At 45.5% G+C, this 57,671-nt stretch carries 55 protein-coding genes and 1 pseudogene (1 of these 56 running past the window's edge); 50 read left to right on the forward strand and 6 right to left on the reverse strand.

Translation table 11 applies throughout. From position 1 onward, the window contains the following. Positions 1-170 precede the first annotated feature (170 nt). The 4 genes from BOO20_RS10240 (at position 171) to recQ (ending at position 6,703) form a co-directional block, all read left to right on the forward strand. Positions 171-1,994, forward strand: coding sequence for a radical SAM protein (locus BOO20_RS10240; protein WP_076792494.1), 1,824 nt, complete (start codon positions 171-173; stop codon positions 1,992-1,994). A 333-nt stretch (positions 1,995-2,327) separates the two neighbouring features. Then, positions 2,328-3,365 (forward strand): GDP-L-fucose synthase, encoded by a 1,038-nt coding sequence (locus tag BOO20_RS10245; protein WP_076792496.1) that lies wholly within the window; start codon positions 2,328-2,330, stop codon positions 3,363-3,365. Positions 3,366-3,581: 216 nt separating this feature from the next. Next, complete coding sequence (gmd, locus tag BOO20_RS10250) at positions 3,582-4,859, forward strand: GDP-mannose 4,6-dehydratase (RefSeq protein ID WP_076792497.1); 1,278 nt, start codon at positions 3,582-3,584, stop codon at positions 4,857-4,859. Between the two features lie 50 nt (positions 4,860-4,909). Further along, a complete protein-coding gene (gene recQ / locus BOO20_RS10255) occupies positions 4,910-6,703 on the forward strand; it encodes a DNA helicase RecQ (protein ID WP_076792569.1) in 1,794 nt (597 codons plus the stop codon). A gap of 208 nt (positions 6,704-6,911) precedes the next feature. Here recQ and BOO20_RS10260 read toward each other — a convergent pair whose 3' ends face one another. The 4 genes from BOO20_RS10260 to BOO20_RS10275 form a co-directional block, all read right to left on the reverse strand. Further along, entirely contained in the window at positions 6,912-7,187 is a 276-nt protein-coding gene (locus BOO20_RS10260; RefSeq protein ID WP_076792499.1) for a helix-turn-helix domain-containing protein, read from the reverse strand. Next, a complete protein-coding gene (locus tag BOO20_RS10265; RefSeq protein ID WP_233120956.1) occupies positions 7,180-7,425 on the reverse strand; it encodes a type II toxin-antitoxin system RelE/ParE family toxin in 246 nt (81 codons plus the stop codon). The genes BOO20_RS10260 and BOO20_RS10265 overlap by 8 nt, the downstream gene beginning before the upstream one ends. 254 nt (positions 7,426-7,679) lie before the next feature. After that, on the reverse strand, positions 7,680-7,964 hold the full coding sequence (locus tag BOO20_RS10270) for a DUF2442 domain-containing protein (protein WP_233120957.1): 285 nt from the start codon (positions 7,962-7,964) through the stop codon (positions 7,680-7,682). Next, positions 7,933-8,112, reverse strand: coding sequence for a DUF4160 domain-containing protein (locus BOO20_RS10275; RefSeq protein ID WP_076792502.1), 180 nt, complete (start codon positions 8,110-8,112; stop codon positions 7,933-7,935). The genes BOO20_RS10270 and BOO20_RS10275 overlap by 32 nt, the downstream gene beginning before the upstream one ends. On the opposite strand from BOO20_RS10275, the gene BOO20_RS10280 reads away from it, so the two are divergent. After that, positions 8,089-8,292, forward strand: a complete 204-nt coding sequence (locus BOO20_RS10280; protein WP_076792504.1) for an HRDC domain-containing protein — start codon at positions 8,089-8,091, stop codon at positions 8,290-8,292. The genes BOO20_RS10275 and BOO20_RS10280 overlap by 24 nt on opposite strands. On the opposite strand, the gene BOO20_RS10285 is transcribed toward BOO20_RS10280, so the two are convergent. Together BOO20_RS10285 and BOO20_RS10290 are read right to left on the reverse strand one after the other, a co-directional pair. Next, positions 8,289-8,798, reverse strand: a complete 510-nt coding sequence (locus tag BOO20_RS10285; protein ID WP_233120958.1) for a DUF4351 domain-containing protein — start codon at positions 8,796-8,798, stop codon at positions 8,289-8,291. The genes BOO20_RS10280 and BOO20_RS10285 overlap by 4 nt on opposite strands. A 182-nt stretch (positions 8,799-8,980) precedes the next feature. Beyond that, positions 8,981-9,382: a hypothetical protein gene (locus BOO20_RS10290; RefSeq protein WP_233120959.1), complete on the reverse strand. Its 402-nt coding sequence runs from the start codon at positions 9,380-9,382 to the stop codon at positions 8,981-8,983. A 1,006-nt stretch (positions 9,383-10,388) separates the two neighbouring features. On the opposite strand from BOO20_RS10290, the gene BOO20_RS10295 reads away from it, so the two are divergent. The 45 genes and pseudogenes from BOO20_RS10295 to BOO20_RS10515 all read left to right on the forward strand — a co-directional run. Continuing rightward, a complete protein-coding gene (locus BOO20_RS10295; RefSeq protein ID WP_076792505.1) occupies positions 10,389-12,266 on the forward strand; it encodes an SLBB domain-containing protein in 1,878 nt (625 codons plus the stop codon). A gap of 192 nt (positions 12,267-12,458) precedes the next feature. Beyond that, the gene (locus tag BOO20_RS10300) at positions 12,459-13,526 is read left to right on the forward strand and encodes a glycosyltransferase (protein WP_233120960.1); all 1,068 of its coding nucleotides are present in this window, start codon (positions 12,459-12,461) and stop codon (positions 13,524-13,526) included. Positions 13,527-13,623: 97 nt separating this feature from the next. Beyond that, complete coding sequence (locus BOO20_RS10305) at positions 13,624-14,799, forward strand: Wzz/FepE/Etk N-terminal domain-containing protein (protein ID WP_076792508.1); 1,176 nt, start codon at positions 13,624-13,626, stop codon at positions 14,797-14,799. A 463-nt stretch (positions 14,800-15,262) separates the two neighbouring features. Further along, a complete protein-coding gene (locus BOO20_RS10310; RefSeq protein ID WP_233120961.1) occupies positions 15,263-17,128 on the forward strand; it encodes an ABC transporter ATP-binding protein in 1,866 nt (621 codons plus the stop codon). Beyond that, the gene (locus BOO20_RS10315) at positions 17,113-18,144 is read left to right on the forward strand and encodes an N-acetylneuraminate synthase family protein (RefSeq protein WP_076792510.1); all 1,032 of its coding nucleotides are present in this window, start codon (positions 17,113-17,115) and stop codon (positions 18,142-18,144) included. Before BOO20_RS10310 ends, BOO20_RS10315 begins: the two co-directional genes overlap by 16 nt. A 102-nt stretch (positions 18,145-18,246) precedes the next feature. Further along, positions 18,247-18,735: an HAD family hydrolase gene (locus BOO20_RS10320; RefSeq protein WP_198935443.1), complete on the forward strand. Its 489-nt coding sequence runs from the start codon at positions 18,247-18,249 to the stop codon at positions 18,733-18,735. A 3-nt stretch (positions 18,736-18,738) separates the two neighbouring features. Then, the gene (locus BOO20_RS10325) at positions 18,739-19,569 is read left to right on the forward strand and encodes an SDR family oxidoreductase (protein ID WP_076792511.1); all 831 of its coding nucleotides are present in this window, start codon (positions 18,739-18,741) and stop codon (positions 19,567-19,569) included. A 16-nt stretch (positions 19,570-19,585) separates the two neighbouring features. Continuing rightward, the gene (locus tag BOO20_RS10330; protein WP_076792513.1) at positions 19,586-21,040 is read left to right on the forward strand and encodes an aldehyde dehydrogenase; all 1,455 of its coding nucleotides are present in this window, start codon (positions 19,586-19,588) and stop codon (positions 21,038-21,040) included. Then, complete coding sequence (rfbF, locus tag BOO20_RS10335; protein ID WP_076792514.1) at positions 21,037-21,810, forward strand: glucose-1-phosphate cytidylyltransferase; 774 nt, start codon at positions 21,037-21,039, stop codon at positions 21,808-21,810. The genes BOO20_RS10330 and rfbF overlap by 4 nt, the downstream gene beginning before the upstream one ends. Next, positions 21,801-22,871 carry a CDP-glucose 4,6-dehydratase gene (gene rfbG / locus BOO20_RS10340; protein ID WP_076792516.1) on the forward strand — a complete coding sequence of 357 codons (1,071 nt, stop codon included), beginning with the start codon at positions 21,801-21,803 and terminating at the stop codon, positions 22,869-22,871. Before rfbF ends, rfbG begins: the two co-directional genes overlap by 10 nt. Then, positions 22,868-23,431, forward strand: coding sequence for a dTDP-4-dehydrorhamnose 3,5-epimerase family protein (locus BOO20_RS10345; protein WP_076792518.1), 564 nt, complete (start codon positions 22,868-22,870; stop codon positions 23,429-23,431). The genes rfbG and BOO20_RS10345 overlap by 4 nt, the downstream gene beginning before the upstream one ends. Then, positions 23,428-24,654, forward strand: coding sequence for a class I SAM-dependent methyltransferase (locus tag BOO20_RS10350; protein ID WP_076792520.1), 1,227 nt, complete (start codon positions 23,428-23,430; stop codon positions 24,652-24,654). Before BOO20_RS10345 ends, BOO20_RS10350 begins: the two co-directional genes overlap by 4 nt. Beyond that, entirely contained in the window at positions 24,651-25,499 is an 849-nt protein-coding gene (locus tag BOO20_RS10355) for an NAD(P)-dependent oxidoreductase (protein WP_198935444.1), read from the forward strand. The genes BOO20_RS10350 and BOO20_RS10355 overlap by 4 nt, the downstream gene beginning before the upstream one ends. 158 nt (positions 25,500-25,657) lie before the next feature. Beyond that, the gene (locus BOO20_RS10360) at positions 25,658-26,428 is read left to right on the forward strand and encodes a cephalosporin hydroxylase family protein (RefSeq protein WP_076792521.1); all 771 of its coding nucleotides are present in this window, start codon (positions 25,658-25,660) and stop codon (positions 26,426-26,428) included. A gap of 170 nt (positions 26,429-26,598) precedes the next feature. Further along, entirely contained in the window at positions 26,599-27,720 is a 1,122-nt protein-coding gene (locus BOO20_RS10365) for a TIGR00180 family glycosyltransferase (protein WP_076792523.1), read from the forward strand. 22 nt (positions 27,721-27,742) lie between these two features. Beyond that, complete coding sequence (locus BOO20_RS10370) at positions 27,743-28,492, forward strand: acylneuraminate cytidylyltransferase family protein (RefSeq protein WP_076792525.1); 750 nt, start codon at positions 27,743-27,745, stop codon at positions 28,490-28,492. 23 nt (positions 28,493-28,515) lie between these two features. Then, positions 28,516-30,456, forward strand: coding sequence for a transketolase C-terminal domain-containing protein (locus BOO20_RS10375; RefSeq protein WP_076792526.1), 1,941 nt, complete (start codon positions 28,516-28,518; stop codon positions 30,454-30,456). A 24-nt stretch (positions 30,457-30,480) separates the two neighbouring features. Further along, positions 30,481-31,911: a hypothetical protein gene (locus tag BOO20_RS10380; RefSeq protein ID WP_076792528.1), complete on the forward strand. Its 1,431-nt coding sequence runs from the start codon at positions 30,481-30,483 to the stop codon at positions 31,909-31,911. Next, positions 31,908-32,906 carry an NAD-dependent 4,6-dehydratase LegB gene (locus tag BOO20_RS10385; protein ID WP_076792529.1) on the forward strand — a complete coding sequence of 333 codons (999 nt, stop codon included), beginning with the start codon at positions 31,908-31,910 and terminating at the stop codon, positions 32,904-32,906. Before BOO20_RS10380 ends, BOO20_RS10385 begins: the two co-directional genes overlap by 4 nt. Before the next feature lie 17 nt (positions 32,907-32,923). After that, positions 32,924-34,081 (forward strand): LegC family aminotransferase, encoded by a 1,158-nt coding sequence (locus tag BOO20_RS10390; RefSeq protein ID WP_076792531.1) that lies wholly within the window; start codon positions 32,924-32,926, stop codon positions 34,079-34,081. After that, positions 34,078-34,707: an acetyltransferase gene (locus tag BOO20_RS10395; RefSeq protein WP_076792533.1), complete on the forward strand. Its 630-nt coding sequence runs from the start codon at positions 34,078-34,080 to the stop codon at positions 34,705-34,707. The genes BOO20_RS10390 and BOO20_RS10395 overlap by 4 nt, the downstream gene beginning before the upstream one ends. Continuing rightward, complete coding sequence (gene neuB / locus BOO20_RS10400) at positions 34,704-35,705, forward strand: N-acetylneuraminate synthase (protein ID WP_076792534.1); 1,002 nt, start codon at positions 34,704-34,706, stop codon at positions 35,703-35,705. The genes BOO20_RS10395 and neuB overlap by 4 nt, the downstream gene beginning before the upstream one ends. Positions 35,706-35,792: 87 nt before the next feature. Further along, positions 35,793-36,242, forward strand: coding sequence for a PIN domain-containing protein (locus BOO20_RS10405; protein WP_076792535.1), 450 nt, complete (start codon positions 35,793-35,795; stop codon positions 36,240-36,242). Next, a complete protein-coding gene (locus BOO20_RS10410; RefSeq protein WP_076792537.1) occupies positions 36,232-36,435 on the forward strand; it encodes a hypothetical protein in 204 nt (67 codons plus the stop codon). Before BOO20_RS10405 ends, BOO20_RS10410 begins: the two co-directional genes overlap by 11 nt. A gap of 18 nt (positions 36,436-36,453) precedes the next feature. Next, positions 36,454-37,614: a UDP-N-acetylglucosamine 2-epimerase gene (gene neuC, locus BOO20_RS10415; RefSeq protein ID WP_076792538.1), complete on the forward strand. Its 1,161-nt coding sequence runs from the start codon at positions 36,454-36,456 to the stop codon at positions 37,612-37,614. An 18-nt stretch (positions 37,615-37,632) separates the two neighbouring features. After that, positions 37,633-38,700 (forward strand): nucleotidyltransferase family protein, encoded by a 1,068-nt coding sequence (locus BOO20_RS10420; protein WP_076792540.1) that lies wholly within the window; start codon positions 37,633-37,635, stop codon positions 38,698-38,700. Beyond that, a complete protein-coding gene (locus BOO20_RS10425) occupies positions 38,700-40,022 on the forward strand; it encodes an N-acetyl sugar amidotransferase (protein WP_076792542.1) in 1,323 nt (440 codons plus the stop codon). The genes BOO20_RS10420 and BOO20_RS10425 overlap by 1 nt, the downstream gene beginning before the upstream one ends. A 10-nt stretch (positions 40,023-40,032) precedes the next feature. Continuing rightward, positions 40,033-40,803, forward strand: a complete 771-nt coding sequence (gene hisF, locus BOO20_RS10430; RefSeq protein ID WP_076792574.1) for an imidazole glycerol phosphate synthase cyclase subunit — start codon at positions 40,033-40,035, stop codon at positions 40,801-40,803. After that, positions 40,790-41,437, forward strand: coding sequence for an imidazole glycerol phosphate synthase subunit HisH (gene hisH / locus BOO20_RS10435; protein ID WP_076792543.1), 648 nt, complete (start codon positions 40,790-40,792; stop codon positions 41,435-41,437). The genes hisF and hisH overlap by 14 nt, the downstream gene beginning before the upstream one ends. Further along, entirely contained in the window at positions 41,434-42,135 is a 702-nt protein-coding gene (locus BOO20_RS10440) for an NTP transferase domain-containing protein (protein WP_076792545.1), read from the forward strand. Before hisH ends, BOO20_RS10440 begins: the two co-directional genes overlap by 4 nt. Positions 42,136-42,312: 177 nt before the next feature. Next, complete coding sequence (locus tag BOO20_RS10445; RefSeq protein ID WP_076792547.1) at positions 42,313-43,662, forward strand: surface carbohydrate biosynthesis protein; 1,350 nt, start codon at positions 42,313-42,315, stop codon at positions 43,660-43,662. Between the two features lie 4 nt (positions 43,663-43,666). Beyond that, entirely contained in the window at positions 43,667-45,067 is a 1,401-nt protein-coding gene (locus BOO20_RS10450) for a hypothetical protein (protein WP_076792548.1), read from the forward strand. After that, positions 45,067-45,873: a DUF268 domain-containing protein gene (locus BOO20_RS10455; protein WP_076792550.1), complete on the forward strand. Its 807-nt coding sequence runs from the start codon at positions 45,067-45,069 to the stop codon at positions 45,871-45,873. Before BOO20_RS10450 ends, BOO20_RS10455 begins: the two co-directional genes overlap by 1 nt. 3 nt (positions 45,874-45,876) lie before the next feature. Next, positions 45,877-46,695, forward strand: a complete 819-nt coding sequence (locus tag BOO20_RS10460) for an FkbM family methyltransferase (RefSeq protein WP_083694649.1) — start codon at positions 45,877-45,879, stop codon at positions 46,693-46,695. Between the two features lie 75 nt (positions 46,696-46,770). Continuing rightward, entirely contained in the window at positions 46,771-47,646 is an 876-nt protein-coding gene (locus BOO20_RS10465) for an alpha-1,2-fucosyltransferase (protein ID WP_198935445.1), read from the forward strand. Further along, the gene (locus BOO20_RS10470; protein WP_083694651.1) at positions 47,555-48,679 is read left to right on the forward strand and encodes a glycosyltransferase; all 1,125 of its coding nucleotides are present in this window, start codon (positions 47,555-47,557) and stop codon (positions 48,677-48,679) included. Before BOO20_RS10465 ends, BOO20_RS10470 begins: the two co-directional genes overlap by 92 nt. Next, entirely contained in the window at positions 48,672-49,835 is a 1,164-nt protein-coding gene (locus tag BOO20_RS10475; RefSeq protein WP_076792556.1) for a DegT/DnrJ/EryC1/StrS aminotransferase family protein, read from the forward strand. The genes BOO20_RS10470 and BOO20_RS10475 overlap by 8 nt, the downstream gene beginning before the upstream one ends. Continuing rightward, positions 49,819-51,006: a glycosyltransferase gene (locus BOO20_RS10480; protein ID WP_076792558.1), complete on the forward strand. Its 1,188-nt coding sequence runs from the start codon at positions 49,819-49,821 to the stop codon at positions 51,004-51,006. The genes BOO20_RS10475 and BOO20_RS10480 overlap by 17 nt, the downstream gene beginning before the upstream one ends. A gap of 71 nt (positions 51,007-51,077) precedes the next feature. After that, a pseudogene (locus BOO20_RS10485) lies at positions 51,078-52,479 on the forward strand (IS1380 family transposase). Between the two features lie 419 nt (positions 52,480-52,898). Further along, entirely contained in the window at positions 52,899-53,768 is an 870-nt protein-coding gene (locus tag BOO20_RS10490; protein ID WP_076792559.1) for an SDR family oxidoreductase, read from the forward strand. Between the two features lie 25 nt (positions 53,769-53,793). After that, a complete protein-coding gene (locus BOO20_RS10495; protein WP_076792561.1) occupies positions 53,794-54,804 on the forward strand; it encodes a polysaccharide biosynthesis protein in 1,011 nt (336 codons plus the stop codon). After that, positions 54,797-55,927, forward strand: a complete 1,131-nt coding sequence (gene wecB / locus BOO20_RS10500) for a non-hydrolyzing UDP-N-acetylglucosamine 2-epimerase (protein ID WP_076792563.1) — start codon at positions 54,797-54,799, stop codon at positions 55,925-55,927. Before BOO20_RS10495 ends, wecB begins: the two co-directional genes overlap by 8 nt. Beyond that, complete coding sequence (locus BOO20_RS10505) at positions 55,927-57,132, forward strand: glycosyltransferase family 4 protein (protein ID WP_198935446.1); 1,206 nt, start codon at positions 55,927-55,929, stop codon at positions 57,130-57,132. The genes wecB and BOO20_RS10505 overlap by 1 nt, the downstream gene beginning before the upstream one ends. A 9-nt stretch (positions 57,133-57,141) precedes the next feature. Then, complete coding sequence (locus BOO20_RS10510) at positions 57,142-57,330, forward strand: hypothetical protein (protein WP_076792564.1); 189 nt, start codon at positions 57,142-57,144, stop codon at positions 57,328-57,330. A 47-nt stretch (positions 57,331-57,377) separates the two neighbouring features. Beyond that, positions 57,378-57,671 carry the 5' portion of an acyltransferase family protein gene (locus BOO20_RS10515; protein WP_076792566.1) on the forward strand. The gene runs 1,680 nt beyond the window's last position, so the window shows 294 of its 1,974 coding nt (coding positions 1-294); its start codon is at positions 57,378-57,380; its stop codon lies beyond the right edge, outside the window.

Genomic DNA, 57,671 nt, shown 5'->3' on the forward strand with positions numbered 1-57,671 from the left:
CATGAGGATTTCGAGCACCGCCCAACGCAGTCATCGGGTTTCGGAACAAATAAATAGAGATGCCCATCAATTTAATGTTGTGACTCCCGATTTACAGGGCTGCGAAGCTCCGGAGGAGCGGCATATTTGTAGAGGTGCCTCAAGCAGTAACCGATAAAATTTCAGTTATTATGGCATATTTCAAACATCTCTGTCTTGTCGAAGCTCCTCAGACTATCATTACTCCCTTTCCCCGTTTCATTACTGACTGTATCGGTGTCTGTTATCTGGCAGCAGCGGTTAAAGATGATGTCGAATCCCTTGTTATGCCCGATAACTATTATAATGACGGGATTTTCGACAGCATGCGGGAGCTTATGAAAAATGGTCCGATTGATCTTGTGGCTATTTCATCGATGACCGGAGCGTTCAACCAGGCTGAACGGCTTGCCCGAATAGCAAAAGATGCTGGCGCATTTGTGGTGATGGGAGGCTTTCACCCTACAGCGCTGCCCGATGAGGTGCTCAAGCTCGATTGTGTTGATGCTGTTGTGATCGGCGAGGGTGAGGTGACCTTCAGGGAGCTGGTACTGCACGGGCCTTCGCGGGATGTGAAAGGCATTGGGTACAAGGAGGGGAGAGAGATTGTCTACACGGGTGTCAGGGAGAACATCGCCGATATCAACGCCATCCGCTTTCCTCTGCGCAGCCTCAGGCCCGAACGGTACGGTGAAAAAGGTGATGCCTACTCTATCGATACGATCTATACCTCAAGAGGATGCCCCTGGTCATGTTCGTTCTGCGCCAATGATCAGATGCATAAGGGGTGGAGAGGCAGAAGTGCCGAAAATGTGGTTGAGGAGATTGCCCTGCTGCATGATCCTGATAATAAAAAGCTGATCAAGATCTGGGATGCCAATTTCCTTACCAACATTCCGCGCGCCGAAAAAATCTGCGATCTATTGATCGAAAGGGGATTGACCAATTTTCGGATTATGACGGAGAGCCGGGCAAAGGATATTGTTCGTGCCGAACGCATTCTCGGCAAACTGCAGAAGATAGGATTGAGCAAAGTCGGGCTCGGCATTGAGAGCCCGAATGCGGCCACGCTTGAACTGATGAACAAAAAGAACACCCTTGACGACGTTGCCAAAGCTATAGCCCTTTGCAGGCAGTACAGTATTGGCGCGGAGGGGTATTTCATTATCGGTCACTACACCGAAAATGAACAGGATACCATGGTTTACCCCGAGTTTGCCAAGTCGCTCGGTCTGCGCCATGCACTCTTTATGATTATGACTCCCTACCCGGGAACCGGGATTTTTACGGAGTACAAAAATGAAGGGAAAATCCGCTCATTTGACTGGGACCTCTACAATAACTACTGCCCGGTTATTGAAACCCGCACGATGGATCGCAACAAGCTTGTATCCATGCTTGCTTACTGCAATGCGGCGTTCAATGGCTACCGGTCGGTTATGAAGCGCAATACAACAAACGAGCTGCTGCTCAACTTCATGATAGACCTCTTTCAGTTCTGCTTTCTGTTGCGTGTGAACAAAAATCTCTCCAATGCAGAGATCGGAACTGTTTTATACAATGCTCTGCTACAGTTTCTCGATCATACCGGCGGCGAGCTTGCGATGCCGGCCCCCTCTTCCACAAAAAGATTGCCGAAACCCCTTCTGCTCAGGCTCCGGCACTCAAAGGAGCGATGCATTGACTATAGCCTCGATGAGCGTGATGGCAACCGGGTACTTTCCATGACCAGGCACGAAGGTCGTCGCACACCTTCTGTTGGAGGTCCGGAGGTGCGTCTTGACAAGCTTATCGAGTGTGCCTGCGCAATTTCGATGGACAAACTCATGAGCGTACTCTACCGCAACGAGTGGATGCGAAATAACCCCGGTAAAATGACCGGCCAGCTTCTCACCATTCTTGGAGATTCGGAAGTACTGCGGGTTGCCGCCAGAATTATTGCACTCTATATGGGTACACGGTGGAAGAAGTTATGATATCAGACAGGTACTGAATGTCATTCCGAACACACCCGGATGTCATCCCGAACTGAAAGGAGTGATCTCTTTTTTACAGCAATCAGCTCTCTCTTTTTAGAACAAAGAGACTACAAGGACTTCAGGGACAGCAAGGACAAAGAAGAATATGGCTCATGCAGGGCAACAACAAGGGATCGCCCCTACACAATTTCGTGTAATTCGTGGACAAACCGCTTTTTTTCGTGCTTTTTCGTGGTTTAAAAATCGTTTCTTCTAAATTAGAACAATCAGCGAACAAAAATCCTCTCTAATTCAATCCGGAATCCAAAATCGCTTCAACTTTTCCTGAAAATGTCAGAAACAGTTCACAAACAGCAAAAAATCTTCATCGCAGGTCATCGGGGAATGGCAGGATCAGCTATTTTGCGCCATTTTCTCAACACTCATAGCGCAACACCCATTCCTCAGAACTTTATTCTCAGGACGCATCAGGAGCTTGACCTGACAAATCAGTCAGACGTTCGTTCATTTTTTGAAAAAGAGCAGCCCGATCAAATCTACCTTGCCGCCGCAAAAGTTGGTGGTATACACGCAAACAACACCTATCCAGCAGAGTTTATCTATCAGAACCTGATGATGGAATGCAACATCATTCATGAAGCCTGGCGTGCAGGTGTCCAAAAACTGCTCTTTCTCGGCTCAAGCTGTATCTACCCGAAACTGGCTCCACAGCCCATGAGCGAAAACGCTTTGCTGACGGGAGTGCTGGAATCCACCAACGAACCTTACGCTATCGCAAAAATTGCCGGAATAAAACTTTGCGAAAGCTATAATCGCCAATATGGCACCGACTATCGTAGTGTCATGCCTACAAATCTTTATGGACCGGGAGACAACTACCACGCTGAAAACAGCCACGTCATACCAGCTCTTATCCGCCGCATCCACGAAGCGAAAATTGCCATGGAGAGGGGCGAACCCCATTCAGCACTCAGCACTCAGCACCCAGCGCTTGGTGGTCACTCGGTACTTATTTGGGGCACTGGTACGCCTCGCCGTGAATTTCTCTATATTGACGACATGGCTGCGGCCTGCGTTCATGTGATGAATCTTGATAAGGCTCAATACGAAGCGCATACTTTGCCGATGCAAAGTCATATTAATGTTGGCAGTGGTGAGGATATCACTATTAAAGAGCTTGCTGAAACCATTGCAAAAGTTACAGGTTACAAAGGCACTATTGCATTTGATACAAGCAAACCTGACGGTACTCCCAGAAAGCTGATGGACAGTGGCCGTCTGAATAGTCTTGGTTGGCAGCCCGTAATTGGATTGGAAGAGGGCCTTCGTCTTGCCTATCAAGATTTTTTAACAAGAGATGAGTTCTGAGGGATGATGGCTGAAGAGATTCCGGGTTATAAATTTTTACACCAAATGTCATCTCCTGCCACCTTACCTGTTATCCTGAAACATCTTCCATGCCATCTCGAACCATTTTTCTTGTCATCACTCCTTTCAGTTCGGTATGACAAGAAAAAAAATGCGGATTCCGAGTATTTATAGATAAAAAAAGAACAGTACAATAACATAATTCTGATCTCTAACATGACTGATCTCAGCACTCAGCACTCAGCACCCAGCACTTTTAGGGCAAGAAAGGTTGCATTGATCACCGGTGTAACCGGCCAGGATGGTAGTTATCTCGCAGAATTTCTTCTCAACAAGGGCTATGAGGTGCATGGCATAAAACGGAGGGCCAGCAGTCTCAACACCCAGAGGATAGACCACCTCTATCGCGACCGTCATGATATCGAGAAAGACTCAGCCCTCAGCACTCAGAACTCAGCACTAAACAAGCCCTCAGCACTTTATCTGCATTACGGCGACCTGACCGACAGCAGTAACCTGACCCGAATCATTGCTGAAGTACAACCGGATGAAGTCTATAATCTTGGAGCACAAAGCCATGTTGCCGTCAGTTTCGAAGCTCCGGAGTATACGGCTGACGTTGATGGTATGGGTACCTTGCGACTTCTTGAAGCAATCCGCTTTCTGGGCCTTGAAAAGAAAACCCGTTTTTATCAGGCCTCCACTTCAGAGCTTTACGGACTGGTGCAGGAGACTCCACAAAAAGAGACAACACCATTTTATCCAAGAAGCCCTTATGCTGCCGCCAAACTTTACGCTTACTGGATAACCGTCAACTACCGTGAAGCATATGGAATGTATGCCTGCAACGGAATTCTCTTCAACCATGAATCACCCCGAAGAGGTGAGACCTTTGTAACCCGCAAGATTACCAGAGCCCTTGCCAATATTACAGAAGGCCTGGAACGCTGTCTTTACATGGGAAACATGGATGCCTTGCGTGACTGGGGACATGCCAAAGACTATGTACGCATGCAGTGGATGATGTTGCAGCAGGAAGAGCCCAAAGACTATGTTATAGCTACGGGAGTACAGTACACCGTCCGTCAATTCATTGAAAAAGCAGCCAGACACCTCGGTATTTACATTCGATGGGAAGGCTCGGGAGTAAACGAAATCGGCACAATCGACAGCTCTTCTCCTATTCTTACTCATCCCTCATCACTCGATTTTCCCCCCTCAGCCCTCAGCCCTCAGCCCTCAGCACTGAATAAACACTCAGCACTTGCCGCTGATCAAGTTATCGTTCGTGTTGATCCGCACTATTTCCGGCCGTCAGAAGTCGAAACCCTCCTTGGAGATCCCTCAAAAGCAAAAACGAATCTCGGCTGGATTCCTGAAATAACGCTTGATGAGATGGTTGCAGAGATGGTTGCCCATGACCTTGACCTTGCACAACGACACGCACTCCTTAAATCCAGTGGCTACAACGTTCCTGTATGCAAAGAGAGTTGAATGAGTCGCTCGTTCTTTCTGCAGTATCGGACGAAGTCATTTTCGATACGATGCGAAAGATATTCGGGTTTCGTGAGTTCAGGCCCAATCAGGAGCGGATTGTCCGGGCAATTCTGGAGAAGCGGGATGTCTTTGCCGTCATGCCGACCGGAGGAGGAAAATCCCTTTGCTATCAGCTTCCCGCAGTAATGCTTCCGGGTACCTGCATGGTTATCAGTCCGCTCATCGCGCTCATGAAAGATCAGGTGGATGGCGCCAGAGCCAACGGCATCCGTGCGGCTTTCCTCAACAGTTCCCTTTCGCCGCAAGAGCGTGAGGGAGTGATGCAAGAGCTGCTTTCCAACTCGCTTGATCTGCTCTATGTTGCGCCTGAGCGATTCAGTCTTGATCATTTCAGGGAGATACTCGTCAGAGTGCAGATCAGTATGGCAGTGATTGATGAAGCACACTGCATCTCGGAATGGGGGCACGATTTCCGGCCTGACTACCTTTCGCTCTCCGCTCTGGTCCCGCTTTTTGGTGACCTCCCGGTTGCAGCTTTTACCGCTACGGCAACCCACCGGGTTCAGCAGGATATTCTCGACCGGATAGCCCTGCGCAATCCGCTGATTGTCCGGGCATCGTTTGACCGCCCGAACCTTTTCTACGATGTTCGCTTCAAGGACAAACCAGATGCCCAGATAGTGTCGATTCTGAAAGCCAATCAGGGGAAGGCAGGTATCATATACCGAACCAGCCGAAAGAGTGTGAACGATACATCGGCCATGCTGCAGGCCAGGGGGTTTCGTGCGCTGCCCTACCATGCAGGGCTCAGTGACGGGGATCGCAAGCGTAACCAGGAGGCGTTTATCCGTGACGAGACGGATGTGATTGTTGCGACTATTGCGTTTGGCATGGGGATCGACAAGTCGAACATCCGCTTTGTAATCCATGCCGATCTGCCAAAGAGCATCGAAAACTACTACCAGGAGACCGGCAGGGCGGGCAGGGACGGTGAACCGGCTCATTGCACGCTGCTTTTTGCCCAGGGTGATATTCCCAAAGTACGTTTCTTTATTGATTCGATGCTTGACGAAACCGAGCGCTCCCGTGCGCTCGCAGCTCTGACGAGAGTGACCTCATTTGCATCCACATCGGTCTGCAGGAGGATAACCCTGCTTAACTATTTCGGGGAAACCTACCCGCACGAGAACTGCGGCTCCTGCGATATTTGCACAGGAACCCGTGAAGTGGTTGACTGTACGAGGGAGGCACAGATGCTGCTCTCCGCCATAGTCCGTACTGAAGAGCGCTTCGGTGCAACGCATATTATCGATATCGTTATGGGCAGTGCAAACCAGAAAATCCGTGACATGGGTCACGACCAGCTTAAAACCTACGGGGTTGGAAAAGGGCAGACCAAAAAATACTGGAGGCAGCTTGTTGACGAGCTGCTTGCTCAAAAGGTGGTGGCAAAAGCCGAAGGCCTCTACCCTACGCTCTGCCTGCTGCCAAAGGCTGTGAGGATACTGAGGGGGGAAGAGCAGATGGAGATCGTTCGGGTTCTTGAAAAAAAGGCAGCCAGAGCAGTGAAGGGGGAGACAGGAGCCCCCTTTGATCAGGAGCTGTTCGAACTGCTCAGAATACTACGCAAGCAAATTGCCGATGAGCAGGGGATTCCGCCCTACCTTGTTTTCTCGGATCGCTCTCTTCACGATATGGCCGCTATTTTTCCGCGAACGTCAGAAGCCATGCTCACGGTATCCGGAGTCGGCGAAGTCAAGCTCGAACGCTACGGCCATCAGTTCCTCCGCCTCATCGACCGCTTCATCACCGACCACCCCGACAAAACAGCATTACAGTAATCCGCAGATTATCCTATCATATTCTGTTATCTGCTATCTCGAACATTCTCTCATCTGTCATCCCGAAAATTCTCACATTTGTCATCCCGAACTGAAAGGAGGGATCTCTTTCTCGGCAATCAGATCTCCCTCTTCGTTCGAGATGACAAAAAAAGGAACGTTCGAGCCTTTCGTGGCCCAAACTCTTCAGCTCTTTTATGTGCAACGTTTAAAGGATTGTGATATCCAACTTTTTCCCCAGTGCCTCAGCATAATGGGAGAGAGTAGAGAGCTTGATATCCTCAGCATGGTTTTCTATGCGAGAGATGGCTGACTTGTGTGTCTTCAGTTTTTCAGCCAAAGCAACCTGGGTTAACCCCGCATTGGTTCGAGCTTGTTTTAGCATAACACCTATTCTGAAATGCTTGTAGCCTTCATCGTACCCTTCAGCAAAGCCGGGGCAAAGCTCTTTCTGTTCTTCAATAAAAACCTGTAGTTCATCCATCGGAGCCTCTTTTCTTATATTCGTTCATTCGTTGTTCTGCCAAAGCAATTTCATTCGCTGGCGTTTTTTGAGTTTTCTTGGCAAATCCATTTGTCAACACCACAAGATTTCCTTCCTCCATAAAGCCCAATAACCTGATTGCATTACCACCAAATGTGGCACGAACTTCCCAGATGCCATCGGTATTGGTAAGCTTTTTGAGGTATTCTGCGGGGATAATCTTGGTGTCACGAATCAAGGTCAATATCCATGAGATCTTTGCCGTTCCTTGTCAGAAAGCGATCTTGGAAAATCCATCACAGGACTTTGACCAGATGCCAGCTTATAAAAGGTGATTGATCTCATGCCCAAAGTTAACATCTATATCAACAATCAACAAGCGAATAAAGTTGAGCAACAATAGGCAGTCATTCTTTTCAGATCCCTCCTTTTCAGTTCGGGATGACAACCTTTTTGGCATATCCCACATTACTCATTACTCAGCCCTTTCCCTTAGCGGACAGCTTCGCCATTGAGCCAAAGTTCATGCTCACTAATATCGATATCACTCCGCCATACAACAGCATACCCGCCAACATCAACCTTGACCGCTCTAAATAACGCCTCGTTTCTTAAGGGGGAAAACATCTCCTTATCAAGTAAACGGGTGATGTCATATGATTTTCTTTGATTATTATCGAACTCAACCAGGAGCGATCGACTATCGATAGCCTTTGCACTCACTATTTTCGGATAATTCATGGTATTAATCCAATGGGGGAAGATGCCGGAACTCATGCTTGTCCCACATCTCCTTTAATTCAGTTCGGTAGAGTTTAGCCCACTCATTTACCAGCTTTAGTGCACGACCAGGTAAATCACCTTCAATCATTTCCATGGTATCAATATTGAACAAACCAATGTGTTCACCGTATACAGCCTCCATAACCTTTCCAAAACTCCGCGAACAGCAGAAACCATGCTAACCGTATCCGGAGTCGGTAAGGTCAAACTCAAGCGCTACGGGCGCCAGTTCCTCCGCCTCATTGACCGCTACACCACCGACCATCCCAATCCCAATTCGTGCCTTTTCACGTATTTCGTGGCCAAAACCTCATCCTCTTAATTCGCATCGTTATTAAACACTGCTTCCAGTGTCGGTGCAGTGAGAAGCGACTCACCCCAAGTCTCTAACTGTTGTTCGGAAGCGGTTGATAATTGGTCTAATGCCCATTGAGGTAAAACGCCAAAGCGACGTTCAATCAATTTTTTCAGTAACCGGGATCCGCCTTCAACTCTGCCTTGAGCCATACCCTTGGCAATACCGATTCGTTCAACGCTCGTAATATATTTCATTTGTTTACTCTCCTCTATTGCTTCAAGTTCCTGTCGAAGCTGATTGTTCAGCCATTCCGGCAGTTGCATTAACCAATCTACAACACTAAACAAATCAATGATCCGTTGCTTATCCCAATGTCGTTCATACAGAAGCCGAACCAATCGCAACTTCGCTTCATACCGGTACTGATTCCGCTTACGGGTTTGCTGTGTCAGTATATGCGCAACTGTTATCAATCCGAAAACATTATCCGATTCCAGCAGTTCATCAGCCTTCTCCTCATAATCGGTCAACTTGGCAACTGGAAACTCCAATGTATGACGGCAACCAAGCACAGCAAAAGCATTAGGGCGCAGCTATTAATTGTCGTGAGCGATTTGAGTGCAAGGCGGACGGAGCGCAGAAACCGGAATGTACAAGGAGTACTTGAGGATTTCGAGCACCGCTCAACGAAGCAATCGAATCGTGGAACAAATTAATAGCTGTGCCCATATGAGGTCGGTTTCCACTGCCTAAGCTCATCCACCCGCACTGCCAGGCTTGCCACAGGCCGTTTGTATCGGTCAAACAGACGGTAGTTGTACACAACCATCCGCTCAGCAAATTCAGCCTGCTTTGTGCCTTGTACCTCAACGTGAATGTATATCCAGCTTGCATCGCCACTCAAGAGACTAACCCTGACAAGCCGGTCAACAAACCGTTTACCCAAATCAGCATCCTGAACGACGGCCCGCAACTCCTGATCCAGAAATATATGCTCTTTTGACCAATCAATTTCATGATAAGCATCAGGAAAATAAAACGACATAAACTCTGGAAAATAGCGCTCAATGGCATCTTTCCACGGGCTATCGTATTGATCGCTCGAAGTATCCATACCTGTTAATTTTTTCAGGTATAATCAATTAAGCATGCAAAAAGAAAGTCATGCCATAATCCGATTCGTTGTACAAACTCAAATAGATACGAGAGAAGAATGAGAGTAAATTACGCATAAATCACGAAATCAAGAAAAAAACGAAATTCATTCGCGCAATTAGCGGACAAGCTTTACGTTCAGCACCCAGCACTTTTTTTCAACGATGACCGCACAAGTACAGTAAATCATGAACGTCCCGGCTGGAGCGGGAAAAATATAGATTGTTTGTGTGTATTGACGGGAGAACTGTTATATTCTGAACGCTTCTTTGATTCTCGATTCTCGATAGTGCGGTGTAAAATGACCTGTATTAGTGAAGTGAAATGGTTTTGATTTTACCGGATTATGCCTGGGTATGATTCGTACATTTATGTTATGTTTTTTGGTTTGTTTTTTGTGCTTGTAACGTTGAGTTTCTGACTTTTTTTTTACTGATTTTGTTAAATTAGCAGCACGTTGAAGCGTTTGGATGTACATCTTTTCTTGTGGCAGCCAGGGGTGGTCACTATGAATAAAGGGGGCCTCTATTTATTGTCGTGAAAAGCCCGAGGACAAGGCGGATGGAGTAAAGAAACCGGAGTGTACACGGAGTACATGAGGATTTAGGGCGCCACCCAACGCAGTAATCGGGTTTCGGAATAAATAAATAGAGGTGACCTAAAGTGAGGCTATATTTCTATATTATGTAACTATGATTTCTGAAGTCATTCGCTCTACGGTTAAGGGAGAAGATTATTTTTGATTGAAAGCAAGACGTCCAGTTTTTACATCTTATTTTCTGAATGGATATTTTCTGCCTGTTCAGATGCCCGTAACTTCAACTGTGACTGAAGAAAGCGAAGCTTTTAGGTCATTTTATTGTGAATTTAGTGATTGACAGCTTGCAATTGAAAAGGTCATCTGCGAGGGAGTGTCCCTGTAGCTAAATCCAAAATTCAGCATCCAAAATTCAACATCTCTCTCCATGCGCGCCACCCTCATAGTTCTTTTCGCTTTTTCGCTTTTCGCACTTCCTGTAAATTCTGTTGCGGCGGACAATACTGGCTCTGCATCGGCAACTTCAACAGCAGATTCAGGTGCGTTTCAAAGTCCGGCTGCCGGTACAGGAATTCCTGTCATTACAAGCCCTGCATCTGAGGCGCGAGAGGCATCTGTGCGTGAAGCAGCAGCTATTTCAGCAGAGCAGGATAAGACGGCAGACAAGCTGACTGGCTTTCAAACCTTTGTGGAAGGCTCTACCGGTATCCGCCTTGATGTGTTCGGTCGCGATCTTTTCCGCAATGTCCCCACTACTTTTGCCCCGTTAAAAGCTGCTCAGGTTAATGCCGATTATGTGGTCGGACCGGGTGATGCTTTGCAGATCAGGGGATGGGGTATGGTTGATATTGATGTCAATGTCACGGTCAACCGCAATGGTGAGATATATCTGCCTCGGGTCGGCACCGTAAACGTATCTGGTGTCAAATACTATGAACTTCAGGGTTACCTCAAAAAGGCGGTAGGCCGTATATTTAAAAATTTCGAACTCACGGTAAGCATAGCTCAAACCCGTAGTGTACAGATCTACGTAGTTGGTCACGCAGTTCGTCCCGGCAGCTATACGCTCAGCGCCATGAGCTCGGTGCTGAATGCCCTTTTTGCATCCGGCGGTCCTTCATCCACAGGCAGCATGCGTAACATAAAGGTCAAGCGGAGTGGTGCTCCCCTTGTGACTTTTGATCTTTATGATATTCTCCTTCATGGCGACAAATCATCCGATGTTGCCCTCAGGGATGGTGATGTGGTTTATATCCCCTCTGTGGGCCCGCTTGTAGCCCTTTTGGGAGACGTTAAAAAACCTGCCATCTTTGAACTTAAAGAGAGAACCTCCTTTGCGGATGTTGTCAGTTGGGCTGGAGGCTTTGAAGCTGTAGCCGGTCTGCAAAAAGTTATTGTTGAAAGAAGTATTGACCATCAATACCAGACTGTTGCCGAACTTCAGGCTGACTGGGGCTCCATACAAAAGAGTCTCTCCCAGTTTGACGTTCATCCCACAGATATCATTCGCGTGATTGCTCCCGGATCTGTGCCGATTAAAGTCAAAATAGAAAAATCCTTTGTTCGAGTGGATGGAGAGGTAACGCAGAGCGGTGTTTTTCAGGTTGATAAGGGTGAAACCCTCAGGGCGCTTATAACTCGTCTTGGTGGGACTACTGAAAAGGGGTATGTATTTGGAACAAAGCTGATTCGGGATAGTCTCAAGCGTGAACAGCAGTTGAAAATTGATGAATCGGTTGACCGCTATGAAAAGGATATCCAGACCAATGCAAAGCAGCGCCTTGCAGGTCAGAGTGATCCCGCTCAGGCTGCTACGATAGCCGCCGAACTCGAATCACAGCAGCGATTGCTGACCAAGTTACGCCAGGTCAAGGCCGAGGGGCGCATCATTCTGAATCTCAAGAATGCTGCCGCTCAGGTCGCGGACCTGCCGGATCTTCCGCTTGAGGATGGTGACGTGGTTTACGTTCCGCAAAAGTCAACAACGGTTGATGTGATCGGTGCAGTCTACCAGCAGAACACCATCATCTATTCGCCTGATCGCGGCGTAAACGACTATCTCAAACTCTCGGGAGGGGTAAGCGCTACCGGTGACAAGTCAGAACTTTATCGTATCTGCGCGGATGGAACAGTTCGCAGCAAGCGAAACAGCGGCTTCGGGGGTGATGTTAACCCTGGCGACGCTATCGTTGTACCCGAGAAAATCCAGAGAGGCGCAAATTTTATGCAGAGTCTGAAAGACATAACTTCAATTCTTTATCAGTTTGGCATTGGAGCTGCTGCGTTTAAAAATCTGAAAAACTGAGAGTAAGATTCAATTCACCGCAATTCGTTCACAAATCCATACTCTTAAGTTACTATAATTAAGGTGATTAGCTTATGAATGGTTCTTTTCTTTTTCCGTACCTTTTCGTGCCTTTCGTAGCCCAAAATCCGCTTTTATAGTTTTTACCAATTTGTGCCATTCGTGGACAAAGATTTCCTTTTTTCCATAAATTTGTTTGCTCCGGGAATCATCTCCTTGCTGTTCTCAATACTGATTGTGCAGACAAAGCGATGGCATGGAAAGCATACATTCGACACTCTTGACGGAGTACAAAAATTTCACTTTTCCCCTACACCTCGTATTGGGGGTGTAGCCATATTTGGCGGTTTGATTGTTGCTTGGTTAATTTCGCCGCAACAGGTATCACAACTGCTTTTGCCTATGCTGACGGCAGGTTCGCTCGCATTCGTTGTGGGAGTTACAGAAGATCTTACCAAACGTGTCAGTGTACGTAACCGTCTCTTTGCAACCATGATCAGCGGTGCACTTGCCTGTTTGCTGACCGGGTACAGCCTCAATCATTTGCAAATAATTGGATTGGATAAATTACTTGCTTACCTGCCGGTATCTATCCTTTTTACTGCGTTTGCCGTTGGAGGTGTTGCTAACGCTATCAACATCATTGATGGTTTTAACGGTTTGGCATCAGGGATACTGATGATCTGTTTTTCAGCATTGGGTATTATTTCCTGGCAGGTGGGTGATGTTGAACTGGCATATCTATGCTTCTATGTGATCGTTGTTGTAGCCGGTTTTTTCGTAACTAACTATCCGCTTGGAAAAATATTCCTTGGCGATGGTGGCGCATACCTGCTTGGATACATTCTTGCATGGATCTCCGTGCTGTTACCGATGCGCAATCCATCAGTCTCGGTTTGGGCTCCATGTCTGGTATGCAGTTATCCCATTATTGAAACCATTTTCAGTATAATGCGTCGTTTCTGGAATAATAACAGTGCCGGAGATGCTGATAGCTCGCATCTGCACAGCCTGATAAAGATCAGGATAATATCCCGGCGGTTTGCCCATTTACAGCCCCATATCCGAAACAGCATGGTTGCACCATTCTGCTGGAGTTTTGCATTGCTCTCTACCGGAATGGCTGTGATGTTTTACGAACAGACAACTGTGCTTGTTGCAGCATGGTTTGGCACCTTTGCCCTCTACGTAATACTTTATTGGCGCCTTGCAAGCATTAACAATGCACCAGAAAAAATCGCTACAAGCAAAGTGCCCTGACTCTTTCAAAGATGCGCGCTGATCTTTTTTTGTGCCAATTCGTTTAAATTCGAGCAATTAGTGGGCAACCCTCTTTATTAATTTTCCTTTGTAATTAGTGGACAACAATCTTCAATCACCGGAACCGATAGACGACGAGATAAGCCTTCTCGATCTCGCCATCATCCTCGCCAAACATAAAAAAAAGATTTTGGGTGTCTCAGTATTGGTCGGAATAATTGCAGCAGTTTACAGTTTCACGATACCAGAAATCTATACAGCCGATGTCTGTATCCTGCCTCCTCAGCAGCAGCAGTCGGGTGCAGCAGCCATGCTTGCAGGTAAACTTGGTTCACTGAGCGCAATGAGCGCAGATCTCGGTATCAAAAACCCCAACGATACCTATATAGCTATGCTCAAGAGTCGAACGATTGCTGATAAGCTTATTAAAAGGTTTCATCTTTTGAAAGTTTACAAAACAAACAGTGAAGCTGATGCCCAGGAAAAACTGGCTGGTTCAACCAAGGTTTCAAGTTCAAAAGATGGTCTGATAGTAGTCAGTGTTGAAGATCACGATCCGAAACTCGCAGTGGCAATAGCAAATGGCTATATCGAAGAATTGCAGAACCTGACCCAGGTACTTGCTGTCAGTGAGGCCTCACAGCGAAGGTTGTTTTACGAAAAACAATTGTTGCAGGCAAAAGAGGAGTTGAGCAATGCTGAAATTGCTCTTAAGCAGACACAGGAGAAAACCGGGTTGATTCAGCTTGATGAACAGGCCATTAGTCTTGTGCAAGCCACGGCTAACATCAAGGCGCAGATCGCCATGAAAGAAGTACAACTGGGCTCTCTCCGTACTTTTGCTACAGGCAACAACCCTGATTATGTTCGTGTCCAACAGGAGCTCGGTACATTACGGTCTCAACTTGCCAAGGTTGAAACTGGCGCTGTAACTGCGGGCAAGGCGCCTGAAGCCGGGCTTGAGTATATACGTAAGGTTCGCAATGTCAAGCATTACGAAATTGTTTATCAAATGCTGGCCCAGCAGTTTGAGGTTGCAAAGCTTGATGAAGCCCGGGACGGATCAGTTATTCAGGTGCTTGACAAAGCGGTTCTGCCCGAAAAGAGAACCAGGCCGAAAAGAACCAGTATGGTACTTGTTACATCATTGGTTGGTGGACTTATCTCTGTGATTTGGACTTTTCTTTACGAAGCACTGAAGAAAACCAGAGAAGACCCTGAACGGTCAGAGAGTCTGAAGAACCTTCGGCAACTTTTGATTCGTTGGAATTGAAGTGCTTGAATGTGATTTGTCAGATATTCAAAAAAACTTATAAAAAACTTCCCTGGCATAGGATTACAGCGAATTGTAAACCACACTGGTATCAGAGCACATATGTGTTGAATATTGTTTGTTCCGATTATTGTGATATGACCAATTAAGCGTATTATTTCGCGGGCGCAAGTAGAAAGCCTATTTTGCTTAGTGTGGTGTTTAATGTTGTTCAAAATCAAAAGAGTCGGTTTCGAAAAACTGCTTTTACCAGCAGTAAAAAAAATTGGGTTACAGTTCGTTGTGATCGCACAGAACCGGGATTTATACCCTCTATGCCGAACAAGGTTTAAGAATTAGGGTCTACGCATATAAAGTGTGGTTATTGTTCTGTTTTAAGTTTGATAAATTTCTTCGTTTTAATACTCTTACTCGTGTAGTTGAGTTCTCCAAATCTCTCCAAATCTCTCCAAATCTCTCATTAATGTTACTTGCTGGTAAGGACAATAAAGACGAAACTCAGTCATTACGTTATCTTCTCTTCTGTTATTGGCGTTATATTAAAAAAGAACGAAGAATTCAATCCGCTGCGTTGTTTGTTCTGATGATTTTTGCTTCGTTTGCAGAAGTGCTCACCCTGGGTGCTACCATTCCATTTCTTGGTATACTTACAATCCCTGAAAAGGTAATGAATTATCCTCTACTACACCCATTAATCCATTATTTAGGTATACGCACACCGACAGATCTTCTGTTGCCGATAACTATTATATTTATCTCAATTGCAATTACGGCTGCACTGATTCGCATTATGTTGTTGTGGGCTCAATCGGTACTGAGCTTTACCATCGCGTCTGATATCGGACGTGAAATTTATCAACGAATATTATATCAACCTTATGTCGTCCATACGGTTCAAAATAGTAGTCAGACAATAACAGCGATATTGGTAAAGTCAAAACATGTAATTGTTTATATAGTTATACCGTTGATGAATGTTTTAAATTCATCATTACTGGTTTTTAGTATTGTTATTGTTTTAATGTTAATTGAGCCTGTGAGGACATTGATTGTCATCAGTTGCTTTATAGCTGTTTATCTGCTTATCGTTTTTTTTAGTAAGTCGATTCTAAAAAGAGATTCTCGTGAACTGAGTACTTCTCAGACGTTGGCAGTCAAATCCTTGCAGGAAGGTTTAGGGGGTATTCGTGATATCATTCTTGATGGTACTCAGCGAACTTATATAAATATTTACCAAAGCGTCGACAGACGCCTATGGAAAGCACAGGTCAATACCCAGATCATCGGCGGTAGTCCTCGTTTTATCATAGAAGCTATTAGTATGTCGCTCATCGCCGGAATTGGTTACAAGCTTGCAGGTAATCAAGGGAAATTAATAGCTGCAATACCATATATTGGAGCAATGGCCATAGCAGCACAAAGATTGTTGCCCAACATGCAGCAGATATATTCAGGTTGGACATTAATTCGTTCAGGGCATAATACAATTCAAGAAGTGGTTGAGATGCTGAACCAGCCTCTTCCAGAGTATGCCGATAGTCCGCCCCCGAAACCGATCGAATTTCAAACAACGATCAAGTTTCAAAATATCGATTTTCGATATTCCGAATTCGCACCATTTGTATTAAAAGGGTTAACTCTTGAAATATTGAAGGGTAGCCGAGTGGGTATCATCGGGCCGACAGGGTGCGGGAAATCAACTTTCCTCGATCTTTTTATGGGCTTGTTGAACCCAGAGAATGGTGTATTGAAAATAGATGGTGAAGTGATCAACGATAGAAATATCCGGTCATGGCAGGCACATATCGCTCATGTTCCGCAGGATGTCTATCTTGCCGACTCATCAATTGCCGAAAATATCGCTTTTGGGATTCCAGTGGAGCACATAGATCATGCCCGTGTTCGGAAAGCGGCTGAAATGGCATGTATCGCTGATGTTATCGATAGTTGGAAAGATAACTACAATTCACGAGTAGGCGAGCGTGGTGTGCAATTATCCGGTGGGCAGCGTCAGCGAATCGGAATAGCAAGAGCATTGTACAAACAGGCTGATGTTATTGTATTCGACGAGGCGACAAGTTCGCTTGACAATCAAACTGAACTGGCTGTATCCGATTCGATTCGGCAGTTAGGAAATGACATAACCGTTCTCATTATTGCTCATCGCATAAGTACGTTGCAGGGATGTGACAAGATTATTGAGTTGGAAAATGGAAAGGTAAAAAGGCAGGTGACCTATGACCAACTGATCAGCGACATGCATATCGAAACAAAACCGTTCGTAGATGATAAATTTAACAGTCCAAAAAGTTCATGTTCAAGAAACTGACCGAAGATGGTACTCCGTTCGTCATTGCCGAAGTAGGGCAGAATCATCAGGGCGATCTGTCAATTGCCCGTGAATTTATCCGTATATTTGCTTTTGAAGGAGCTGACGCTGTCAAGTTCCAGACTCGCAACAATCGCTATCTGTTTTCTCCTGAGGCTTATAATGCGCCATACCATAGTGAAAATGCATTTGCCCCGACGTATGGCATGCATCGCGAACATCTTGAAATTAATCCGGAATGGCTGCCGATTCTCAAGGAAGATTGTGAAAAGCATGGTGTCAGATTTATGTCGACCCCTTTTGATGAACCGAGTCTTGAACTACTGCAAAGTATCGATGTCGATATACTCAAAGTTGCTTCATTTGATTTGGGGAATCTTCCCTTTATCAACAAGATTGCAAGTCTTGGAAAACCCGTGGTAATGAGTGTCGGTGGCGGGGATATCGATCAGATTCGCTCCAGTATAGAGGTACTACTTGGTCATCATGACGAAGTCGCTATATTGCATTGCGTATCGGAATATCCCTGTGAATATAGCAGGCTTGGTCTGGAATCCATTCAGATTCTTTCCAGAGAATTTCCGGATTGTACTATTGGTTCTTCAGATCATTTTAACGGGACTCTTTCCGGACCGATCGCCTACCTCCAGGGTGCACGGGTCTTTGAAAAGCATGTCACACTGAACCGTGCATGGAAAGGTACTGACCACAGCTTCGCATTGGAACCTGAGGGCTTTCGTAAATTCGTTCGGGATATCAAACGGGTGCGTCACATGTTGCCTCCGAAATCTACCGACGAGTTGGGTACAGAGAGAGTCTTTTTCAAACTTGGCAAATCACTGATCGCAAGTTGCGATATTGAAGCTGGTGAAGAACTTACCCTGAAAAATCTATCAGGTCGCATATTCAACACTCAGTACATTCCTGTTCGAGAATCCAACCGGGTGATCGGTAAAAGGGCAAATTGTCATATTGCCAAAGGCGAGCCTATTCAATACAGTAATGTCGATACTTGAATCTCTATGGGTCATATTCCCCGCCTCTTGAGGCGTAAAGCATAATAGAGTTGTCTTCAAAATACTCCGCTGCTTGCGGCGGGGTTCTTTATTTTCTCTGATATGAACACTCAAGAATTGTTGGCTTCTGTACAACTGGTAATTTTCGATTTTGATGGCGTGTTCACTGACAATACCGTGTATCTTACCCAGGACGGCATCGAATCTGTTCGATGCTGGCGTAGCGATGGTCTGGGGCTTGCTCTCCTGCGAGGGGCAGGAGTAAAGTCAGTTATTATCTCTACCGAAACAAATCCTGTGGTGAGCCGACGAGCTGAAAAGTTAAAAATGCCATACAAGCAGGGTGTGGAAGATAAGGCAGCAGCAGTACTTGAGTCATGCAAAGAGTTTGATATTCTTCCTGAGTACACAATGTTTGTCGGTAATGACATTAACGATATCCCCGCATTCAGGGTTGTCGGTATTCCTGTGGCCGTCGCGGATGCTTATCCTGAAACAGTGCCCCATGTGCTATTTCGTACAAAAAACCAGGTGGGGTCGGAGCGGTGCGTGAGATTTGTGATATGGTCATCCATGCGAAGAAAATCCTGATTCATGAGTAATAAAACCATCAAGTGTACAGACCCGCTGTTCGATGTGAGTCGAGAAATCGTAATTATTACCGGGATTGGCGGACAGCTTGGCTATGCATATGCAAAGGCATTGCTGCAACGAGATGCCCGGGTCGTCGGGCTCGATATTCGTTCGACCCCGGAATGCGAGCAATTGACAAATTTCTATCCTGATAATTTTCTTTTTCTGCACTCTGATGTTACTGATAAAGGTGTTTTGCAGGAAAATCTGCTTTCCATGGAGAAGCGGTTTGGTTCGCCTACAGTTTTGATTAACAATGCAGCCATAGACGCCCCCCCTTTTTCGCCCCCGGAAGAAACCGGACCTTTTGAAGAGTATCCGGAAGCTTCATGGGACAAGGTCATTGATGTGAACCTTAAAGGAGTCTATCTTTGCTGCCAGGTGTTCGGTGCTGCCATGGCTCAAGCCAATAATGGGTCGATTATCAATATTGCTTCTATTTACGGCGTGGTGTCTCCCGATCAGAACCTTTACGAATACCGGCGTCAGCGAGGAGAGATTTTTTATAAACCGGTTGCCTATTCTGCGTCGAAATCCGGTATCCTCAACCTTACCCGATATCTCGCTGTGTATTGGGGGAAGAGAGGTGTGCGGGTCAATTCACTGACCATAGCCGGAGTCTTCAATCATCAGGAACAGCCCTTTCTTGATGCTTATTGTGGACGGATTCCTGTTGGGCGTATGGCAGATGCGAACGATTATAACGGCGCGATCCTGTTCTTTGCGAGTGAGTCTTCTCGTTATATGACCGGCTCCAATATGGTCATCGATGGAGGGTGGACCGCTATATGACAAAAAAATCGATTTCATGAAGACTATTCCAAACTGGATCAATGGCCAGGAGGCATTGCCTGAAAAAGGCAATTGGCTCGACAAATTCAATCCGCATACTGGATTACCGATGAGTCGAGGTGCTGATTCAACTTCTGTTGATACTCATCGAGCTATAGACGCGGCAGGGAAGGCATTTCCTGTCTGGTCGTCCATGACTCCCGTTCGCAGGGGCCAGATACTGGCAGATATGGTCACTCTGATGAAGCAAAATTCGGCAGAGCTGGCCGAATGTATAGCTGTGGAAACAGGTAAGCCACCTCATGACGCAGTGGGAGAAGTGAATGGCGCGATTCTGCAGGCCGAGTTTTTCGCCGGTGAAGGTATGCGCCTGTATGGACGGACACTTACTTCGGCTATGCCGGGCAAGCAGAGCTTCACAGTACGTCAGCCTCGTGGCATTGCCGGCTTGATTGTGCCGGCTAATACGCCGATTGCCAATATTGCCTGGAAAACATTTCCGGCATTGATCTGCGGTAATACTGTGGTGATGAAAGCGGCAGAAGATGCTCCTGAGATAGCGCATATCTTTGCACGCCTTACCAAAGAATCGGGCATTCCTGACGGTGTATTCAACGTGATTCAGGGGCGGGGTCTGCCTGCAGGCGCGGCTATTGTAGAGGATGGTAGAGTTGCAATCATCAGTTTCACCGGTTCGACAGGTGTCGGCCGCTGGATCGCTGAAGTTGCGGGCCGTCGGCTTGCCAGAGTATCTCTGGAACTTGGCGGAAAGAATCCTTTTGTCGTTTGCGATGATGCTGACTTGGAACGGGCGGTTCACTGGGCTTCTCTTTCGGCATTCAGTAATGCAGGGCAACGTTGTGCAGCCGGAAGCCGGATTCTGGTTTTCAGGCAAATCTACGATGAGTTTAAAAACGCATTTATTTCCAGGGCAAGCGGTTTGAAACTCGGAGTTACTACTGATTGCGATCTTGGACCGGTAATAAACCAGCGTCAGCATAGGAATGTTCTTACAGCAATAAATGGGGCTGTGGCCGACGGTGGTATCGTGCTCTGCGGTGGGAAGGTTCCTGTGGATACTGCGCTTGCCAACGGTTATTATATTCAGCCAACGGTCATTGATGGGTTGCGAGCAGAGGCGGACCTGAGTTGTCAGGAGTTGTTCGGGCCTGTCGTGACCCTTCATCCTGTTGACGGGATTCGTGAGGCCCTGAAGCTGGCAAATACGACTGAATATGGCCTGACGGCAGCTATCCATACGCAAAATCTCGATCGAGCCATGTATTTTGCCCAGAATGTCAGGGCAGGCGTTGCCAATATCAATATCGGCACATTTGGAAGTGAACCTCACATGCCATTCGGTGGCTTCGGCGCTTCAGGCAATGGATCGCGGGAGCCTGGTATTGAGGCCCTTGATGTCTATTCCGAACTGAAAAATATATCTGTCTTAACTCAGGGGGGGATGTATTGAAAGCTGTAATTCTCGCAGGTGGTCTTGGCACCCGCATCTCCGAAGAAACCCATCTCAGGCCCAAGCCTATGATCGAAATAGGCGGAAAACCACTTCTATGGCATATCATGAAGCTTTATTCCTCTCATGGAGTGAATGATTTTGTGATCTGCTGTGGCTACAAGGGTTACATCATCAAGGAGTACTTTGCCAACTATTTCCTGCACATGTCAGACGTAACGTTTGACATGGCTAATAACAGTATGGAAGTTCATGAGCAGAAAGCTGAACCATGGAAAGTGACTTTGATTGACACTGGCGATGATACGCTCACGGGCGGTCGTCTTTTGAGAGTTGCAGATTATATCAAAAATGAAGAGGCATTTTGTTTCACCTATGGTGATGGTGTCAGCGATGTTGACATATCCGCGCTGCTGTCGTTTCATGATTCGCATGGTAAACATGCGACCGTGACTGCTGTTCAGCCGCCAGGTCGCTACGGTGCACTGGAGATGCAGAGTGCTCATGTGAAAGGGTTTACAGAAAAGCCTCGTGGGGACGGTGGTATGATAAATGGAGGTTTTTTTGTACTCTCACCCCGAGTCCTTGATTATATTGCAGGCGATCAGTCGAGTTGGGAAGGAGAACCGCTGGCCCATCTTGCTTCAGCAGATCAGCTTATGGCATATGAGCATGATGGCTTTTGGCAGCCCATGGATACCCTGCGTGATAAAAACAACCTTGAAGAACTCTGGCAATCCGGAAAAGCACCTTGGAAAATATGGAAGTAAACAGGAGTTTTTGGAAAGGAAAGAAGGTTTTTATAACTGGTCATACAGGATTTAAAGGTGGCTGGTTGTCGCTATGGCTGGCAGATATGGGTGCTGAAGTTCATGGTTATGCGCTTGATTCCTCTACCGAACCTAACTTCTTTACCGTTTGTAATCTGCAATCACATTTGGTTTCAAGTACAATCGCAGATATTCGCGATGCGGCGGCACTTGCAAAGGCCATGCAACATGCCCGGCCTGAAATCGTATTACATTTGGCGGCACAGCCACTTGTTCGCTACTCATACGCAGCGCCGGTTGAGACCTATGCGGTGAATATCATGGGTACAGTGAATCTGCTTGAAGCTGTTCGCCAGACCTCCAGTGTCAAGGCAGTGGTCAACATCACAACCGATAAGTGCTATGAAAATAAAGAGTGGGTCTGGCCCTATCGTGAAAACGAAGCCATGGGAGGTTTCGATCCCTACTCAAGCAGCAAAGCCTGCTCTGAACTTGTAACGGCAGCCTATCGTCGTTCCTTCCTTGAACAAGCAGGGGTTCATCTGGCTAGTGCACGGGCTGGCAACGTTATTGGTGGTGGAGATTGGGCAACAGATCGACTTATCCCTGATTTCCTGAAATCGCTTGATGACCAGCGTAACTTGATCATTCGTTCACCGAAGGCCACGCGACCTTGGCAGCATGTTCTTGAACCTCTTGCAGGGTATATCATGCTTGCTCAAGCTTTGTATGAGAATGGAGAAGCTTTTGCATGTCCGTGGAATTTTGGGCCGGAAGATGGTGACGCTCGTCCTGTGCAGTGGATTGTTGAATACTTGTGCGGTCAGGTGCCCGGTGCTTCTTGGCAATGCGAATCATCGCCTCAACTCCATGAGGCCAATATGCTAAAACTGGACAGCTCAAAAGCTAAGACGCAACTGGGGTGGCAACCTCGATGGAATCTGCGAATAGCGCTTGGCATGACGCTGAATTGGCATAAAGCCTGGCGGCAAGGTGAAGAAATGGCGATGGTCAGTCAGGCGCAGATGCATCATTATGAAGCCCCTTCCAAGGCCTTATGAGCGATCGTTTTGACATTATCAAAACACCCCTGCAAGGTTTACAACTCATCCAGCGCGTGCCTCTTGGCGACAGCCGGGGTTATCTTGAGCGAATGTTTTGCCAAAGTGATTTTGCCGAACTGCTCCAAGAACAAACCATCGCCCAGGTCAACCACACGCTAACCGAAATAACCGGCACCGTTAGAGGATTGCACTTTCAGCATCCACCCTACGCTGAAACCAAATTTGTGATGTGCCTGAAAGGTGAAGTGTATGATATAGCGGTTGATGTTCGTGCAGATTCTTCGACCTTTCTTCAATGGCATGGCGAAATTCTGAGCGCAGCCAATCATAAGACACTTCTTATCCCAGAAGGCTTTGCTCACGGATTTCAAACACTTACCGAAGATTGTGAAATGCTCTATTTTCATACAGCACCCTATCACTCAAACTCCGAAGCCGCACTTAATGCACTTGACCCAAAGCTCGCTATTGCATGGCCATTACAAGTTACCGAACAATCCACACGCGATAAACAACACCCTATGATTAACCCGGATTTCCATGGAGTAGCATTATGAAGTGCCGCCACTGCGGTGCAGAGCTGAAACTGACTCTTGTTGATCTCGGCAGTGCGCCTCCCTCAAACGCTTATCTGACGGTTGAGAAGCTTCAAAACCCGGAAAAGTGGTTTCCCTTGCGGGTGCTGGTGTGCGAACAGTGCTGGTTGGTGCAAACCGAAGACTTTGCACAGGCAGATGAACTGTTTGATGCCGACTACGCTTACTTCAGTGCCTACTCCAGCAGTTGGCTTGCCCATAGCGAACGATACGTGTCGGACATGGCACAGCGATTCAGCCTGAATGAGCAAAGCTATATGATTGAAGTAGCGGCTAACGACGGCTACCTGTTGCAATATGTAAAAGCGCTCGGCATTCCCTGCACCGGAATTGAACCGACCGCAAGCACGGCAATTGCCGCACGAGCCAAAGGTATCGACATAGTCGAAGAGTTTTTCGGGGTCAATTTGGCAAAACAGCTTGTCGCCGATGGCAAACAGGCTGACCTCACGGCTGCCAACAATGTGCTTGCCCATGTGCCCGACATCAACGATTTTGTCGCAGGTTTTACCGCACTGCTCAAACCAAGTGGCGTGGCTACCTTCGAGTTTCCGCACCTGTTCAACCTGATTCAACTGAACCAGTTCGACACCATCTACCATGAGCACTTTTCCTATCTTTCGCTTACAGCCGTGCAGCACATCTTTGCTGCCAATGGCTTGTCCGTTTTTGACGTGCTGGAACTTCCAACACATGGCGGCAGTCTTCGCGTCTTTGCACAGCGTACTGATACCGGCTCATATGTGATCAACGATCAGGTTCCTCTTCTGCTCCAGAAAGAAGAGAGTGTCGGGATGAGAACAGCCGAGTACTACACAGGCTTTCAGCGAAAATCAGAAAAGGTTAAGGATGACTTTGTAGCATTTTTGATTGAAGCCAAACGAAAAGGAAAATCAGTCGCAGCCTATGGTGCCGCGGCAAAGGGCAACACCTTAATGAACTTTGCAGGAATACGCCCTGACATGATCCGATTTGTCGTCGATAAAAACCCGGCCAAGCAAGGTAAATATATGCCAGGCAGTCGCATCCCAATTGTGAGTGAGGAGCGACTTCGCGAAGATCATCCCGACTATGTGGTTATTCTACCATGGAACCTGAGGGAGGAGATCATGCAGCAACTGGCGTATGTGCAGGAATGGGGAGGGAAGTTTGTAACTGCGGTGCCTGATCTTAAGCTTGCATGATTAAGGTTGCACTTACAGGTGCTACCGGTTTTATCGGTCGGCATGTCCTTGCTGTATTGAACTCCCATAATGGAGTCGACGTTATTGCTGTTGCTCGTGAGTTCCGAGCAAAAGTACCGGTAATCCGCAATGGATATTGGGTTCAAATGGATATTTCCCAACCGCCTGTCAATGTCTTTGAGGCCTTAGGTTGCCCGGATATCTTGATTCATCTTGCATGGCACGGTTTGCCCAATTACCGTTCACTGCGCCATTTTGAAGCTGAATTACCAATACAGTATGCTTTTCTCAAACAACTGGTACAACAAGGACTGAAGTCGGTAGTTGTGACCGGAACCTGTTTTGAATACGGGATGCAATCAGGGCCTCTTTCTGAAGAAATCGAAACACGACCAGCAAATCCTTACGGTTTTGCAAAAGATACGCTTCGAAAACAGTTGCAGTACCTTCAAGCCCCAGACTCCTTCAATCTCACTTGGGCAAGGCTTTTTTATATGTATGGCGATGGTCAGTCTGATTCATCGCTGATTCCGCAACTCACAAAAGCAGTGGAGCGAGGTGATAAAGTTTTCAACATGTCAGGTGGTGAGCAATTGCGAGACTATTTACCCGTTACTGCTGTTGCAGAAAAGATGGTTTCGCTTGCCTTAAAGCAGCAAAATATTGGCACAATCAACATCTGCTCCGGTAAGCCGCTGTCAGTTCGCAATCTGGTTGAACAAAGGATTCGTGATGAACAATATCACATTGAACTCAATTTAGGGTTTTATCCATATCCCGATTATGAGCCAATAGCATTTTGGGGTGACACTTCAAGATTTGATCACCTTACGAAGGTCAGGTGAAAAAACCAAGTGAACATTATAGTTTAATCAGATTCTGATTTATCAAAATTGAATTTATGACACTAAAATTGAAGGACTAAACTTGATATCAATAAAATTCAGTCATTTAAAATATCTTAACAAAATTTGAAATATTTCAAGCAAAATTTATATCTACCATGAATGAATTTAGACAAGAAGTCTCTGCGAGAATTGCATCCAATGCCTGTGATATCAAGATGATTTATGCAGGGCAGCAATTTATGCATGCTACAACTGTAACCAAGTATTCCTATAACTTTTCTTTTTTAGGTCGTCCAATCATACAGTACCCACAGGATATGGTTGCCATGCAGGAGCTAATTTGGGAAATCAAACCGGATCTCATCATAGAAACCGGGATTGCTCATGGAGGGTCACTTATTATGAGTGCATCAATGCTCGCCCTGCTTGACATGACCGAAGCTATAGAAAATGGAACAACTATCAATCCAAAGGAATCAAATCGTAAGGTACTTGCAATAGATATTGATATCCGAGCACACAACCGGACTGCGATCGAAGCACATCCTATGGCTTCACGCATCCAGATGATCCAGGGTTCCAGCATTGCGCCCGAGGTGATTGAGCAGGTCAAGCAGATTGCTGGCAACTACAAAACAATTTTGATTTGCCTTGATAGTAACCATACGCATGAGCATGTACTGGCCGAGTTGCAAGCATACGCTCCTCTCACCAGCTTTGGGAGTTACTGTGTCGTGTTTGACACTGTCGTTGAAGATATGCCAGCCGACATGTTCCCTGATCGTCCTTGGGGCCCCGGTAATAATCCAAAAACCGCTGTTTGGGAATATCTTAAAACTCATCCAGAATTTGAGATCGACAAGAGTATTCAGCACAAATTGCTCATAACTGTGGCTCCGGATGGTTATCTTAAAAGAATTCGCTGAGTGATAGTGAGGTAGGATTTATTAATTCAGGGGCCCCGTGCCCACTTGTTCCGAAACCAGATTCCTTCGTTGTCTCTACTCATCGGTCTCTGTTTTTGCTTACCCTCGTATTTGTTCTCGCGTTTCTCATGACAATAAATAACGCTTCCCTTTAACTTTATGCCTTAGTAATGTCTTTACTTGAGAAGATTACCATAATCATTCCGACTTATGAGCGACAGCGGTATGTGGTCAGAAATATGGACTATTGGTCAGGAAAAGATGCACAAGTAATTGTTGTTGATGGGTCTTCAAATCCAGTTGACTCGGCATTGTTAAAACGTATTGCTGAAAATGTGTCATACCACCATATGCCCTTGAGTATAAAGCAAAGACTTGATTTCGCTGTTGGGCAGCTTAATACTCCGTATGTCATGCTGTGTGGCGATGACGAGTTTATGTTACCCTCGGGTATTATTGCGTCTATCCGCCACTTAGAGAGTCATCAAGATTATGCACAGACCGGTGGACGATCTGTTGGGTTTTTGATAAAAGACAATATACTTAATCTTTATCCAGTGAAGTCGGAGCAGAAAAATCATGTTGTTGGGCAAGATGATGTTATGGGACGTATAGAATATCATATCAAAAACTATACCCCATCAACTATTTATGCAGTTCATAGGTCAAATTATTTTTCTTCAATTATTAATGCGGCCAATCATTATCAATATAGTAACGGTGGATACACTTTGGAGCTGATTTTTGAGTTGTTATCTGCTTCGGTCGGGAAGTCTTGCATTCTTTCAGATGTTATGTGGATTCGCAGTTCAGAAAATAATCCGGTTCACTATACAGGGTGGGATAGGCAGTGTTATTTGCCTGACTGGTATGAAAATAAAGAATATGAACAAGAAGTTATTTGTATGTATAACGTGCTAATTGATTCGATCTGTTCGTGTTATTCGGATATACCTAGAGAAACTGTATTGCACTGTTTGAAAAGAATTATAGAACATAGAATAGAATATTTTGATAAGCCGAGTATCAATCGTATAAGAAATGGCGCACCTGTAAAGGTAAATGTTGGGAATTATTTTAAATCATTGTTGAAAAATATTATCATAAAATATAGTCCATTCACTCAGGAAAAATATATTTCAAGTTATTTTCGTGATAATAAAAAATACTCATATCATCGGCTGATTAATCAGGAAGATATTAAAATTCGTGATGTTCGAGAGCTGAATGATATATGGGAAAGAATTCTGATATTCCATAACACGAATGGAAGCATCAAATTATCAAAATAATATCTCTTTGCGATTTTAGTAAATGAGAAAAGTAGCCTTCATTCCTGCTCGTTCAGGATCAAAACGTATTCCTGATAAGAACATTCGCTTTCTCAACGGCCACCCATTGCTTGCTTACTCGGTGAGAGCGGCAATTGAATGTGGCGTGTTCGATGCGGTGATTTGTGCTACGGATAGTGAACGGTATGCTGAAGTAGCTCGCTATTATGGAGCGGAAGTTCCTGTGTTGCGTATGTTATCGATATCGGGTGACAAATCGCCAGATTTCGAGTGGGTGATCTGGCTGCTGGAAGAATTGAGAAAAATGGGAAAAAACTACGATGTTTTCAGTATTCTCAGACCAACCAGTCCATTTCGACTTCCTGAAACCATTGTAAGGGCATGGGAGACCTTCATCAACGATCCTTCTGCGGATTCGTTGCGTGCCGTTGAAAAATGCCGTCAGCATCCAGGAAAGATGTGGATGCTTCGCAGCAAAAGGATGTTTCCGCTTTTACCGTTTGAGAACGGAGGAACACCGTGGCACAGCAGCCAGTATGCTTCCTTACCTGAGGTTTATGTTCAGGATGCAAGCCTTGAAATTGCATGGAGCCGAATTGCCATTGAACATCATTCCATTGCCGGAGAATCCATTATACCGTTCGTCAGTCGTGAATTTGAAGGTTTCGATATCAATGAGCCTGAAGACTGGTTGTTGGCCGAGCATTATATCTCCGCCGGCCTGAGTCGATTACCTGAAATAGCGCAACCGCCATATCAACATCCTGTCTAAACCGAGATATACCAAACATTAACATGGGTGATCAAATTGGAACCGCCGTCGGAGGCACGCTTTATTTCGTTTCATTCGAAGAGTTGACGAGAGTCCGCAATCTCACCGTTCGTTCCAACGATCGAGTAGAGATTTTCGCTGATCTGTGTCGTATCAATGCCTTGTACATGATAGCAAAGGCCGGTTCGGGGCATATCGGCAGCAGTTTCAGCAGTATGGATATCATGTCATGGCTTCAGATGGAGGAACTTCATGATGGAGATGAGGCTGTTCATGATGCTGATATCTTTTTTTCATCGAAAGGTCATGATGCGCCAGCACTTTACAGCACGTTGATCGGCCTTGGGAAACTCGATTTCGATCTGCTTCATCAGTTACGCCGTCTGGATGGGCTTCCTGGACATCCAGATGTCTCCACTCCGGGAATCGTGACGAATACCGGTTCGTTGGGAATGGGTATATCGAAGGCGAAAGGGATGCTTTTTGCCCGGAAGTTATTGAAGAAAGGCGGCCGCGCGTATGTCTTGACAGGTGATGGTGAACTTCAGGAAGGGCAGATCTGGGAATCGCTTGTTTCGGCAGCAAACGACGGATTAAGCGATCTGATCGTCATCGTTGACCACAACAAAATACAGTCCGATACGCTGGTATCAAAGGTGAGTGATCTGGGTGATCTCGAAGCAAAATTCGCGGCATTCGGATGGCATGTCAGTCGATGTGACGGGAATAATATCCGTGATTTTGCGACGACGCTCGCTACGGTAAAAACCGCACCCGGCAAACCGAAAGTGATCATCGCAGACACCGTCAAGGGGAAAGGAGTCAGTTTCATGGAGCGTACCTCCATCGATTCAGATGTCGAGTATTACAAATTTCATAGCGGGGCCCCCAGTGGAGATGTCTACCGTCAGGCTGTCCAGGAACTGATTGATGGTGCTAATGAGAAGTTGATCCGAATTGGACAACCTCCGTTACTCCTGGAAGAGGTTACTCGACCGATCGCCCCTACTGCCGACCACCAGCAACGGCTTGTTGCCGCCTATTCGAACTCACTGCTGGAACAGGCACGAAAGAATCCTTCGATCGTCGCCCTAGATGCAGACCTGATTCTCGACACCGGCCTCATTCCTTTCCAGAAGGAGTTTCCTGATCGATTTGTTGAATGTGGCATTGCTGAACAGGATATGGTTTCCCAAGCAGGAGGTATGGCTTTGCAGGGTCTGTTGCCTATTGTTCATTCTTTCGGCTGTTTTCTTTCGTCTCGTCCCAATGAGCAGATTTACAATAATGCAACCGAGCGTACGAAAATTATCTATGTAGGTTCGCTTGCGGGAGTTGTACCCGGAGGTCCAGGGCATTCACATCAGGCAGTTCGCGATATTTCCACGCTTGCTGCAGTTCCGGGGCTGGTTATCATGGAACCTTCCTGCGAGGAAGAAGTTCACCTTTTGCTTGACTGGGCAGTCAAGCGATATCTCGGATGTAGTTACCTCAGACTGGTCAGTGTTCCCTGGCCGGTTGAATACAGTTTGCCGACCGGTTACATTCCAGAACAAGGCAAAGGAGTTATACTTCTTGACGGTACTGACGCGGTCGTGGTTGCTTACGGACCTGTAATGCTTGGAGAAGCAATGAAGGCTGCGGAACAATTACAAACCAGACACGGAATCAGCCTTAAAGTGATCAATATGCCATGGCTGAACAAGCTCGATTCGGAATGGATTGAGGAAGTTCTTGAAGGGATCGATACTGTTGTAACAATGGATAATCATTATTTCGAAGGTGGTTTGGGCCAGCGAATCCGTTCCGTACTTTGGGGATGTCGAGGAGTGATGTTGAAAACCATGATTCATCTTTGCATTGATGATGTTCCGGTGTGTGGATCTGTTGCAGATGTTCTCAGTTTTCATCACCTGGATTCAACTGCGATTGTTTGTGCCGTCACTGGTATAGAGACCATGTGATTTTTGTACTTGTAATAAAGCATTGTGATCAACCTTCTTCTGATTGCTAACGGGTATTTGAAAGAAATTCCCCGTTTTCTTCCGGATTCTCTCGGAATAGGAGATATCCATCTAATTTCTGATGGAAAACCTGCTTATGAGCTCCGTAGCTATCATCATTTCAGAGACTGCACTTACGGAAACTTCCATGATCTGGATAAGTATTCTGAACTGCCTCTCGACCGATATATTCTTGATTCGATGAGTGTCTGTGAGTCGAACGTTCTGAAAATGATGGAGCGCTACCAGTTCTCAAAAGGGCTGCTGTTTTATGAAGAGCGTATCAACCTTTATCACCGGCAGTTAAGGTATTGGTATAATTATCTTGCCATCAACAGAATAGAGGTATGTCTGTTTTCGGTGATACCGCATGTTGTTTTCGATTATATCCTGTATTGCCTCTGTAAAAAATTAGGCATAAAAACAGTCCTTTTTTACAGAACGACTATTCTTCTTGACAGCAATGTATCTATCTATCCAATGCTGGATATCGACGAGCAAATGATTGGCATCAAGGGCCGTTACGAATACCATCTGATGAACCCTGAAAAATTTGAATTATCTGACCGGGCGAGTAGTTATCTCAGCCTCAGGCAGGGTAATGATGGTAAAACCTTTACCGGTGTTGCGGTGAAAAAGAGAGATATTCGGAAATACTTTTCACCGGAGAAATATATAAAACACATTGCCTATAAAGTTGATTATATATTTGAATGGATAAAATTGTGGGGTCGGCCGGTTGACCTCTTGTGTCGCATGGCATACAAGATGAACCTTGGAAACATGACATACCCTGCTTTTCAGAAAAATCCTGATCTGGAATGTGCATTTATCTACGTATCGCTTCATTACCAACCGGAGTGTTCTACTTCCCCGATGGGGGGGTGTTTTGTTCATCAGGATCTCATGCTCGATATCCTGATGAATACTATCCCCAAAAATATAAAGATATATATCAAGGCGCATTTGAGAGGTGGAATGAGCCATACTCTGTTCAGAAGACTGCAAACTGATGCACGAACGGTATTGCTTGACCCCTCGATGAATTCATTCAAACTGATCAACAAGAGTATTGCTGTAGCCACTATTACAGGTACGGCTGGATGGGAAGCATTTATCAATAAAAAGCCTGTATTGATGTTTGGCAGTTATTTTTACCAGGATGCTCCCGGAGTATTTAAGGTGGAAACGATGGGAGAATGCAGGGAAGCTGTTTCCACGATTATATCCGGCAGGTGTTTAATTGAAGAAGAGCATGTCACGGCCTTTCTGAAGGCGGTTGATGACCTTTCGTATCCTGGCTGGGTGGATAATCGTTATGCCCCGATGTCTCAACTGACCGAAGAGCAGAATTGTAATAATATCGCTTCCCGGATTTCAGCTATTCTTATGGCCTCACAAGCTCAACTTACATGAAAAAGATACTTGTTACCGGCGCCGACGGTTTCATCGGTTCACATCTTATCGAGGCTCTTGTCCGTCAGGGATATGATCTGATGGCTTTTGTTCTCTACAACTCATTCAATTCATGGGGATGGCTGGATCATTGCGATTCTGATGTTAAAGGTAACTTCGATGTTTTTGCCGGTGATATTCGTGATCCCCATGGTGTCAAAGAGGCTATGAAGGGTTGTGATGCAGTGCTGCATCTTGCTGCATTGATAGCCATTCCCTATTCCTATCATTCTCCTGACACCTATGTAGATACCAATGTCAAGGGTACACTTAATGTCTTGCAAGCCGCAAGGGAGCTCGGGGTCAGCCGTGTTGTTCATACTTCTACCAGTGAGGTATACGGCACTGCTCGTTTTGTTCCTATTACCGAAGAGCATCCCCTGCAGGGCCAGTCACCATATTCGGCAACAAAAATTGCAGCAGATCAGCTGGCTTACTCTTTTTATGCTTCTTTCGGGCTTCCGGTAGTTATTGCAAGACCTTTCAATACTTATGGCCCGAGGCAATCTGCTCGTGCAGTAATTCCCACCATTATAAGCCAGATTGCCAAAGGTATCCGTCAAATCAAGCTCGGCTCGGTGTCTCCGACTCGTGATTTCAATTATGTCAAAGATACCGTCAGCGGTTTTGTCTCAGCGTTAGAGTCGGATAAAGGAGTTGGAGAGGTGGTAAATTTCGGGAGCAATTATGAGATATCCGTCGGTGATACGGTGAAGTTAATTGCCGAGGTAATGGAATCAGAAATCGAAATTATCACCGATGAGCAGCGCTTAAGGCCGACCAATTCGGAGGTCGAACGCCTGTGGGCGGATAATAGCAAAGCCAAATCGCTATTTGGTTGGACGCCAGGATATGGCGGGTACGATGGCTTTAAAACAGGTCTTGTTGAAACGATTGAATGGTTCCTGAATCCGGATAACCTTTCTCGCTACAAAGCCGATATCTACAATATTTGATCCGGAAACAGCAGGAAATGTCGTTGAGCCAGAATATTATATCGGCGATTCGTTCAGTCGTCGGCTCGAATAGGGTCGTTCTTCACGAGCCATCGTTTCAAGGAAATGAATGGCTGTATATCAAAGAGTGTCTTGATACGACGTTTGTATCGTCAGTAGGTCAGTTCGTTGATCGTTTTGAGACATATCTTGCAGAATATACCGGTGCGGCTTATGCCGTTTCCGTCGTAAATGGAACGGCAGCCCTTCACATCGCCTTACTTTTGGCAGGGGTTCAACAGGGGGACGAAGTCCTGATACCTGCACTGACTTTTGTTGCTACAGCGAATGCTGTTTCATATTGCGGCGCCTCCCCCCACTTTGTTGACAGTAATGAACACGATATGGGAATTGATCCGGTCAAGCTGAGACAATACCTTGCTGTCAGTACAGAACGATGTGGGGGCAAGTGTGTAAACAAAACAACAGGGAAAGTCATTCGGGCCCTGGTGCCGATGCATACATTCGGTCATCCGGCAGACCTTGATGGACTATTGAAAATCGCTCGAGATTTCAACCTTGCACTAGTTGAAGATGCTGCTGAATCGCTTGGTAGTTACTATCATGGCAGGCATACAGGAACTTTGGGTTTGTTTGGGACGCTAAGCTTCAACGGGAACAAGATCATCACCACTGGAGGCGGAGGTGCTATTCTGACGAACGATCCGGAACTTGCCAGAAAGGCCAGGCATCTGACTACGACAGCGAAAATATCTCATGCCTGGGAGTATCGGCACGACGAAATTGCATACAATTATCGAATGCCGAATATCAACGCAGCCCTCGGCTGTGCCCAGCTCGAACAATTAACTTCATTTCTTGACTCAAAGCGAGCATTATTCGAAGCGTACAATGATGCTTTTTCGAAAATAGACGGGGTGAGACTCTTTGCTGAACCGACAGGTTGTCGAAGTAATTACTGGCTTCAGACCCTTATAATTGATGAACCGTACGAATCTCAACGAGAAGTAATCCTGAAGACGACGCATGATACCGGTATCATGACCCGTCCGGCCTGGGTTCTGATGAATGAGCTGGTTCCGTATCTGAATTGTCCTGCTATGGATTTAAGCTTTGCAAAATCCTTATCTGCCAGAGTGATTAATATTCCAAGCAGTCCTAATATAAAAGCATGAATAAACCGTATATAATACTTGTTGGAGCCGGAGGGCATGCACGTTCATGCATTGATGTAATAGAGCAACAAGGTCAATACCAGATTGCCGGGTTGGTTGGAATGCCGCATGAAATGCACGATAAACACTTGGGCTATAGGGTTATAGCGACAGATGACGACTTGCCTCAACTGGTCAAAGAGTATGACTATGCACTGGTTTCATTAGGTCAGATTCTATCGCCAGATAGCCGCATACGTCTCTATCAGCAAGCGCGCAATCTCGGCTTTCAATTTCCAGTCATCATAGCTCCGACCGCCTATATTTCCCGTCATGCCACTCTTGGTTCAGGAACAATTGTTATGCATGGGGCAATTGTTAATGCTGGTGTCAGGGTTGGAGATAATTGCATTATCAACAATCGCTCACTCCTTGAACATGATTCAATTGTGGCAGATCACTGCCATATTTCAACTGGCACAATTTTAAATGGTGGGGTGATAATTGGTAAAAGAAGCTTTATCGGAAGTGGAACTGTTATCAAAGAAGGGATGAATATTGGGCAAGATTGTGTGATTGGGATGGGTCTTTCCGTGCGCTATAATCAGCTTGATCATGCACGATTTACCGGGAAAAGCATTTCATGACTCAACGAACACTGATAATTGCCGAAGCTGGTGTTAACCATAACGGTGACATCAAACTTGCCAAAAAGTTGATTGATGTTGCTGCAGAAGCAGGGGCAGATCTGGTTAAGTTTCAGACGTTCAGTGCTTACCGGCTGGTAACTCAAAGTGCCGTAAAAGCGGACTATCAAGCCCGGACTACAGAGCGCTGTGAATCACAGCTTACTATGCTGCGACGTCTGGAACTGACTGACGGTATGCACCGAGAACTTATCGAACACTGCGCATTGCGTAATATCGGCTTTTTCTCTACACCTTTTGATATCGAGAGTGTCGATCTGCTGTTGAGTCTCGGTCAAAATCTATTCAAGATTCCTTCAGGAGAGATCACCAATCTCCCTTACTTGCGCCATATTGGCCGACTCGGTCAGCCTGTCATTTTTTCAACTGGAATGGCAATCATGGGAGATATTGAAGCTGCAATTGATGCACTTGAGCAAGCCGGTACAGCTCGTTCCAAAATGACAGTACTACATTGTACTACAGAATATCCTACACCCATGGAAGAAGTTAATCTTCGAGCCATGCAGAGTATTCATAGGGCGTTTGGAGTTGCTGTGGGTTATTCAGACCACACACAAGGCATCGAAGTTGCCATTGCCGCAGTTGCCTTGGGCGCAACGGTCATCGAAAAGCATTTTACCCTCGATCGCAACTTGCCCGGTCCCGACCATAAGGCTAGCCTTGAGCCTCAGGAACTCAAGGCAATGGTATTAGCCATTCGTAATATCGAAGTTGCTCTCGGTGATGGCATCAAACGCCTCACTTCAAGCGAAGCACAAAACAAGCCTGTTGCCCGGAAATCATTGGTTGCAAGTCAGGCGATTAAAGAGGGTGAACTGTTTAGTGCACAGAACGTCACTGCAAAGCGTCCCGGCACAGGCATTTCGCCCATGCGCTGGGATGAAATTATAGGAGAAGCTGCCCGGAAAGACTATAATGAGGACGATTTGATATGAGTGAGATCATAAAAATCGATACTTCAGAAGTCTTGCGCTTATGCGCGATGGTAAGTTGATTGAAATATAGAGCCCATTCCTGACGAAATGCTTATCTATCTTGATATTTGCTGTTTTAATCGCCCTTTTGATGACCAATCGGATTTAATCGTGCGACTACAGACCGAAGCTAAACTTTATGTGCAAGACATGATTCGTAGTGGCTCCTTATCCTTGGTATGGTCAGCCGTCATGGATCTGGAAAATGCGGCAAATCCTGATATAAATCGTAAAGTAACCGTAGGAGATTGGCAGAAAATAGGGCTTGTGGATGTTCCAGTCAGCAGACGCGTTGAGAACATTGCCGACAAACTGGCACTGATCGGCGTCAAGCCAATGGATGCTCTGCATGTCGCTTGTGCAATTGAGGCTGAAGCTGAATATTTTTTGACAACAGATAAAGCACTGCTACGCAAAATGGCGAAACACGATCAGCTTCGTGTCGTTGATCCCGTCGATTTTATTCGCGTATATAAGGAGACCAAACATGAAGACTGACACTGACATCCGCTTTGAGGGCATTCGCGTTTTGATGCAAGTTTTGGGGACTGTTGAAGCTGAACGATTTATCGCTTTGATTAACCGTGAGCGTTTTGATTACACCGAGTGGCGAAAAAGTCAATGGCAAGATGAAACAGTCGCCTCCCTTGCCACTCGAGCGCGATCTCTGCGTGAAAATACCGTAGATTAAGCAGCCCCTGTCCGCACTATCATGAGAAAAATCTGCATCATCACCGGAACCCGTGCAGAGTACGGCCTGCTTCGATGGGTTATGCAGGGTATCAAGGACGACCCTGAGCTGACGTTGCAAATCATTGCCACCGGTATGCACCTATCACCTGAATTTGGTTTGACCTATCGCGACATTGAGCATGACGGTTTTCTTATTGACCGAAAGGTTGAAATGCTGACCAGTTCTGATTCTGCTGTGGGTATTGCCAAATCAATGGGTCTTGGCCTGATTGGATTTGCTGATGCGCTAAGTGAATTGAAGCCTGATATGATTGTTGTCCTGGGTGACAGGTTTGAAATATTTTCAGCAGTCTCTGCAGCGCTGGTTGCAAGAATTCCTGTGGCTCATTTGCATGGAGGTGAACTGACAGAAGGTGCTTTTGACGAAGCCCTTCGGCATTCAATTACCAAAATGTCGCACCTGCATTTTGTTGCAGCCGAAGAGTATCGCCAGCGTGTGATCCAGCTTGGAGAACAGCCGGAACGGGTATTTCTGGTGGGCGGGCTTGGCATAGACAATATCAAGCGGCTAAAGCTGCTTGATAGGAGGGGACTGGAATCGGCAATGAATTTTCAGTTTGGATCGAAAAACCTGCTTATTACCTTTCATCCGGTAACACTTGAAGATGCGACTGCCGCAGAGCAAATGGCAGAACTGCTTGATGCTTTAGCTGAATTAAAGGATACTCAGCTTATATTCACCATGCCGAATGCTGATACGGATGGCAGGGTATTGATGAAAATGGTAGAAGACTATACTGCCAAACACGCCAATGCCCGTGCGTATAGCTCTCTTGGTCAACTGCGATACCTCTCCTGTATTGCTCAGGTAGATGGTGTTATTGGGAACTCTTCGAGTGGATTGGCAGAAGTTCCGAGCTTCAAGAAAGGTACGGTCAATATCGGAGAACGGCAGCGGGGAAGGCTTCAGGCGGAGAGCGTTATTAATTGTGAGCCAACGCAAGTCAGTATTGCTCAAGCTATTGCGAAATTGTACTCACCCGTTTTTCAAAGCCTGGCAAGCAGGACTATAAACCCTTATGGTGAGGGAGGTGCAAGTGAAAAGGTAGTTGACACAATAAAAAACTTTTCTCTTGAAGGTCTGGTAAAAAAGAGTTTTCATGATTTATTCAAATAGCTACTAAAGAAAGAAATAGTGACTGTTAGTGAAGATATTTATCGACAAGCTATTCTGCCGCTTGATGCTACCATTCAGGATGTAATATGCAATCTTGACAAAGTTGCGATCCAGATAGTACTGGTAGTCAATGAATCGGGGAAGCTGGAAGGAACAATATCAGACGGAGATATCAGGCGAGGTTTGCTTCGAGGCTTGGATCTCAAAAGTCCTATAGGAAGCATAATTCATCGTAATCCGATTGTTGTGCCATCTGAAATGGCTCGTGAGACCGTAGTTAAGCTGATGGTTGCCAATAAAATTCAGCAGATACCTGTCGTAGATGAAGAGAACCATGTTTTAGGCCTTCATCTTTGGGATGAGATTACTACACCAACAGTTCGCCCGAATCTCATGGTCATCATGGCGGGCGGAAAGGGAACCCGTCTTCGTCCGCATACGGAAAACTGTCCGAAACCCATGTTGACCGTTTCGGGAAAGCCTATGCTAGAGCATATCATCGAACGAGCCAAATTGGAAGGTTTTAGCCAGTTTGTATTGGCTGTTCATTATCTTGGCCAGATGATTGAAGATTACTTTGGGCACGGTGAACGAATGAGAGTGAGGATTGAGTACCTTCGGGAGCAATCCCCTCTCGGCACTGCCGGAGCCCTTGGTTTGCTTAATCCCAGACCAACGACTCCTTTTGTAGTAACAAATGGTGATGTATTGACCGATATTCGGTATGGTGAGCTGCTGGATTTTCATACAAGAAATAATGCTATCGCAACTATGGCAGTCCGAGCACATGAGTGGCAGCATCCCTTTGGAGTTGTACAAACCAAGGGTATTGATATTATCGGCTTTCAGGAAAAACCGGTTCACCGCAGCCATATCAATGCCGGGGTTTATGCACTTAATCCGGAGGCATTGAGTTTACTGGAATCAGACGATCATTGCGACATGCCAACCTTGTTTGAAAGGTTGCAGGCTCAGACCAAACGTATAGCAGCATATCCAATACACGAACCATGGCTTGATGTGGGGAGGCCTGACGATTTAAGTAGAGCTAATACAGATAATCAACATCAAACAGCAAACAAATAATGGATAAAATAAAATACCCTCATCCTGTTGATTTAGATGCATTTGCAAAAAATAATCCAGATCCGGAAGCGTTTTATGGATTACCTCAGGAGGTTGTGTACTGCAAGAAGTGTGTTATATCAAACCAGAGACCTAATTCTGCCGTAGAGTACAAGCATACCAAAGAAACAAAAAAAGAGACGATCAATTTTGATGCAAATGGTGTTTGTGATGCATGTAACTTTACAGAGCGCAAGCGTCATACTATTGATTGGGTTGATCGTGAAAAGCAGTTGCGTGAACTATGCGATAAATACCGTAAAAGTGATGGTTCATACGATTGTATAACGCCAGGGTCCGGCGGAAAAGACAGTTTTTATGCCTCTCATATACTAAAGACTAAATACGGGATGCATCCGCTGACTGTTACATGGGCGCCCCATGTTTATACAGAGTGGGGCTGGAAAAATTTCCAGGCATGGATTCATGCCGGTCATGACAACTATTTAATGACTCCAAATGTTCGTGTTCATCGTCTCTTGACCCGACTATCAACTGAATTGCTTTTTCATCCATTTCAGGCATTCATGTTTGGTCAAAAATCATTAGCTCCTAAAATGGCACTGTTATTTAATATTCCACTGGTATTTTACGGCGAGAATGAGGCGGAATATGGAAATCCTATTGGCGATACCGATACCGCAAAAAGGGATTGGTCTTACTTTACTTCGGAGGATCAATCCAAAATATATCTCGGTGGCGTTTCTGTTGCTGATCTGAAATCTCAGTTTGGTGTTGACCAAAATGATTTACAACCATATTTACCCGCAGATCCAAGCAGGATTGCAGAGCAGGGAGTAGAAGTACATTACTTGGGTTATTATTTAAAGTGGCATCCGCAGGCCTGCTACTACTATGCAGTTGAGCATGGAGGTTTTCAGGCTTCACCCGAGCGTACTCCCGGAACCTACTCAAAGTATAACAGCATTGATGACCGGATTGATGATCTTCACTACTACTCGACCGGAACAAAATTTGGTATAGGGCGAGCAAGTTATGATGCTTCTCAGGAAATCCGTTCCGGAGATATCAATCGTGAGGAGGGTGTGGCGCTTGTCAAGCGCTTTGATCATGAGTTTCCTGAACGGTTTGCTGACGAGTTATTAAAATATTTGAGTCTGCCTGAAAAAGAATTTCCTGTGGCAAGTAAAATGTTTGAGCAATCGATTATGGATCGTGAGTATTTCCGTGTACTTACAGATCAGTTTCGATCACCGCACTTGTGGTATATAGAAAATGGCGAGTGGAAGCTGCGCCATACGGATCTGCTTGAGAACCAATAAGTTTATTGTTTTGAGAAATATTCGTTTAATAGCCCGACTGGACATTAAAGGCCCCAATCTTATCAAGGGCATTCATCTTGAGGGGTTGCGTGTTATCGGTTCTCCTAATGAATATGCATTACGCTACTATCAGCAAGGTGCTGATGAACTGATTTACATGGATTGTGTTGCCAGTCTCTATGGCCGCAACCATTTGGGAGATATTATCAGGTCTGCAGCAAAAAATATTTTTGTTCCCATGACCGTTGGCGGAGGTATTCGATCAGTTGAAGATGCGACCAATATTTTACGTGCCGGAGCTGACAAAGTGGCGGTCAATACTGCTGCCGTTTCGAATCCGAAGCTTATCAATGAAATATCCCGCCGTTTTGGCAGTCAATGTATGGTGCTCTCAATAGAAGCCAAGGAGGTCGGCAAAGATCTTTGGGAGGTTTATACAAATAATGGACGTGAACGCACGGGATTGGATGTCATTGATTGGGTGAAGCGAGGTGTAGCTAAGGGGGCCGGTGAAGTGTTGCTGACATCGGTAGACCGCGAAGGGACACGAAAAGGATTTGACATTGCCTTGGTCAGGGCGGTCACAGCAGAGATATCTGTTCCTGTAATTGCCTGCGGAGGAATGGGAAAACCGGAAGATCTTGTGGATGTTGTAAATATGGGACATGCGGATGCGGTTGCAATGGCAGATATTCTGCATTATAACCGATCTGATATTGGCGAAATAAGAGCTGTTGCTAAAGAATCAGGTATGGGAGTAAGGGACTATGAAAGCGCCTGAAGTTACTGTTATTGACTACGGGGTAGGAAATTTGCTCAGTGTTCAGCGTGGCTTGGAACACTGCGGAGCCAGGGTTATTGTGACAGAAGATCCAAAATTAATTCTTGCTGCAACGAAATTAGTACTGCCGGGAGTTGGTGCGTTTGGAAATGCTATGCAAGCTCTGGCTGCACTCGGTTTGATTGAGGTGATTCGTGAAGTTGCAGAGCGAGGCACTCCGCTGCTTGGTATTTGTCTGGGCATGCAATTACTCCTTGAAGAGAGTGATGAGTTTGGTATAACAGCCGGATTAGGTCTTATTCCGGGGCGAGTGATTCCTGTACCAACCAAGGCACTTTCAGGGAAAGAACATAAAATCCCACATATCGGGTGGAGTGCATTGCATGCATCAGCTGCATCTGAAAGTTGGAGTGGAACTTTGATGGAGAATAACCAAACTGGTGAAGCTGCTTATTTTGTACATTCATTCATGGCGGTTCCAACTGACCCGGCACACATTATTGCTGGTTGTCTATATGGAGGTCATTTTATTCCTGGGGTTATTGGACGGGATCAAATTACTGGATGCCAGTTTCATCCGGAAAAAAGTGGAGAAGTCGGATTGAAAATATTGCGGAGGTTTATTCTCCAATGAGAATTCTTGCATTGATTCTTGCAAGGGGAGGATCCAAACGTCTTCCAGGGAAAAACATACTACCGTTAGGAGGTAAGCCTCTGATTGCGTGGTCTATTGAAGCGGCGAAAGGCATTCCAGACATTTGTGATGTTTTGGTTTCAACGGATGATGAGAAAATTGCTCATGTGGCTGAAAAATACGGCGCTATGGTGCCGTGGCTACGTCCCGATTACCTCGCGACGGATACGGCAACCTCAGTGGATGCTGCTCTACATGCTGTTGATTGGTATGAATCCGTAAATCAGCCAGTCAACGGCATTTTGTTATTACAACCCACATCTCCATTCAGGACTTCCCGAACAATTGCAAAAGGGATAAATATTTTTTCATTAAATCCGACAGTACCTGTCATCGGTGTTTCAGCAACACATCTTAACCCTTTATGGATGTTGAAGATTGATGATGATGGATCACTTACGCCATTTATTAATGGACACGGTATGAATAAGAGGTCTCAGGATTTGCCTGTTGCGTATATCGTTAACGGATCTGTTTACTTGATTTCACCAGAAGTCCTTCGGTTTCAAAAAAGCTTTATTTCAGAAAAGTGCAGGCCGTTGATAATTGAATCTGAAAAAGAGGCGTTGGATATTGATAATGAATGGGATTATAATTTTGCAAAATATCTATATGAATTAATCGGAAGTGAAAGCTGATTCTTAATAATGCTCTCCATTGAATCGTTATAAGACACATTCCTCGAAGCCCTGCTTCGCGAAGGAATTCTTAAACATGAACTCATACCCCGTAGCTCTGCTGCGGGGTAGTTGATTTCTGAAAAAACACACAATTACTAATACATCTGTTTCGATATTGCATTAGTATTTTAATATATGATTATTTATATACCTCTTGAAATAAGTGTTCGTGAATTGCAGGGGCACTTGTTGTTTGCTATTCATGCTGCCGCCAGGGGTCATCAGACCATGATCGCAGCTCAGAATGATATTTGGCTGTTCAAGCGTCTTGGAGTATTACCGAAGGGTGCATACCTTGTTAAAAATGTAAATGTTCCGAGTAATAGCGCTCTTATTTATAAAAATTTCCGGGAATCAGGTTTCGATATTTACTGCCAGGATCAGGAACCTTCAATATTGTGGGGTGAATTTGAAAGATTTCTTTTCGATCACAATATCACTCGCAATCAAATGATGCCTTTCAAGGCAGTATTTTGTTGGGGAGCGCGTGATACACTTGGTTATCAACGTTTTTTTGAATCTTTTGGTGAAGTGTTTGTAGATACCGGAGCAACCCGTTCCGACCTATGGAATCCACGTTTTTCCACATTGCGCTCAAAGAAGGAAGGTAATAGAAAATATATACTCTTTGTTTCCAATTTCGGCTATTGGCTTGGTAAACGGCACTGGACTGAATGGTTTAGTGCCGGGCACAGCAACGAAATTCTTCAGTCACTTCATCAGGAGGATAGTTTGCTGAATTTTTTCCTTGAGGACAGTGCAATTACTTTAAACATGATCAGGGCAATCCGGCATATGGCGGACAGATTTCCTGATTTTCGTATTGTTGTCAGGCCACATCCCCTAGACTTTCCGATGTATTGGCAACATATCCTCGGCGATCATCCGAACATCGAGTTAACCGACAATACGAGTCCCTTGACTAACTGGATTGATGGAGCAAGTGCAGTGATACAAAATGGATGCACTTCTTCTATTGAAGCGGTTTTAATGAAAGTACCTCTTGTCAGTTACGGGCCGGAGCGCCATCAGGGTGATTTGAAAATTCCCGGAATGCTTGGATTGAAGGCCGCAACACTTGACGACCTTGAGTCAGCAATCAAAGTCTGTCTTGACGCAAAGTCTTACGCTCAGATACAGGAGACTTCTGAAGCAATCCTGAAACCTATTATAACGTCAGATTCTGGTGAATCTGCTATAAGAATGCTCCAGGTGATGGAAGAGCGCAGCACCTTTGATTCTGTAACAAAGATTTCAGGGCGACTTGCCTGCCACCTTGGAATGTTTCGTGTTTTGAAACATGGAATTGACAGTGCACGTGGTGCACTGAAGCTTATCGATATACAAAAAGATAAAATAAAACTGAACCGAGAAACGATCATGCAAGATTTTCGTGAAATGTCTCGTATTTTGGGATTACCTGTTCCAGCAGTGACTATTATGTCTCATTCAGGCATGATAGTCGGACCATTCAAACAGAAATAAATACATGCAGTTACCAGAAACCACTACTGCTCCGCACAAAGTACAACAAAAAAGGCTTGGTAAACCAGGTATTTGGTTCCATATATTAAGTGCGTTTTTTGGCATTTACTTCATTTATTTATTTGCTCCTCTACTCGGTCCGACTGCCACTTTTATCGGTTTCGATACTATTCTTGCTTTTTATCTTTTTTCCTTATTCAACGGTAAAATCCGATATCTATTTTTATTGCATCCGTTGTTTGTTTTTGTCTCATCATTTTTATTTGGTATGCCTTATGACCAGATTGGCAGTTCATATACTTATCTTTTTAATGTTAACAAGTTTATTGATCCGGACACTCTTGTTATAAATACACCGTTACTGATTGCTACGTTTATCACTAATCTTTGGTCTATGGGTAGGGGCGGTGTTTATTTGGGTACGCTATATATAATATTGTTTCCAAGGTATCTTTTTGATGAAGTACCTGCAATCGTAAACTATTATTCCCTGAGTACGTTTACCATGCTCTATGCTACGATCGGTGTCACTGCTGGTATAATGCTTGGCTCGATACGAAAAGAACTTCTTCTTGTTATTGCACTCTATACTACAGTTGCTCCAACTTTTCTGGAGATAAACAGTTCTCTACATCGTTACGGTTTGATGGTTCTCGGTTTATGGCTTTTCATTGAGGGCTATATGGGCTTTCTGCATTTTTTTTCTGTAAAGCGTAAGATCATTCTACTTATGACGATTGTTACAGGGCTTGCTCTTGTATTTGTTTCAAAGCCGGCCCTGTTACTTTCAATGGCTCTTTTTATGATTTTAGAGCGTTTTTCTGCAAATCAACTGCCATTTATTTCAAAGCTGTTTGTCAAGTCAAAGCGACATTATCAAATATTATTATTGTTAGCTGGACTTGTACTATTTCAATTGACAGGTCAGCTTGTCGGCCCTGGAGAATATACCAAAGGTGCTTCTCAGGGTGGTGCCGGCGGACAGTTTCTGGGGATCGCTAACCTGCCGGCTATCGGAATTATTCTAAGACTGCTTTATGCAGCGCTTTCACCTTTTCCATGGCTTGGTTTCGATCAATGGGATATTTACGGTTATAATGGTCTCTTCCTGGTATTGCACCTTTTTTCATCGCTGCTTGCCATATGGATGCTGATGTCTTTGATCAGGAGGCTGCCGGCTATTGTCAATGATGACGATGAGATACGGGTGCTGGCGATGTTCGGAATATCGTTGTTACTTTCTCTGACGTTCAGTGCTATCGGTTTTCATGTATATCTTGCACCGGCATTGCCATTTCTTTCGGTGGTTCTGTTACGGAGACGTACAAGAACTCCCTGGCATCATGCAGCAGGATTTGTCATTTTTATGGAAGTTTTGGCGCAAATATCGAGGTTTGCGAAATAATGAAACAATTATTGATCAAGTTACATTGGTTCCTCTCAAGTCAACTTGGCTTGGACCCATTGGTGTTTTTTAAATCATTGCGAGGTTTGAGATTCTATGTTCATGACGTGGTGAAGTTCAGAAAATATTACAAGGGAAAGTTCTGGTTGTTGCCATGCTTGCATGACCGATTTGAAGAGGGCGGGGTGACAAAAAGTGAATATTTCTGGCAAGATCTTCTGGTTGCTCGTTGGATTTTCGAGGAAAATCCAATCAAACACGTTGATGTTGGTTCGAGAATTGACGGTTTTGTGGCTCATGTGGCAAGTTTTCGTGAAATCGAGGTTTTCGATGTTCGCCCGGTGACGACAAGTATCCCTGGGGTTGTTTTTCACCAGGCTGATTTAATGGATGCAGAGACAGTTAACTCACTTCTTGCAGACGAAGATGGGTATAGTGACTCTCTTTCGTGTTTGCATGCCCTTGAGCATTTCGGTTTGGGCCGGTATGGCGATCCTGTCAATCAGGAAGGACATATCAAGGGCTTTTCGCAACTTGCCAGACTTGTTAAACCAGATGGGCGTTTGTACCTTTCATTGCCTATTGGCTATGAGCGTGTTGAATTTAATGCAAATCGTGTTTTTGACCCTCACTTTATTATCGAATTTGCTGGAGAGCATGGATTTGTTCTGGATCGTCTGATTGTGTTCAGTCATGAAAAAGGCTCATTTGAAGCTGAGATTGATCCGGACGTTCTTAAGAAACTTGCTGCGGAGAGATATAACCTTGGAATTTTTGTCTTTACCAGAAAACGAATATCAAAGTAACGCATGAGAACCATTCTTAGAAACACGATTGAGAGATTTCCTTTTCTTGCACAGATATATCGAACCCTGAGGGACCAACTGGACCGTCATAAGCCATCAATACAAACACCATGGGGATTTACTCTTGCAGGGCATGAAGAGATGGCAAAAGGCTGTTTCGAGCCTGAAGAAACGGAGGTAGTCCGCGCTTTGTTGCGGGAAGTGGATGTTCTTGTCAATGTAGGGGCCAACATCGGGTACTATTGCTGTCATGCCTTGGCCATGGGCAAGAAAGTCATTGCTGTTGAGCCAATTGCAAGGAACCTGCATTATCTGTTAATGAATATCAGGAATAATGGCTGGTCAAAAATGGTTGAAGTTTTTCCGGTAGCTGTAGGTGAGCAAACTGATTTGCTGGAAATGTGGGGTGGTGGAACAGGTGCCTCACTCATCAAGGGCTGGGCGGGTATATCTGAAAACTATGTCACTCAGGTACCTGTACATACATTGGATCGTATACTCGGAGGGGCACTGAACGGACGTAAGGCGCTGATTATCGTTGATGTTGAGGGTGCAGAATACATGATGCTGCGGGGTGCCGAGGTAACCCTGCAAATCGTTCCGGCGCCAATCTGGATGATGGAGATTTCGGCTACGACGCATCAACCGCAGGGAGTATCAATCAATCCGCATCTGGAAGATACCTTCAATGCTTTCTTTTCAAAGGGATATCGTGCCACTTCGGTAGAACGTGATAATCGGGAAGTGACTTTCTTGAACGTCAGGGATTGGTCAAACAGAAAAGTAAGTCAACCAACCCATAATTTCATATTCCGGAAATGATTTTCCTGTCTTGCAAGAGGAGCTGTGTTGTTCAAACAGCATTAATATTTTTTTCTTATGCGTGAGGCGTCGAAAGTGGTTGCCCGTATTTTTGGTGGTATAGGAAATCAGCTTTTTTGTTATGCCGCTGCGCGACGTCTGGCTCTGAAGAACAATGTGGAACTGATTCTGGACAATGTGAGCGGATTCCGATATGATAAAATTTACAACCGTCACTACCAACTGGATCATTTTCACATACCCTGCCGGATGGCAACCGCTTTCGAAAGGATGGAGCCGTTTTCCAGGTTGCGCCGTAACATCATACGGCGATTCAGCCAATTGTATCCGTTTGAAGGGCGTAGTTATATCCTGCAGGAAGGCGTAGACTTCGATTCCCGTCTACTTGAAGTAATACCGCATGGTGTTTTACAACTTGAGGGATACTGGCAAAGCGAAGAATATTTCGGGGATGTGAAATCAACTATCCGAAGTGATCTTCAGATCAAACCTCCTGACGACCCGGTCAATCTCGATATGGCGAGGAAAATTAATGCCCATGAAGCTGTCGCTGTTCATGTGCGTTTTTTTGAAGATCCCGGAGTCAATGGAAACGACAACGTTTTTATGGGGTACTATGGCCGTGCTGTAGCTGAAATGGAAAAACGTGTGTCCGATGCACATTATTTTGTTTTTTCTGACAAGCCGGAAGCTGCCCGTATGAAAATTCCATTGCCGGATGATCGGATAACCATCGTGGCTCATAACAAGGGAGATGAAAATGCATACGCCGATCTTTGGCTGATGAGCAGATGCAGTAATTTTGTTATTGCCAACAGTACATTCAGTTGGTGGGGTGCCTGGCTATCTGACAATCCGAATGCTCTGGTTATTGCACCAGGAAAAGAGGGGGAAATGGGCAGGTCGTGGGGCTTCAAAGGATTATTGCCGGAACGCTGGATTAAGATGTAAACACGAATTGTCTCCAATAAAAGTGCAAACCCCTTCGATTACAGTACTCATGGCTGTTTACAACGGAGCATCTTGGCTTGATGAGTCGATACCGAGTGTGCTGAAGCAGACCTATGGCAATTTTGAATTCATCATTGTCAATGATGGGAGCACTGATCAATCGCTCGAAATTATCCGCCATTTTGCGGCAACAGATTCGAGGGTCGTTATTATTGACAAAAATAATACTGGTCTTGCTGATTCGCTGAACTGCGGAATTCGAGTTGCAAAAGGTCATTGGATCGCCAGGCTCGATGCTGATGATTTATGTATGCCCGATCGATTAAAGGTATTTTATAATCGTTTGAAGTCTAATCATAGCGTTGTATTGGCAGGTTCGGATTTCGTAGAGATTGATGATGCCGGAAAATTTCTCAATTTACAACATTACCCAACGTCCCATTCAAAACTTGTCAGGAATCTTGAACGTTATCAAAGATTTTTTCCTCATTCTTCTGCCTTTATCAGAGCTGATGTTGCTCGACAGATTGGTGGCTATAATGAAAGAATTGTCAGGTCTCAGGATCATGACTTCTGGTTTCGTTTATCAGAGAAAGGAAATATTACGTGTATAAACCAGCCGCTGGTCAAGATACGAAGACATGCCAGACAAATATCGCATGAAGAGTCTGGTATGAGATCGATATACTATGATTTTGCGTCTACAATTTGCCATTATCTTCGAAAAAACGGTCAAAGAGATCCTTCTGTGGAAATGAATGTGAATGAGTGGGTCGGATTTGTTGACTGGGTAAGGCATGAAATTGAAGAAGAGGTGAATTTTGTTTATAGTCGCAAGGTTTGGGCAAATGCCCGAGATGTCTTGCATAAAGAGGAAAAAAATCTCATCACATACATTTATATTTTGCGAGAATTGCTCTTATCAGGATGTCTTTATGAGCTACTGAAAGAAAGATATTTTGGTACGTTATTGCCGAAGCGACTTGCCGACAAATGGGCTGAAACAACTATGAACAGAATTTCTAATGACTGATTTTATACCATTTTTTAATCTTGAGATCGGTGAGGATGAGATTGCAGAGGTTGTTGATTCTTTGCGTGCAGGTTGGGTGACAACCGGGCCAAAAGTCAATAAGTTTGAAAAAGATTTTGCGGAGTTTATTGGCGGTGGTGTGGAGGCTATTGCAGTTAATTCAGCTACCTCTGGTCTGCATCTTGCTCTTGAAGCTGTCGGTGTTGGCCAAGGTGATGAAGTGATCACCGTAAGTTATACCTTTACCGCGACAGCTGAAGTTATTCGTTATCTCGATGCCAAACCGGTTTTCGTTGATGTGGATCCGGAAACTTATTGCATTGATGTTGCGGCTATAGAAGACGCAATAACGCCAAAGACAAAAGCGATAATTCCCGTTCATTTCGGAGGTTTGTCTGCCGATATGGGGTCACTGATCGAATTGGCTAAACGCCATAATCTGCATGTGGTTGAAGATGCAGCTCATGCACTGCCCACAACATACGATGGCCAATTGATCGGTACACTTGATACGGATGCAACTGTTTTCAGTTTTTATTCCAACAAAACAATGACGACGGGAGAAGGAGGGATGTTGGTCACCCGCAATCCTGCTCTATCGAAACGTGTGCGTATGATGCGGCTTCACGGTATTAGCAAGGATGTGTTCAACCGTTTTAACTCGAAAGCGCCGGCTTGGTATTATGAAATCCTCGCACCCGGGTTTAAATACAACATGACGGATATTGCCGCCTGCCTTGGCATCCATCAATTAAAGAAAGTACGGGCTTTTCATGAACATCGCACCAGGATTGCCGAAGCATATGATGCAAAATTGGCAGATTTACCGTTGCGTCTGCCTCCAAAACCCCGGAAAGGAGAACAACACTCCTGGCATTTATATGTCATTTGTTTGGCAGAAGGTTTAAGAATTGGTCGTGACGAATTTATTCAGAAAATGTTTGAGATGGGGATCGGATGCAGTGTTCATTATATCCCCCTTCATCTTCAGCCGTATTGGCGAGAGACCTATGGCCTGAGTGAAAAGATGTTTCCGAACAGTCAACGTATTTATGATGGGTGTGTGTCATTGCCGATTTACCCGATAATGACCATGGAAAATGTGCAAAGAGTAACATCAACAATTCAGCAGCTCCTTGATGATACTCGGAATTGATGCTTCGAATAGCCGAGTTGGCGGGGGTGTTACCTATCTCGTTGAGCTATTGCGTGTCGCAGATCCCATTGCTCATGGAATCAAGAAAGTGATTGTTTGGGCGCCGCAAGTTATCCTTGATCAAATTGACAATCGACTGTGGCTGGAAAAACGCTCAAACCTTGTGATCAATGAAGGGCACTATCTCAAAAGGGCACTATGGCAACGCAACGAACTCGGAAAGGAATTGCTTTCGGCTCAATGTGATATGCTCTTTGTTCCTGGAGGCTCATTCGCTACCTCATTTCGACCAATCGTTACGGCAAGTCTGAATCTTTTGCCCTTCGAGCTGCCGGAATTATTAAGGTATGGGGCATCGACGATGACTATCAAACTTTTTCTTTTGCGTATATCTCAATCTCATTCTTTCAGGAAAGCCGATGGTGTCATATTTCTGTCTGATTATGCCAGAATGGTAATCATGCGGTTGAATAAAGTGCCAGTCAGAAATCACGTGACCATACCTTTCGGTATTACCTCCTTTTTTTTTCAGCGTCCGAGACCTGCACGTTTGATAAATGAATGCAGTTCATCAGATCCCTTTCGATTGGTTTATATTTCAAGTGTTGAACCCTATAAGCATCAATGGAATCTTGTGGAAGCCGTGGCCAAGTTAAGGCAGGAGACAGGATGGGAAATTTTGTTGGAGATGAACGGTGCATCAGGAAGTTCCATGGCTTTGAAATATTTGCATAAGAGCTTGCAAACGTATGATCCGGATGGATTATGGTGTAAATATTACGGAGTACTTCCATTCAACGAATTGCCGCTTATGTTAAACCGGGCCGATGCTGCAGTCTTTGCCTCGAGCTGTGAGAATTTACCCAATATTCTTCTTGAAAAAATGGCATCCGGATTACCGATAGCTTGTTCTGACCGTGGGCCGATGCCAGAAGTTCTAAAGGATGGTGGTATTTATTACAATCCGGAACATCCAGAAGAAATTGCCCATGTATTGCTGGAAATGTTGGCATCGCCATCATTGCGGTCCAAATTTGCTAATGTTAATTATGAACGATCTCTATATTATTCATGGCAACGTTGCGCTCATGATACATTCGAATATTTTGCGAAGCTGGGACGCCATTATAAGAGATCCTCAAATGTCCTGAATAATTCACGTGGGCAATAAAAAAAGGGGCGCATGACTACGCAATTCATTATTTTATTGATGCTTAAGCCAATAAGATACATGCGATATCCATGCACTCCCTTTCCACGAATATAAACACCGGGCAGCATACCCAGCAATCTTTATTTGAGCCTTTTCCCGTAGCTTCCCTTGCCCCGGTCCAAGGCAAAAAGTGACCCTTGATTTCCATGGTGGTAGCGTTACCAGCGATGCCGACGTCTTGCTTCTGAGCGAAACCGAATTCAGAACCGGTATTATCTCTGCTCTGACCAACTGCATCACCGATACCCGTCGGTCTTCTTCGGTTATGCATCCGATCACTGAGCTTCCTGCGCAGCGTGTCTACCAGATCGCCTGCGGTTACGAAGATGGCAATGACAGCAATACCTTGCGCAATGATCCTGCCTTGAAGATGGACCTTGACCGTTTGCCGGACAGCGGCCTTGATCTTGCCAGTCAGCCTACGTTCAGCAGGCTTGAAAACATGGTCAGCCGCGCTGAACTTTATCGCATGGCCATCGGTTTGCTGAACCATTTTCTCACCTCCTACACCGAAGAGCCTCCCGTTATCGTTCTGGATTTCGACGACACTGACGACGTTGTTCACGGCAAACAGCAACTGGCCTTGTTCAGTGCTACCATCAGGAGACCTGTTACCAGCCGATGCATGTTTTCGAAGGGCTGAGCGGCAAACTGATCACCTCGATCCTGTGACCCGGCAGGCGTCCTTTCGGCAAAGAGATCGTCTCATACGTGAAGCGTATCATTCACCATATCCGCCAGTAATGGCCGGAGACCATCATTGTCTATCGGGGCGACAGCCATTACGGTGTGCCGGAACTCTTTACCTTCCTTGCACAACAACAGAACTGCTATAGCGTGACCGGCCTTGGGGGCAATGAAGTCCTGTACCGGTATGTCGAGTCCATCATCAACGAGGTAAAACAACAGAAACCAGGCTACCGCCGCTACCATACCCTCTGGTATCAGGCCAAGAGCTGGAGTGAAGCACGCAAGGTGGTTGCCAAGGTGGAAATGACCGACAAAGGCTTGAATGTCCGATTCATCAGCACCGACTTGCTGGAGGCAAAGGCCAAGGCGCTTCACGAACAGATTTACAGCCTTCGAGGCAATGACGAGCTCTACATCAAGGAGCACAAGACCTATACCAGGAGCGACCGTACCTCCTGTCACCGCTTTCTTGCCAACCAGTTCCGCCTGTTCCTGCATTCGGCGGCCTATGTCGTGCTGCATGCATTTCGCTCAAATCTACTCAAAGGCACGAGTCTTGCTACGGCGAACTTTGCAAGCATCCGACTGATACTCTTGAAAGTCGGAGCCAGAGTCATTGAGATGAAAACAAGAATCAAACTGCATCTGCCATCGGCATGCCCCGAGCAAGCTATACTGAACAAATGCTTTGCACTCCTTGAACATCTGCGCTCGGTTCCTCAGCCATCGATGACAACCTGACGCAGGAACAACGAAGACGGTGAGATTGAACAGCACTCTATAATGGGGGGCATCACGGAATCATGGTGCCGAGGGTAAAGTGCATGCCATCTGTTCCTGACTCCCATTTTCAGCTTGCGAAAAACACCTGTTTGGCATCGCTGAACAACCTGTGATGCTTCGGATTATTGACCGGATGCGGGTTGTGGACGGATTTCGAGTTCGATGCCTCTATCGGCAATTCATTTTTGCTTCGATTGTCTGGCTTTATCGAGTCTCATGAATTATTCAGGATGTCAACCTGAGTTGAGCGATTTTGAATCTCTATGGGTCATATTCCCCGCCTCTTGAGGCGTAAAGCATAATAGAGTTGTCTTCAAAATACCCCGCTGCTTGCGGCGGGGTTCTTTATTTAGTCAACGGTTCAAGTAGTTAGAATTATGAAACTGTTAATTCTTGGCGCCAGCGGAATGCTCGGTAATTCTCTTCTGCGCTGGTTTGCAGAACGCTCTTCCTTCGATGTTTACGGTTCGGTTCGTAATTACGAGTCTATTAAAGTTTTGAATGCTTATGCACCTAATGCTGAAATTATAGCCGACATAGATGTCGAGAACCTAGACAGTCTTACCCGCTTGTTCGCACAGATAAAGCCCGATGTCGTCATTAACTGCATTGGCATTATCAAGCAGTTGGCAGAGGCTGATGATCCGTTGACCGCTATCCCGATAAATGCACTGTTGCCACATCGTCTAGTGCGTTTGAGTCAACTGGCCGGTGCGCGCTTAATACATGTCAGCACAGACTGTGTGTTCTCGGGTGAGAAAGGCGGGTATCTTGAGAGTGATCCTCCTGATGCTAAAGATCTGTATGGACGTAGCAAACTTATAGGTGAGGTGGACTACGAAAATGCCATAACGCTGCGAACTTCGATTATCGGTCATGAACTGAATAGTGCCCATGGGTTAGTCGAATGGTTCTTATCCCAAGTTGAACCGGTACATGGTTTCAGCAAAGCCGTGTTTTCTGGCTTGCCAACGGTCGAGTTAGCTCGTGTGATTGATCAGTATGTTTTGCCGCATCCAGAACTGCGAGGTCTTTACCATGTCTCTGCAGATCCAATTGACAAGTACTCTTTGCTCAAATTGCTGGCGAATGCCTATGGATGCAAGGTTAAGGTCATTCACGATGACAAGTTTGTCATTGACCGTTCCTTGAACTCAGAACGTTTTCGCAACGCTACTTGTTACCAGCCACCAACTTGGTCCGATTTAGTAAAGCGAATGCGTGATTTTAAAGATCTACCTCGCTAATCAATATTTTTAAAACCTGGAAATCATGTTCAAAGACAAAATATTGCTGATTACTGGAGGTACAGGCAGTTTTGGAAATGCAGTATTGCAGCGCTTCCTCAAATCGGACTTCGCAGAGATTCGCGTTTTCAGTCGAGACGAAAAAAAGCAGGAGGATATGCGCATTACACTGAAGAGTGACAAAGTGAAGTTTTACATCGGGGATGTGCGCGATTACGACGGTATACACGATGCGCTAAAGGACGTAGACTATGTGTTTCATGCCGCCGCACTTAAGCAAGTACCATCTTGTGAGTTTTACCCCATGGAAGCAATTAAAACGAACGTAATTGGGGCCGAAAATGTGATGCGTGCGGCGATTGACCGAGGAGTTGAGCGCGTCGTTGTTCTGTCCACTGACAAGGCAGTCTATCCGATCAATGCGATGGGTATGTCAAAGGCGATGATGGAAAAAGTCATGGTAGCTAAGTCTAGGCTTTGCGATCCGGCTAAGACTATACTGACTGCCACACGGTATGGAAATGTTATGGCCTCACGGGGATCTGTGATTCCGCTGTTTCTGCAGCAACTTCAAGATGGTACACCGCTCACCATTACCGATCCCACGATGACGCGATTTCTGATGTCGTTGGAGGAATCAGTCGATTTAGTGCTATATGCTTTTGAGCATGCTCGTCCTGGTGACATCTTCGTGCAAAAAGCACCAGCCTCAACAGTGGGGGATTTAGCTGAGGCAATGCGCCAATTATTGAGGAAGAATAACGAGATTAAGATCATAGGCACCCGTCACGGAGAAAAGCTTTATGAATCGCTTGTTTCACGAGAAGAGATGGCGCGCTCGGAAGATTTGGGCGATTACTTCCGTATCCCTGCCGATTCGCGTGACCTAAACTATGCAAAATATTTCGTGAGTGGAGAGACAGCAATCTCGGAAATAGATGATTACACTTCACACAACACTAGGCGTCTCAATATAGATGAAGTTAAACAACTTCTACTTGCGCAAGAGCTGATTCGGGAGGCATTAAATGCTTAAGATCATTACGGTAGTTGGCACTAGACCGGAAATTATTCGCTTATCGCGTGTAGTCGCTATGCTTGATAAACACTGTGAACACGTGTTAGTGCATACTGGCCAGAACTACGATTACGAACTCAATCAAGTGTTTTTTGATGATTTGGGTGTTCGAAAGCCCGACTATTTCTTAAATAGCGCGGTGGGGAGCACCAGTGCCGCCAACACTATTGGTAACCTAATCACAGCAATTGACGATGTGTTAGCACAAGTGCGGCCAGAGGCGATGCTTGTGCTTGGCGATACAAACAGTTGTTTATCGGTGATTCCCGCCAAACGTCGCAAGGTCCCGATTTTCCATATGGAGGCGGGTAACCGTTGTTATGACCAACGTGTGCCAGAGGAAACCAACCGACGTATTGTGGACCACACAGCAGACATTAATTTAACCTACAGCACCATCGCTAGGGAGAATCTGCTGAGAGAGGGGTTCCCCCCTGACCAGGTGATCAAAACCGGCAGCCCTATGTACGAAGTACTGAACTACTACATGCCACAGATTAGAGGCTGCAATGCACTTGCGCGTATGGAACTGACTCCAAGACAGTACTTTGTGGTGAGTGCCCACCGTGAAGAAAACATTGAATCTGACCACAGCTTCCACAAACTGGTAGAAGTACTTAATGCTGTGGCTGAGGATCATGGGCTGCCAGTGGTTGTGTCAACTCACCCACGAACGCAAAAGCGCGTCGATACAACAGGCGCAAATTTCCATCCTAAGGTACAGCTGATGAAGCCATTGGGTTTCTATGACTACGTGCATTTGCAAATGAATGCCAAGGCGGTTCTATCTGACAGCGGCACCATCACAGAAGAGTCTTCCATTTTGAATTTCCCTGCGCTTAACCTGCGAGAGTCGCACGAGAGACCCGAGGGTATGGAAGAAGCTGCTGTGATGATGGTTGGGCTGGAAGTACAAAGAGTGCGCCAAGGATTGTCTATTCTGGAAGGCCAGACGAGGGGCTCGGAACGCATTCTGCGCCTTGTTTCTGACTACAGTATGCCCAATGTTTCCGATAAAATCGTTCGTATTATCCATAGCTATACAGATTACGTGAAGCGCGTTGTCTGGAAACAGTATTGATGACGCGTCAGATGCGTATTGCTCTCATAGCAGATACATTTCCTCCTTTACGCACTTCTGGGGCAGTACAACTCAGAGATCTGTCGCGTGAGTTCGTCCGGCAAGGGCATGAACTGACAGTGATGTTACCGTCTGCTGAAATTAAAGATCCATGGCAGATGGACGTGAGGGACGGTGTTCGGGTTCTGCGCTTGCATGCGCCAGAGACGAAGGACATCGACTACGTTAGGCGTACGATCGGAGAGTTTTTCATGCCGTTTTTAATGCGCAGGAACCTTCGTAAGAGTCCAATCTTCGACGAAACGTGGGATGGTGTGGTATGGTATGCACCATCCATTTTTCATGGTCCCCTGGCGAAAACACTTAAAGAGAAAAGCGCTTGTAAGGGCTACCTTATTATTCGCGACATATTTCCTGAATGGGCGGTTGATATGGGCTTGATGGGAAGAGGTTTGCCATACCGGTTTTTTGATGCCGTTGCTCGTTACCAATATGGTGTTGCCGATATTATCGGGGTGCAGACGCCTGGCAATCTGGAATATTTTAGCGACTGGCAGCAAAAGCGTGGCCGCAAGCTTGAAGTGCTGCAGAACTGGTTGGCTGATTTGCCGATTACCAGGTGCTCGATCTCTCTTGCAAACTCAAAGTTGGCTGGCAGAAAAGTTTTCGTTTATGCCGGAAATATGGGGATAGCTCAGGGGATGGGCATTTTGCTGGATCTTGCAGAGCGATTACGATCCATGAACAATATCGGGTTTTTATTTGTCGGTAGGGGCAGTGAGACTAAGAAGCTATCGGAAGCTGCTCAATATCGGGAGCTCAACAATGTTTTGTTCCACAATGAAATCGATCCGGATGAAATCCCTGGCCTTTATGAGCAATGTACAGTAGGGCTGATTGCGCTTGATCCAAGACACAAGTCGCATAATATTCCCGGTAAATTTTTAACGTACATGAAAAGCGGTCTACCAGTTTTAGCTAATATAAATCCGGGAAATGATTTGGCGGCAATGATCCGACAGGAAAATGTCGGACGTGTCAGTGAAGACGGAACGGCAGACACTTTGGTGCACCAGTCTTTAGATTTAATCAAGGCGATTGATGCAGATCATGGTATGAAAAATAGATGCAAAGCTCTTTACGCAAACTTGTTTTCACCAGAAACTGCCGTAACGCAAATTGTTTCTGCTTTTGGTAAAAAATGATGCTGCATCATGATAAATGTTCAGGCCATTCAACAGTGCAGCAGGGGGAGAGGGATTAGCGAAATTGAGGTTGGAAACCTCAGGGAAGGTTACCTGAAATTCAAATTCGGGATCGAAAAGGCAGCCGATTTCGGTCTATCTCAATTCATCGCCGAATTTATTGACCGGCAAACAGGACAATTACTACTAATTTCTTGATAGCTTGATGATCGTTAACTTTATCGTAAACCGCTTACCCCTATTTAATGTCGTTACCGTACAGGGCTGATATTGATGGTCTGAGAGCCATAGCCGTACTGGTTGTCATATTTTATCATGCTGGTATTTCCGGGTTTTCAGGTGGCTATGTTGGTGTTGATGTTTTTTTTGTTATTTCCGGTTTTCTTATCACTTCTATTATCCTCAAAGAAATTCATGATGGAACATTTTCTATTGCAGGATTTTATGAAAGACGGATAAGAAGGGTTTTTCCTGCACTTTTTCTCGTGATGTTTTTTGTATTGCTTGTTGGGTCCTATCTTTTTTTTCCGATTGCATTC

Source organism: Chlorobium sp. KB01, assembly GCF_001975465.1.
Taxonomy (GTDB): Bacteria; Bacteroidota; Chlorobiia; order Chlorobiales; family Chlorobiaceae; genus Chlorobium.

Bases quoted from the DNA above. Each gene is read 5' to 3' on its own strand.
- BOO20_RS10240 (WP_076792494.1), top strand. From the start codon at position 171: ATGGCATATTTCAAACATCTCTGTCTTGTCGAAGCTCCTCAGACTATC.
- BOO20_RS10245 (WP_076792496.1), top strand. From the start codon at position 2,328: ATGTCAGAAACAGTTCACAAACAGCAAAAAATCTTCATCGCAGGTCAT.
- gmd (WP_076792497.1), top strand. From the start codon at position 3,582: ATGACTGATCTCAGCACTCAGCACTCAGCACCCAGCACTTTTAGGGCA.
- recQ (WP_076792569.1), top strand. From the start codon at position 4,910: ATGCGAAAGATATTCGGGTTTCGTGAGTTCAGGCCCAATCAGGAGCGG.
- BOO20_RS10260 (WP_076792499.1), bottom strand. From the start codon at position 7,187: ATGGATGAACTACAGGTTTTTATTGAAGAACAGAAAGAGCTTTGCCCC.
- BOO20_RS10270 (WP_233120957.1), bottom strand. From the start codon at position 7,964: ATGAGTTCCGGCATCTTCCCCCATTGGATTAATACCATGAATTATCCG.
- BOO20_RS10275 (WP_076792502.1), bottom strand. From the start codon at position 8,112: ATGGAGGCTGTATACGGTGAACACATTGGTTTGTTCAATATTGATACC.
- BOO20_RS10290 (WP_233120959.1), bottom strand. From the start codon at position 9,382: ATGGATACTTCGAGCGATCAATACGATAGCCCGTGGAAAGATGCCATT.
- BOO20_RS10295 (WP_076792505.1), top strand. From the start codon at position 10,389: ATGCGCGCCACCCTCATAGTTCTTTTCGCTTTTTCGCTTTTCGCACTT.
- BOO20_RS10310 (WP_233120961.1), top strand. From the start codon at position 15,263: ATGTTACTTGCTGGTAAGGACAATAAAGACGAAACTCAGTCATTACGT.
- BOO20_RS10315 (WP_076792510.1), top strand. From the start codon at position 17,113: ATGTTCAAGAAACTGACCGAAGATGGTACTCCGTTCGTCATTGCCGAA.
- BOO20_RS10320 (WP_198935443.1), top strand. From the start codon at position 18,247: ATGAACACTCAAGAATTGTTGGCTTCTGTACAACTGGTAATTTTCGAT.
- BOO20_RS10325 (WP_076792511.1), top strand. From the start codon at position 18,739: ATGAGTAATAAAACCATCAAGTGTACAGACCCGCTGTTCGATGTGAGT.
- BOO20_RS10330 (WP_076792513.1), top strand. From the start codon at position 19,586: ATGAAGACTATTCCAAACTGGATCAATGGCCAGGAGGCATTGCCTGAA.
- rfbG (WP_076792516.1), top strand. From the start codon at position 21,801: ATGGAAGTAAACAGGAGTTTTTGGAAAGGAAAGAAGGTTTTTATAACT.
- BOO20_RS10345 (WP_076792518.1), top strand. From the start codon at position 22,868: ATGAGCGATCGTTTTGACATTATCAAAACACCCCTGCAAGGTTTACAA.
- BOO20_RS10350 (WP_076792520.1), top strand. From the start codon at position 23,428: ATGAAGTGCCGCCACTGCGGTGCAGAGCTGAAACTGACTCTTGTTGAT.
- BOO20_RS10355 (WP_198935444.1), top strand. From the start codon at position 24,651: ATGATTAAGGTTGCACTTACAGGTGCTACCGGTTTTATCGGTCGGCAT.
- BOO20_RS10360 (WP_076792521.1), top strand. From the start codon at position 25,658: ATGAATGAATTTAGACAAGAAGTCTCTGCGAGAATTGCATCCAATGCC.
- BOO20_RS10365 (WP_076792523.1), top strand. From the start codon at position 26,599: ATGTCTTTACTTGAGAAGATTACCATAATCATTCCGACTTATGAGCGA.
- BOO20_RS10370 (WP_076792525.1), top strand. From the start codon at position 27,743: ATGAGAAAAGTAGCCTTCATTCCTGCTCGTTCAGGATCAAAACGTATT.
- BOO20_RS10375 (WP_076792526.1), top strand. From the start codon at position 28,516: ATGGGTGATCAAATTGGAACCGCCGTCGGAGGCACGCTTTATTTCGTT.
- BOO20_RS10385 (WP_076792529.1), top strand. From the start codon at position 31,908: ATGAAAAAGATACTTGTTACCGGCGCCGACGGTTTCATCGGTTCACAT.
- BOO20_RS10390 (WP_076792531.1), top strand. From the start codon at position 32,924: ATGTCGTTGAGCCAGAATATTATATCGGCGATTCGTTCAGTCGTCGGC.
- BOO20_RS10395 (WP_076792533.1), top strand. From the start codon at position 34,078: ATGAATAAACCGTATATAATACTTGTTGGAGCCGGAGGGCATGCACGT.
- neuB (WP_076792534.1), top strand. From the start codon at position 34,704: ATGACTCAACGAACACTGATAATTGCCGAAGCTGGTGTTAACCATAAC.
- BOO20_RS10405 (WP_076792535.1), top strand. From the start codon at position 35,793: ATGCTTATCTATCTTGATATTTGCTGTTTTAATCGCCCTTTTGATGAC.
- BOO20_RS10410 (WP_076792537.1), top strand. From the start codon at position 36,232: ATGAAGACTGACACTGACATCCGCTTTGAGGGCATTCGCGTTTTGATG.
- BOO20_RS10425 (WP_076792542.1), top strand. From the start codon at position 38,700: ATGGATAAAATAAAATACCCTCATCCTGTTGATTTAGATGCATTTGCA.
- hisH (WP_076792543.1), top strand. From the start codon at position 40,790: ATGAAAGCGCCTGAAGTTACTGTTATTGACTACGGGGTAGGAAATTTG.
- BOO20_RS10440 (WP_076792545.1), top strand. From the start codon at position 41,434: ATGAGAATTCTTGCATTGATTCTTGCAAGGGGAGGATCCAAACGTCTT.
- BOO20_RS10445 (WP_076792547.1), top strand. From the start codon at position 42,313: ATGATTATTTATATACCTCTTGAAATAAGTGTTCGTGAATTGCAGGGG.
- BOO20_RS10450 (WP_076792548.1), top strand. From the start codon at position 43,667: ATGCAGTTACCAGAAACCACTACTGCTCCGCACAAAGTACAACAAAAA.
- BOO20_RS10455 (WP_076792550.1), top strand. From the start codon at position 45,067: ATGAAACAATTATTGATCAAGTTACATTGGTTCCTCTCAAGTCAACTT.
- BOO20_RS10460 (WP_083694649.1), top strand. From the start codon at position 45,877: ATGAGAACCATTCTTAGAAACACGATTGAGAGATTTCCTTTTCTTGCA.
- BOO20_RS10470 (WP_083694651.1), top strand. From the start codon at position 47,555: ATGCTCTGGTTATTGCACCAGGAAAAGAGGGGGAAATGGGCAGGTCGT.
- BOO20_RS10475 (WP_076792556.1), top strand. From the start codon at position 48,672: ATGACTGATTTTATACCATTTTTTAATCTTGAGATCGGTGAGGATGAG.
- BOO20_RS10480 (WP_076792558.1), top strand. From the start codon at position 49,819: ATGATACTCGGAATTGATGCTTCGAATAGCCGAGTTGGCGGGGGTGTT.
- BOO20_RS10490 (WP_076792559.1), top strand. From the start codon at position 52,899: ATGAAACTGTTAATTCTTGGCGCCAGCGGAATGCTCGGTAATTCTCTT.
- BOO20_RS10495 (WP_076792561.1), top strand. From the start codon at position 53,794: ATGTTCAAAGACAAAATATTGCTGATTACTGGAGGTACAGGCAGTTTT.
- wecB (WP_076792563.1), top strand. From the start codon at position 54,797: ATGCTTAAGATCATTACGGTAGTTGGCACTAGACCGGAAATTATTCGC.
- BOO20_RS10505 (WP_198935446.1), top strand. From the start codon at position 55,927: ATGACGCGTCAGATGCGTATTGCTCTCATAGCAGATACATTTCCTCCT.
- BOO20_RS10510 (WP_076792564.1), top strand. From the start codon at position 57,142: ATGATAAATGTTCAGGCCATTCAACAGTGCAGCAGGGGGAGAGGGATT.